This window comes from Phytohabitans maris, assembly GCF_031085175.1.
GTDB classification, from domain to species: Bacteria; Actinomycetota; Actinomycetes; order Mycobacteriales; family Micromonosporaceae; genus Phytohabitans; species Phytohabitans maris.
Genome location: NZ_JAVHUY010000014.1, coordinates 1 through 57,671, shown reverse-complemented (window position 1 = coordinate 57,671; position 57,671 = coordinate 1). Strand labels below are relative to the sequence as shown.

Below are 57,671 nucleotides of genomic sequence, written 5' to 3'. Positions count from 1 at the left end.
CCGCACCTCTACGAGGTCGACGGCACCTGGTACCTGCTGATCGCCGAGGGCGGCACCGACGCCGGCCACGGCGTCTCGGTGGCCCGCGGCCCGGCGCCGGACGGACCCTTCGAGCCGTGCCCGCACAACCCGATCCTCAGCCACCGCGGCACCGACCACCCGGTCCAGAACACCGGCCACGGCGACCTGGTCCAGGCGGCCGACGGCTCGTGGTGGCTGGTCTTCCTCGGCACCCGCCCGCGCGGCGGCTCGCCCGGCTGGCACGTGCTCGGCCGGGAGACGTTCCTCGCCCCGGTCACCTGGGTCGGCGGCTGGCCGGTCGTCGGCGAGGTGGCGACCACGATGACCGGTGGCCTCCCCCGCCGCCCGGTGCCGGTGCCGCCGGCCCGCGACGACTTCGACGGCGCCGACCTGCGCCCGTGCTGGATCTCGGTACGCTCCCGGCCGGCGCACGCCTGGTCGCTCAAGGACCGCCCCGGCTGGCTCACCCTGCACGCCCAGGACGGCTCGCTGGACGACCCGTCCGTGTCGTTCGTCGGCCGCCGCCAGCAGCACCACGCCTGCCGGGTCCGCGCGCTGGTCGACGCGACGGAGGGGCACGGCGGCCTGGCGGTACGCCTGGACGAGCAGCACCACTACGAGGTCGAGGCCGGCGGCGGCGAGATCGGCGTGCGGGCCCGGGTCGGCGCCCTCGAACACTGGCGCTCGTCCCGCCCGATCCCGGACGGCCCGGTCGTGCTCCGGGTGGAGACCCAGCCCTCCGGCCCCAGCCCCGACCACCCGAGGCAGGAGCCCGACGTGGTCCGCCTCGGCTACGAGACCCCCACCGGCCGCTTCGTGGTCCTCGACGAGCTCGACGGCCGCTACCTGTCCACCCAGGTCGCGGGCGGCTTCACCGGCCGGGTCATCGGCATGTACGCGACGGTGGGCACGGTCCGCTTCGACTGGCTAGCCTACGAACCCGACGGCGACCCGTAGCGGATCGGTCCCAAGCCGAAGAAGATCTGAGCTACCGCGACGTCCGCGGTGGTCCAGACCGTTGCGCGGGCCCCCCGGGGAAACGTGGAGCGCAGCGGAGCGTTTCTTGGGGTGCGTTCCCGCGGCCCCCCTCCACGGTCCGCAACCCAACCCGACCCGAACCGGAGGTCGCTCGCTGTCCGGGCCAACCGTCCGCTGCTTTCCCTTGATCGGTGTCAACGCCGGCCGGCTGCCGGCAGATCGTGGTACACAGCTGCCCCTCCAGGGGCACTCATGTACCACGATCTCCGGCTCGGGCCAACCTCAAAGCGCCGATCATGAGAACGATGGCCGGCTTGGGTCATCGTTCGACCGCGCGTCACCGGCGCCGCGGGCCGGCGGCGGATTGCGAGACCGCGGGAGCGCCCTGTTTCAACCGTGCCCCAGGCGGGGCGGATCCGTACCACGATCTGCCGGGACGGTCCGCTGTTGAGCCCTGAACTCGGGGTCTGGGTCCGTGCGCCGCTTGACCGGCGTCGGGGCTCGGCTGGCTCGTGCGGATCGCAGTGCCGATCGTGGGACCGTCCCGGTCGTCCGTGATGCACAGTCGCTGGGGGCTCAGCCCTTCGTCGCGCCGGAGGCGAGGCCGCCGACGAGCTGGCGCTCGGCGACCGCGTAGAAGGCCAGGGCCGGGAGCATGGCGAGGACCACGTACGCCAGGACGCGCGCGGTGTCGTCCGCGTACTGGCCCTGGAACTGCTGCACCGCCACGGGCAGCGTCCACCAGCTCGGGTCGGTGAAGACGACCAGCGGGAGCATGAAGTTGTTCCAGCTGGCCACGACCGACAGCACCGACACGGTCGCCAGCGCGGGGCGGGCCATCGGCAGCAGGATCCGCCAGAAGAAGCCGAACGGGGTGCAGCCGTCCAGGATCGCCGCCTCCTCGACCTCCCCGGGGATCGTGCGGAAGAACGACCTCAGGATGATGACGGTCATCGGCAGGCCGAACGCCACCTGCGGCAGGATCACGCCGAGCGGGCTGTTGAGCAGGCTCAGCTCCCGCAGCAGCACGAACAGCGGCAGGATCGCCACCGTGAACGGAAACATCAGGCCGGCGGCGAAGAGGGTGTAGAGGACCTCGCGGCCGCGGAAGTTGAAGCGGGCGAAGACGTACGCCGCCATCGACGCCACGAGCACCAGGACCACGACGGTGGTCAGCGCGATCAGCGTGCTGTTGAACATCGGCCGCCAGAACCCGCTGGACCCGAGGATGATCGTGTAGTTTTCCGGCACCCACGGGTCGGGCAGCCCGAACGGGTTGGTGGAGAGCTGCCCGTTGTCCTTGAAGCCGCCGAGCACGCCGAACGCGACCGGCACGATGATGCCCAGGCCGACGGCGATCGCGACCACGTGCAGCCAGAAGTGCCGCACTTTCGTGTCCCTACGGGTGCTCACAGCGCCTCCCGGCCGGATCGCTTCGCGCCGCCGCGGGCGAGCGCCGCCCATGCCCGCTCACTCATCGTTTCTCCCGCATGGTGGTGATGGCGCCCTCGATGTCCCGGCGCATGACGAACCGCTGGTAGAGCAGCGCGAACACGAGGCTGATGAGGAACATCGCGACGCTGATCGCGCTGGCGTAGCCGACCTCGGAGCGGCGGAAGCCGTACTGGAACATGGTGACCGCCATGGTCTCCGACGAGTGGATCGGGCCGCCGCCGGTGAGCACCCACACCATGTCGAAGAGCTGGATGGCCCCGATGATCGACAGGAAGACGCTGATCCGGATCGTCGGGCCGAGCAGCGGCAGCGTGACGTGGCGGAAGACCTGCCAGGTGCCGGCGCCGTCGGTCAGCGCCGCCTCGGTCAGCTCCTTGGGGATGCCCTGCCGGCCGGCGAGGTAGAGGATCATGTGCAGGCCGAAGTACTTCCAGCTGATCACGAAGAACAGCGCGTACAGCACGGTCGAGGTGTTGGCGAGCCACTCCTGCTGGAGGTTTTCCAGGCCGATCGCCGACATCACCTGGTTGGCCAGCCCCTGGTTGGGCGAGAAGACCATCGTGAAGAGGACGGCCGTGATGACCTCGGAGAGCACGTACGGCGCGAAGAACACCAGCCGGTAGAAGGCCCGCCCGCGCAGCGGCTGGTTGAGCAGCAGCGCGAGGCCGAGGGCGACCGGCAGCTGCACGAAGACCGACAGCAGCACCAGGATCAGGCCGCGCTCGAGGTCGCCGATGAAGACCTCGTCCTCGAACAGGCGCCGGAAGTTGTCCAGGCCGACGAAGTCCTGCGGCAGCCCGCCGAAGCCGTTCCACTTGAACAGGCTGGTGTACATCGCCAGCACGATCGGGCCGACGACCAGTACGACGAACAGCAGCAGCGCGGGCGCGAGGAACAGCGCGACGGTGAGCTTGTCCAGGCGGCGGCGCCGGCGCAGCGAACCCTCCACCCGCGGCCTGACGCGCTCAGGGCCGAGCCCCGGGCGAGCCGCGCCGCGGGTGGGAGTCCGGTGGGAGGAGGGGGCCGGAAGCTGTCCTTCCGGCCCCTGCGTCGTCGTTTTCATGCACCTACTGGTTCTTCGCGACCTTGGCGATGTCCTGCGCGACCTTCTCCGGCGTCGCCTTCTTCGCCACCAGCTCGGCGACGCTGTCGTTGACCTGCGTGCCGACCGCCGGCGGGTACGCCTGGTCGAGGTAGAGCTGGAACTTCGGCGCCTTGGCGATGGCCGCGTGCACCGACTTGAGGTTGGCGTCCTTGAGCGCGTCCTCGGCGCCCTTGGTCACCGGCAGGATCGAGTCGCTGGACGCGCCCTTGCGCTGGCTGTCCGCGGTGAGCAGGAACTTGATGAACTCGGTCGCCTGCGGCGGGGCGTCCTTGCCGAGCGCGAAGCCGTTGCCGCCGCCGAACGCGTCCTCGACCGAGCCCTTGCCGCCGTCGACCGCGGGGAACGGGAAGAAGCCGAGCTTGTCGCCGATGCCCTTCTTCGTGGTGGAGTACGCGGCCTCGGTGGTCGGCGCCCACTGCCCCATCAGCTCGATCGCGGCCTGGCCGTTGCCCATGATCGCGGACTGGCCGTCGGTCGCCGAGTACTTCGCGCCGAGGAAGCCCTTCTGGAACGGGTCGAGGTCGATGAGCTCCTTGAAGCGGGCGCCGGCGGCCACGAAGTCGGGCTGGTCGAACGAGCCGTCCGCGGCGGCCGCGGCGAGGCCGTCGACGCCGGCGATGCGGATCGCCAGGTACGCCCAGTAGAAGTGGGCGGTCCAGCTCTCCGAGCCGGCGAGCGCGATCGGCGTGACGCCGGCGGCCTTCAGCTTGCCGACGGCGGTGACGAACTCACCCCAGGTCGCCGGCGGTGACGCGATCTTGGCCTTCTCGAAGAGCTCCTTGTTGTACCAGAAGCCGACCATGCCGAGGTCGAACGGTACGCCGTACTGCTTGCCGTCGACCTTGTAGATGTCCAGGCCGTTCTTGTTGATGTCGGCGGCCGCGTCGCCGAGGTCGAGCTCCTTGACCAGGCCCGCCTCCACCTGCTGCTTGAGCACGCCGCCGCCCCAGGAGTGGAAGATGTCCGGCGGGGTGCCCGCCTGGGTGACGGTGGTCAGCTTCGCCTTGAAGGCCTCGTTCTCCAGCGGGGTGATCTTGATTTCCACGCCGGAGTTGGCAGTCTGGAAGTCCTTGGCCAGGTTGGCCCAGGTGGTCAGCATCGGGTCGACGTTCGAGATGTGCCACCAGTCGATCGTGGCCGACCCGCCACCGTCGCCGGAGTCGCCGGACCCGTCGTCGCCACAGCCGCCGAGCAGCGCCGCGCCGGCGCCCAGGCCGGCGAGGCCCAGGACCGATCTGCGCGAGAAGTATGTGGGGGTGTTCATGTCCATCCCTTCGGGTGGACCGGAGCGTAACGGCGTCGCTCCGGCCGTGGTGGTCCGCAGGCCAGTCACGGAGCCGTCGCCTGGGGTGCCCGGAAGTTTTCGGCGTCGGCCCGATAATTCAAGGTGATGTGGCGCACGCTACGACGGCGTGAACTACCGGTCAAGCCCTATCGCTGAGCGGACGCAAGCGTTACCGTAAGGCAACCTAGGCCGCTAGACGTGCGAAAGATGTTCCGGAAACATCTCGGAAGAAGTTCCGAGCAGCCCGGAAGCCCGGCATCGGAGGCGCTGGCGGATACCGGAACATGCCCGAAACAACCGTGATGCAGATGACAGGAGCACTCTTCGATGAGTGATCGGAGCGCCGCGGCGCCGGACGCGGTGACCATCCCCGAGCCTTGGCAGGACCCCAGCCTCCCGCCGGAGAAGCGGGTCGCCGACCTGCTCGGCCGGATGACGCTCGAGGAGAAGGTCGCCCAGCTGTACAGCGTCTGGCTCGGGGCCAACGCCACGCCGGACGACATGGCGCCGCAGCAGCACGAGCTGGTCGAGGAGTCGCTGGACTGGGCCGGGCTGATCCGGACCGGCCTGGGGCAGCTGGCCCGCCCGTTCGGCACCGCGCCGGTCGACCCGGCCCTCGGCGCCCGCGCGCTGGCCCGCGTGCAGGGTGAGATCGTGGCCGCCGGCCGGTTCGGGATCCCGGCCGTCGCCCACGAGGAGTGCCTGACCGGGGTGATGACCTGGGGTGCCACCGTCTATCCGACGCCGCTGGCCTGGGGCGCGACGTTCGACCCGGCGCTGGTGGAGCGGATGGCCGCGCGGATCGGCGGCGACATGCGCCGGCTCGGCGTGCACCAGGGGCTCGCCCCGGTGCTCGACGTGACCCGGGACGCCCGGTGGGGCCGCACCGAGGAGACGATCGGCGAGGATCCGTACCTGGTCGCCACGCTCGCCACGGCGTACGTGCGGGGGCTGGAGTCGGCCGGCGTGGTGACCACCCTCAAGCACTTCGTCGGATACTCCGCTTCCCGCGCCGGGCGCAACTTCGGACCCGTGCACATGGGCCCGCGCGAGCTCGCCGACGTGCTGCTGCTCCCGTTCGAGATGGCGGTCCGCGACGGCGGCGCGCGGTCGGTGATGCACGCGTACATCGAGATCGACGGCCTGCCCGCCGCGGCCAACCCGGCGCTGCTGACCGACCTGCTCCGCGACGAGTGGGGGTTCACCGGCACCGTCGTGGCCGACTACTTCGGCGTCTCCTTCCTGGAGCTGCACCACGGCCTGGCCGACGGCCCGGTCGAGGCCGCGGCCGTCGCGCTCGCCGCCGGGGTCGACGTGGAGCTTCCGGCGGTACGGTGCTTCGGCCCGCCCTTCGTCGAAGCGGTACGCGCCGGCACCGTCCCGGAGTCCCTGGTCGACCGGGCCGCCGCCCGCGTGCTGCGGCAGAAGGTCGAGCTCGGCCTGCTCGACCTCGACTGGAGCCCGGTCCCGGCCGGGCTGGCCGACGTCGCGGACGCGGACGCCGCGATCGAGGGGCTGATCGACCTGGACCCGCCGGCCGGCCGGGCGCTCGCCCGCGAGGTCGCCGAGGAGTCCGTGGTGCTGCTGGCCAACGATGGCGGCGCCCTCCCGCTGCGCCCGGACGCCCGGATCGCCGTGGTCGGCCCGCTCGCCGAGGGCGCGACCGGGATGCTCGGCTGCTACACGTTCCCGGCGCACGTGGGCATCCACCACCCCGAGCTGCCGGCCGGCGTGGCCATCCCCAGCCCGCTCGAGGCGCTCCGCGCCGAGCTGCCCGGGGCGACCCTCACCCACGTACCCGGATGCGACGTGAGCGGCCCCGCCACCGCCGGCTTCGCCGCGGCCGTGGCCACCGCGGAGGCCGCCGACGTGGTGGTCGCCGTCCTCGGCGACCGGGCGGGCATCTTCGCCCACTCCAACACCTCCGGCGAGGGCTGCGACGCGGAGAGCCTCGACCTGCCCGGCGTGCAGGGCGCGCTGCTGGAAGAGCTGCTCGACACCGGAAAGCCGGTGGTCGCGGTGCTGCTGTCCGGCCGGCCGTACGCGCTGGGCGCCTACGCCGACCGGCTCGCCGCCGTCGTGCAGGCCTTCTTCCCCGGCGAGGAGGGCGCGCCCGCGGTCGCCGGCGTGCTGTCCGGCCGGGTCTGCCCGTCCGGCCGCCTCCCGGTCAGCGTGCCCCGCGGCCCCGGCGGCGGCCCGGCCACCTACCTCGGCCCGCCGCTCGCGCACGCCACCTCGGTCACGTCGGTCGACCCGACCCCGCTGTACCCGTTCGGGCACGGCCTGTCGTACACCGCCTTCGCGTGGGACGGCGTCCGCGTCGACGGCGCGCTGCCCGACCCCGAGCGGCCGGTCGAGGTGCCGACCGACGGCGCGGTCACCGTCTCGGTCACCGTCCACAACATCGGCGACCGCTCCGGCGCCGACGTGGTCCAGCTCTACCTCCACGACCCGGTCGCGCAGGTCACCCGCCCCGTGGTCCGGCTGATCGGGTACGCGCGGGTGGCGCTCGCCCCCGGCCAGTCCCGCCGCGTCGACCTCCGGGTGCACGCCGACCTGTCCGCGTTCACCGGCCGCGCCGGCACCCGGGTCGTCGAGCCGGGCGCGCTGGAGCTGCGGATCTCCCGCTCCAGCGCGGACGTGGCGCACACCGTCGGCCTCCGGCTCGTCGGCGCCGAGCGCACGGTCGGCACCGACCGGCAGCTCACCGCGGAGGTCACCCTGCACTAGCGTCCCGCTGCGGGGGCGCGCCGGCGGCGGGATACTGGGCTGGCGATGATCCTCGTGGGCACGTCCGGCTGGCAGTACCGGGACGCGACGCTGGCCCGCTTCCCCCGGCACGTACGGGTGGCGGTCGAGCCGCGGCACGCCTCGTGGTGGAGCGCCGAGACCGAGTCCGTCCTCAAAGGACACAACGCGGCGCTCTGCTGGGCCGACCGCGAGGGGCGCCCGGTCACTCCACTGTGGCGTACGGCGGACTTCGGCTACCTGCGCCTGCACGAGGGGCGGGCCGACCCCCGACCCCGCTACGGGCGGGCCGCGCTGAGCTCCTGGCTCGACCGCCTCGACCGCGACGTCGACACCTACGTCTACTTCAACAACGACCCGGGCTGCGCCGCCGTGCGCGACGCCGCCGCCTTCGCCCGCCTGGCCCGCGGCCGGGGCCGGCCGGTCACCCGTACGCCTATCTTGGTTGAGGATTGAACCACCTGGGCTCCTGGCGCGTGGTACCCGTACGCTACGCGCAGCCCACACCGAGGAGGCATCCGTTGTTCGAGGAGTTCATGGGGATTCCCGCCCATCCCCTGCTGATCCACGCGGCCGTGGTGTTCGTGCCGCTGCTCGCCCTGGCCGCGGTGGGGTACGCGATCCTGCCGTTCCTGCGCCCGCACATCCGGCTCGTGCTGGCCGGCCTGGCGGTCGTCGGCCCGGTCTCGGCGCTGCTGGCCAAGCTCTCCGGCGACGCGTTCTTCGAGCGGATGCGGGAGCGCGACCGGGTGACCGAGGGGTTCGTCCCGGTCATCGAGCGGCACCAGGACTTCGGCGAGATGACGCTGTGGGCCTCGCTCGCGCTGGGCGTGGTGACGCTGGCGCTGGTGTACTTCGTCCGCCCGACCGCCGCCGCGGCCGGCCCGGGCGGCACCCGCGCGGTGTCGGTGGCGCTGAGCGCGCTGTCGGTGCTGGCCGCCGCGGCCGCGCTGTACTACGTCGTGCGCACCGGCGACTCCGGCGCCAAGGCGGTCTGGGAAGGCCAGTGACTCCCGACCCGCCGCTCAGCCTCCGGCTCTCCTGAGCGGCCGGTCAGCCCCTTTGGACGGTGGCCCGGTCCATCGTGGACCGGGCCACCGCGCGGTACTCCTGCGGGCTCACCCCGCGCACGCGCTTGAACGCGGCGCTCAGCGCGAACGGGCTCCCGTACCCCACCTGCCGGGCCACCGCCCCGAGCGTCGCGTCCGGCTCGCGGAGCAGGTCGGCGGCGAGGGCGAGGCGCCACGAGGTCAGGTATCCCATCGGCGGCTCGCCGACCAGGTCGGTGAAGCGCCGGGCGAGGGCGGCCCGGGACACGCCGAGCCGGCCGGCGAGGGCGGCGACCGTCCACGGGTGGCCCGGATCGTTGTGCAGCAGGCGCAGCGCCCGCCCGACCACCGGGTCGGCCTGCGCCCGAAACCATCCCGGCGTCGACTCGGCCCGCGCGAACCAGGCCCGCAGCACCGCGATCAGCAGCAGGTCGAGCAGCCGGTCGAGGACCGCGGACTGGCCCTGGTCGTCCTTGCCGATCTCGGCGGCGAGCAGCGGCACGAGCGGGCTGTCCCACTCGTCGCGGCCGATCCGGAGCAGGGGCGGCAGCGCGCGCAGCAGCCGGTCGCTGATCTCGCCGGCGCTCTGGTAGGTGCCGACGAGCATCACGGTCGCGCCGTCGTCGGTGTTTCCCCAGGTGCGCACGCCCCGGTCCATCGCGACGCTCAGGTCCTCGCCGTACAGCGTCGTGCAGCGCTCGTCCGGGTGGATGACCACCTGCGGCGGCGTGGCGGGGTCGTCGGCCACCGTGTACGGGTCGGGGCCGCGGGCCACCAGCACGTCGCCGGCCCGCACCTCGACCGGCTCGCCACCGTCCGCGAGGATCCACGCGCCGCCCCGGGTCACCGCGACCACGGCCAGCGCGGCCCGGTCCTGGATCCGCATCGACCACGGCGGGTCGAGCACCACGCGGAGCAGGAACGCCCCGCGCGCCCGGGGACCGTCGAGCAGGCCGGCGAGCGCGTCCACCCGCCCAGCGTAGACGATCGCGTATGCGGGTGCGCTCGCCGGCCATGGCTCGCGGCGCGCCCCGCCGGTCTGATGGAGGCATGACTTACCTGCTGATCGGCGGCACCGGCAAGACCGGCCGCCGGGTCGACGACCGTCTCACCGCCCGCGGCCTGCCGGTGCGCGTCGGCTCGCGTTCGGGGCGGCCGCCGTTCGACTGGACCGCCGACCCGGACACCTGGGTCCCGCTGTTCGAGGGCGTCACCGCCGCCTACGTCACCTACTACCCCGACCTCGCCTTCCCCGGCGCCGCGCGGTCGCTGCGGGCCTTCGCGGAGCGGGCCACCGCCGCCGGGGTACGCCGGCTGGTGCTGCTCTCCGGCCGCGGCGAGGAGGAGGCCGCGGTCAGCGAGCTGGGGGTGCGCCAGGTCGCCGCGGAGTGGACGGTGGTCCGGGCGACCTGGTTCGCCCAGGACTTCGACGAGCACTTCCTGCTCCCGCCGGTGCTGGCCGGCGAGATCGCCCTCCCCACCGACGTGCCCGAACCCTTCGTCGACCTGGAGGACGTCGCCGACGTGGTGGTGGCCGCGCTCACCGAGCCGGGGCACCACGGCCAGGTGTACGAGCTGACCGGCCCGCGGCTGGTGACGTTCGCCGAGGCGGCGGCGGAGATCTCGGCCGCCTCGGGGCGCCCGGTGCGCTTCACGCGGGTCACGCCGGAGGAGTGCACGGCCCGGATGGTCGCCGGCGGCGTGCCGGCGGAGGAGGCGGAGGCGCTGACCGACCTGTTCGCCCGCGTCCTGGACGGCCGCAACGCCCACGTCACCGACGACGTGAAGCGGGTGACCGGCCACCCGGCCCGCGACTTCCGCGACTACGTCCGCGCCGCCGCCGCGACCGGGGTGTGGGACCCCCGCTGACAGCGGCCGGTGGAAAGGCGCGGCCGCTGATGGCCGCGCCCTTTCGGCCGCGTGCCCTTTCCTGGCGGGTCAGCCGACCGGCAGGGGCTCACCGGTCTCCAGCAGCGACTTGAGGCTGGAGAGGATCGGCGGCCAACCCTCGGTGACGCCGCCGAGCACGACGCTGCCCGGGTCGAAGTCGTCGTGGGTCACGGTGAGCTTGACCAGGTCGCCGTGGGGCTCGATGTCGAACGTGACCTTCGACCGGCGCTCCGCCGACGCCTTGCGGAGGAACTCCTGGTCGTCGCCGTACACCGCGACGAACTCCGGCGTGACCGTGTGCCACGTGTAGCTGAGCGTGCGCGGCGGCTCCGCGGCGAGCACCACCGATCCGCCGTCGGCGACGGTCACCTTCTCCAGCTCCCAGGTGATCGTGCTGCCCACCCGCCAGTCCGACCGGAGGGCGACGCCCCAGTACCGCTTCGTGAACGCGGGGTCGGTGAGCGCCTCCCAGGTGCGCTCCGGTGTGGACCTGATGTACGTGGTGTAGACGAACCTGTCGTCCATCGTCTGCTCCTCCAAGGCGTGCTTGAGATCGGTGAGGGCGGCCGCCCGCGCCCGGTCGTACCGGGTCATCCACCGGTCGGCGATGGCGTTGATCGGCCCGGCGTCGAGAAAGTGCAGCTTTTCCCGCCCGCGACGCTCGGTGGCGACCAGGCCGGCCGCCTCCAGCACCGCGAGGTGCTTGCTCACCGACTGCCGCGCCATCGCCAGGCCCGCGCAGAGCTCCTGCAGGGTCTGGCCGTTGCGCTCGTTGAGCCGGTCGAGCAGGCGGCGGCGGCTGGGGTCCGCGAGTGCCTTGAATACGTCGTCCATCTTCGCCGTCCGTTAGGCAGCCATCTGGCTGCCTTTGACAATAGGCAGCCGTTCGGCTGCATGTCAATGCGGGGACATACATCGGAGGTGTCGCCCCACGGTCTTGTTTCAGATCGATGTCGTCCGTAACGTCACGCAGGAAACATCGGATGACAGGAGTTGCCTCATGTCCGTCCTCCCCCACGATCGGCTGCGGCGCCTGCTGGCCACCGGCGTCGCCGCCACCCTCGTGACGGTCGCCCCGGCCTGGGGCGGCCCGTCCCCCACCTCGGCCGCCCCGGCCGGTCCCGCCGCCGGAGACCCGCTCACCCTCTGGTACGACGAGCCCGCCGCCGACTGGGAGACCCAGGCGCTGCCGATCGGCAACGGCGCGCTGGGCGGCATGGTCTTCGGCGGCGTGGCCACCGAGACCGTCCAGTTCAACGAGAAGACACTGTGGACCGGCGGCCCCGGCTCCGCCCAGGGGTACGACTTCGGCAACTGGACCTCGCCCCGCCCCGGCGCCATCGAGCAGGTGCGGCGCGACCTCGACGCCCGGCTGCGGATCCCGCCGCAGGAGGTGGCCGACCGGCTCGGGCAGCCCAAGAGCGGCTTCGGGTCGTACAACACGTTCGGCGACCTGACCCTGCGCCTGCCCGCCGACCCGGGCGCGGTCCAGGAGTACCGCCGCGAGCTCGACATCGCCGGCGCGGTCGCCCGGGTGTCCTACGTGGACGGCGGCGTGCGCTACACCCGCGAGTACTTCGCCAGCCGGCCGGACGGCGTGCTCGTCGTGCGGGTCAGCGCCGACCAGCCGGGCAAGGTGGGCTTCACCGCGGCGGTCACCGCGCCCGGCAACCGCTCCCGGACCACCACCGCCGCGGGCGGGCGGATCACGTTCGCCGGCGCGCTCGACGACAACAAGCTCCGGTTCGAGAGCCAGATCCAGGTACGCAACGAGGGCGGCGCGCGCACCGACAACGCCGACGGCACCGTGACGGTGAGCGGTGCGGACGCGGCCGTGGTCGTGCTGGGCGCGGGCACCGACTACGCCGACCGGTACCCGTCCTACCGCGGCCCCGACCCGCACGCCGCCGTCACGGCCACCGTCGACGCGGCCGCCGCGAAGCCGTACGACGAGCTGCTCGCCGCCCACCGCGCCGACTACCGGGAGCTCTTCGACCGGGTGTCGCTCGACATCGGACAGTCCATGCCGGACGTACCCACCGACGAGCTGCTCTCGTCCTACGTGGACGGCACCAGCCCGGCGGACAGGGCCTTGGAGGCGCTCTTCTTCCAGTACGGGCGTTACCTGCTCATCGCCTCGTCCCGGGACGGCTCGCTCCCGGCCAACCTGCAGGGCGTCTGGAACAACTCGACGAACCCGGCGTGGGACGCCGACTACCACGTCAACATCAACCTGCAGATGAACTACTGGCCGGCCGAGACCACCAACCTCTCCGAGACCACCGGACCGCTCTTCGACTACGTGGACGCGATGGTCCCGCCCGGCCGCCACACCGCGCGGTACGTCTACGGCAACCGCGGCTGGGTGGTCAACAACGAGACCAACCCGTACGGCTTCACCGGCCTGCACAGCTACCCGCAGTCGTTCTGGTTTCCGGAGGCGGGCGCGTGGCTGGCCCTGCACTACTGGGAGCACTACCAGTTCACGAAGGACACCGCGTTCCTGCGGCAGCGGGCGTACCCGCTGATGCGGGAGCTGGCCGAGTTCTGGCTGGACGAGCTCGCCGTCGACCCCCGCGACGGCACGCTCGTCGTCTCGCCGAGCTTCTCCCCGGAGAACGGCGAGTTCACCGCGGGCGCCTCGATGTCGCAGCAGATCGTGTGGAGCCTGTTCAGCAACCTGCTGGAGGCGGGCAGGGTGCTCGGCGGCGACGGGCCGTTCCGCGGCACCGTCGAGGCGGCGCTGGCCCGGCTCGACCCCGGCACCCGGATCGGCTCGTGGGGCCAGCTCCAGGAGTGGAAGGGCGACTGGGACAGCCCCACCGACCAGCACCGGCACGTGTCGCACCTGTTCGCGCTCCACCCGGGCAACCAGATCGCCCCGCTGACCGACCCGGAGTACGCGGCCGCCGCCGAGGTCTCGCTGACCGCCCGCGGCGACGGCGGCACCGGCTGGAGCAAGGCCTGGAAGATCAACTTCTGGTCCCGGCTGCTGGACGGCGACCACGCCCACAAGATGCTCAGCGAGCAGCTGCGGTTCAGCACGCTGGCCAACCTGTGGGACACGCACCCGCCGTTCCAGATCGACGGCAACTTCGGCGCCACCGCGGGCGTCGCGGAGATGCTGCTGCAGAGCCACACCGGCGAGGTACACGTGCTGCCGGCGCTGCCCGGGGCGTGGCCGGACGGCTCGGTCGACGGGCTGCGCGCCCGCGGCGACCTCACCGTCGACACCCGCTGGGCCAGCGGCGCGGCCCGGGAGATCGCGGTGACCGCCGGCTCCACCGGCGAGGTCAAGCTGCGCAGCCCGCTGTTCGCCGGCCCGTACACGCTGGTCGACGCCACCACCGGTCGCACCGTGCGGCCCGAGGGGAGCGGTGAGCGGGTCAGGTTCACCGCGCGCCAGGGCCACCGGTACGTCGCCACCGCCGACGTGGGCGTGGCCGTGGCGGCACCCTCCACTCTGGAGGTCGGCGGCTCGGCCCCGGTGACCGTGACGGTCGCCGCCGCCGCGAACGTACCGCCGTCGACCCTGCGACTCGCCGTGCCCGAGGGGTGGACGGTCCGGCCCGGCACGGTGCGGGTGCCGCGGCTCGAGGCCGGCGACTCGCAGGTGTACCGGTTCACCGTCGACGTGACGTCCTCCGCCGCGCCGGGACCGTCGCGGCTGGCCGCCCGGCTCGCCGGACCCGGCTGGCGCGCCGCCGGATACGCCACCGTCCACCTGCCGGTGCCACCGCCCTGCCCGGTCCCCGACCCGGCGCGGCCACTCGTCGCCTGGGACCCGGCGAGCGGCGACACGGTGCCGGACGCCTCGCCGTACCGGCGGGACGCCACCGTCCAGGGTGGAGCCGCGTACACGGCCGGCGGGCCGACGCCCAGCGCGCTGGTGCTCGACGGCGACCGCTACCTGCGCACCGCGCCGACGACGCTGGGGTACCTGCCGAAGGCCACGTTCGCGGCCGAGGTGAAGGCGACGACGAGCGGCACCTACCGCCGGCTCTTCGACTCCCAGCCGGGCGGCGACCCGGGTACCGACGGCGTGCTGATCGACCTGACCCCGTCCAACCAGGTCCGCTTCATCGGCGCCGGGCAGGGCGTCACCACCGGCGCGGTCGTGCCGCCCGGGCGGTGGGTCGACGTGGTGGTCACGCTCGACGACGGCGACCTGACCGTCTACCTGGACGGGCAGGTGGCGGCGACCGCTCGGGTCGGACCGGCCATCTTCGGCTGCAACACCCGCGAGCTGCGGTTCGCCGCCGACCAGGGCGGCGGGCAGCGGCTGACCGGCGAGGTGGACCGGATGGCCGTCTTCCCGTCGGCCCTGTCCGCCGCCGACGTCGGGCGGTGGCAGGCGCTCGCGTTCGGCTGACCATCCCTTGTGGAGCGGCTGTGGTGGTCACCCCGCCCCGGCCGCTCAGCGTCCGTCGCCGGTACCCGCGGCGGGCGGCTCACCGGAGAGCAGGCCGTGGTCGTGGGCGTAGACGGCGGCCTGGGTGCGGTCGCGGAGGCCGAGCCGGCCGAGGATGCGCGAGATGTGGTTCTTGACTGTGCCCTCACTCAGGAAAAGCCGGCCGGCGATCTCCCGGTTGGTGCAGCCGGTCGCGACCAGGCGCAGGATGTCGATCTCGCGGGCGGTGAGCACCTCGTCCGGGCGGGGCGCGGGCGGCGGCGCGACCGGGCGGGCGCCACCGCGGGCGAGGGCGGCGGCGAGGCTCGCGGTGACCGAGGAGTCGAGCTGCGCGACGCCCGCGTTGGCCAGCCGCACCGCCTGGGCGAGGTCGGCGGCGGGCAGGTCCTTCAGCAGGTAGCCGCTCGCGCCGGCACGCAGCGCCCGCAGCACGTACTCCTCGTCGTCGAACGTGGTCAGCATGATGACCCGCACCTCCGGCGCCCGCCGGCGCAGGATCGCCGCCGCCTCGACACCGTCCATCTCCGGCATGCGCACGTCCATCAGCACGACGTGCGGGGCCAGCTCGACGGCCGCGTCGACGGCGGCCTTCCCGTCCGCCGCGGTGCCGACGACGGCGATGCCCGACTGGATGCCGAGCATCGACGCGATGCCGTCCCGCACGAGCCGCTGGTCGTCCACGACGAGCACCCGCACCTGGCCGCCACCGGCGCCGCTGGTGCCGTCCCCGCTCACGCCGCACTCCAGGCGGGGGTGTGCGGGATGGTCACCGTGACGACCGTCCCGGCGCCGGGTCCACTGTCGACACTCACCTCGCCGCCGGCGAGCTCCACCCGCTCGCGCATGCCGAGCAGCCCGAACCCCTCGCCCGGCACCGCGAACCCCCGCCCGTCGTCCGCCACGACCAGCCGCGCGCCCGCCTCGTCGAAGGCGGCCGACACGGTCACCGCGCTAGCCCCGGCGTGGCGGCGGGCGTTGGTCAGCCCTTCCTGCGCGGCGCGGTAGAGGGCGGTGAGCGTGGCCGCGTCGTACCGCTCGGGCTCGCCGGTGACGGTGACGGTCACCGCCGGCTCCCCCGCGTCGCGGGCCAGGTCGGCGAGGGCGTCCCGGAGCGAGAACGGCGGCGGCTGCTCGCGCAGGGCGTGCACCGAACGGCGTACGTCGGCGAGGGCGTCCCGGGCCGAACCCCGCGCGTCGGCGACGGCCCGGGCGGCGACCGCCGGGTCACGGTCGGCGAACGCGGTCGCCTTCTCCAGCTGGATCGCGATCGCGGTGAGGTGGTGGCCGAGGCTGTCGTGGATGTCTCGCGCGACCCGGTTGCGCTCCATCGCGGCGGAGAGCTCGGCGACCCGGTCCAGCGTGCTCTCCAGGCGGGCGCGGGCGTCCCGCTCGGCGCTCGCGACCGCGGCCATGCAGACCGCCAGCACCAGCCCGATGCCGAACATGAGCAGGTCCGACACGTACTCGGCGGTGCGGTACCAGTCCGGTGTGGACACGCTGAAGCCGGTGACGATCAGGGCCAGGCAGGCGGCGGCGAGCGCGACGCTGGCGGTCCGGCCGAACGCGAAGTACGCCACGAACGGCACCAGCACGAAGAGCGCCCGCGACGTGCCGGACCCGTCGAGCAGGGCGGCCGCGGCGAAGAGCCCCACCCGCGCGGCGAGGAACGCGGCCGCCGGCGCCACCCCGCTGCCCCCCGCGCCTCCGGCGGCTGGTCGTGCGGCGCGGTCGCTCGGCGCGGGCGCGCCAGCGGCTGGTCTCCCCGCGCGGCCGCTCGCCCCGGGCGCCCCCGGGCGACGCCACTGGAGCAGCTCGATGCCGAAGAGCAGGGCGAGCACGAACACGAAGCCGGCGAGCCGGCCCGGCCGGTCGAGGCCCTCGCCGACCAGCGCCCAGTAGACGCCGCCGGCGAGGACGGCGCCGTACACCACGGACACCGCCCAGGGGACGGGTCGCCGGGGACGGTCCATCCGGTACTCCTTCCGCCGCCTCCGCACAAGCAGGCTACGGCCGGACGCCCGGATCCGGACCACCCGAGACCGGATTCTGGCCGTTCCGCACGTGCCGTCCGGCTGGCTTCCTGGCACTTACCTCAGGTCACCGTCCACACCTACGGTCTCCGCAAATACACGTACCGGAAAGGAAGGTGCTGGCGATGTCCACAACCTGGCTCCTGCGCTTCGGGGCCGCCTGCGGCGTGGTCCTCGGGCTGTCCACAGCCGTGCCCGGGCTCGTCGAGGCGTTCACCGGCGAGACCGCCGCGACCAGCTTCGTGATCGGCGTCGGCGCGGCCTTCGGCGCACCCGCGCTGACCGCCCTCTACCTGCGCCAACGCGCCGAGTCGGGCCGCTTCGGCGCGGTCGCGTACGCGGTGAACCTGATCGGTCTGGGCCTGTTCGCCGGCGTCGCGTTCGCCCTCAACCTGGTGCTCTTCTACGTCGACGAGGCGGTCGCCGACGAGGTGCTGGCCGGCCCGACCCGGTTCGCGGTGCTCGGCGGCGCGCTGGTCTTCGTGGCCGGCACGGTCCTGTTCAGCGTGTCGATGCTGCGCGCCCGGGTGCTCCCGGCACTGCCGGCGGCCGGGTACGGCGCCGCGTTCACGCTGCTGGCCCTGCTCGCCTCGCTGCCCGACTCGCCGGTGACCAGCGCGGTGCACGTGCTCGCGGGCGGGTCGCTGATCTGGCTGAGCGTGGCGGTGCGGGCTCCCGCTCCGGCCTGCCGGGGGCCGCTCGCCGTGACCACCAGCCGGTGAACGCGCGGCGCCCGCGAACGACACCGCCTGGGCCATCGCGTCGTCGGTGGACCTCCCGCCCGTCCACCGGGCCGGGAGCGACCGCCCACGAAGACGAGGTCGGGCCGGGATCAGGCCAGGCTGAACTTCTCGGCGTGTACCTGCCGCCGGGGGACGCCGAGCGCGCGGAGGCTGTGGACGACCGCGTCGGTCATGGCCGGCGGGCCGCAGACGAAGACGTCCCGCCGCACGATGTCCGGGATGGCGGCGGCGAGGTTGGCCGGCGCGAAGGGGACGTTGGGCGGGTCGCCGGCGCCGGTGCGGCCGGTGAGCACGTGGAGCTGGGCACCGCGCGCCTTGGCGAGGGCCCGCAGCTCGGGCAGGAGCACGGCGTCCGCGGCGGTGTGCACGCGGTACAGGACGGTGGTCGGCCCGCCCGGCTCCTCCAGCAGGGCGCGGATCGGCGTGACGCCGACGCCGCCGGCGATGAGCAGCGACGCCGGGCGGCTCTGGTGGATGGTGGTGAACGCGCCGTACGGCCCCTCGGCGAAGACCCGGCTGCCGACCGGCACGGCGCGCAGCCCGGCGCTGCCCCGGCCGACGGCCTTCGCGGTCAGGCGCAGGGAGCGGCCGTTGGGCGCGGCCGAGAGCGAGAACGGGTTGGCCCGCCACCAGCCGTGGTGGCCGGGAAACCGCCAGATGAAGAACTGGCCGGCCCGGGCCGGCAGCCGGTCGAGGTGCCGCCCGGTGACGTGCACGGAGACGACGTCGTCCGACTCGGGTACCACCGCCGCGACCCTGAACCTGTGGTAGAGGTTGCGCCACAGCGGCAGCACCACCCGGCCGGTGAGCAGCGCGGCGAGCACGAGCGCCCACACCGCCCACCAGTACGCGGTGGCCCCGGTCGAGTCGAACGTCGTGCCTTCCATGGCCTGGTGCACGAGGCCGATGCCGAGCGCCACGTAGATCAGCAGGTGGAGGGCGTGCCACGCCTCGTACGGCAGGCGGCGCCGCACGTACCGGACGGAGATCGAGGCGACCACCACGATGATGGCGGCCGCCACCATGCCGAGCAGAGAGGCGGTGACGCCGGCCAGGCTGAGGAAAGTGTCCCAGGGCGACAGCGCGGCGAGGTCGGCGTACCCGGCGACGATGAACGTGAAGTGGAGGGTGAGGGTCCAGACCAACCCGAATCCGATCCACCGGTGCCACACGGTCAGCCGGTCCATCCCGATCCGGCGGTCGAGCCACGGCAGCCGGGCCACCAGCACGAGCTGCAGCATCATGACCGACGCGAGGTGGAGTCCGCAGAACTTGCCGGCGGTGAGCAGCGAGTTCTTGCCCTGGCCGTAGCGGACGAACAGGTACTCCACCAGCAGAAGGTGGGCCGCGACGGCCGTCCACAGCACCGCCCGCGCCACCGCGCCCACCGCCACGACAATCGCCCCCAGCTGATCGGCTTCCCGGCATTGTCGGTACGAGCGGTGTGGCCGGACGGGGTCAGTCGGCTATCCGACGCCCGGTGACCGAGCGGCGGCTCGGCGAACGGGGCTCAGCGCCGGCGGTCCGTCTGGTACGCGTCCGGTACCCCGTCGCGGTCCTCGTCCCGGGCCTCGGCCGCCTGGAGGCGGCGGTGCGCGCGGTCGCGGAGCCGGAGCACGACGGCGGCCAGCAGCGCGGCCCCGACGGAGCCGGCCAGCACCGCGATGGTGACCACCTCGGCCCGGGCGGAGCCGGGCCCGAAGGCGAGCTCGCCGATCAGCAGCGACACGGTGAACCCGATGCCGCCGAGCAGCCCCAGCCCGGCCACGTCCGCCCAGCCGAGCCCTTCGGCGAGGCTGGCCCGGGTGAAGCGGGCGACCAGCCAGGTGGCGGCGGTGATGCCGACCGCCTTGCCGGCGACCAGCCCGGCGACCACCCCCATCGCGACCGGGTCGGTGAGGGCGTCCGCGAGGCCGTCCAGCCCGCCGATGGTCACCCCGGCGGTCAGGAACGCGAACACGGGTACCGCCACACCCGCCGAGAGCGGCCGGAAGCGGTGCTCGAAGTGCTCGGCGAGCCCGCCGCGGGCCGGCACGGTGAACGCGAGCAGCACCGCCGCGACCGTGGCGTGCACCCCCGACTCGTGGACCAGGACCCAGGTGGCGGCGGCGAGCGGCAGCAGCAGCCACCACGAGCGCACCTGCCGCCGGACGAGCAGGGCGAAGGCGGCGAGCGGGAGCAGCGCGCCGAGCAGCGGCAGCACCGCGAGGTCCGCGGTGTAGAAGACCGCGATGATCATGATGGCGATCAGGTCGTCGACCACGGCCAGGGTCAGCATGAACGTGCGCAGCGCGCCCGGCAGGTGCCGGCCGACCACGGCCAGCACCGCGAGGGCGAACGCGATGTCCGTCGCGGTCGGCACCGCCCAGCCGCGGGCGGCGCCCTCCCCGGATCCGCCGGCGACCAGCAGGTAAAGCAGGGCGGGTACCGCCACGCCGCCGAACGCCGCCGCGACCGGTACCGCCGCCCGGCGCGGGTCGCGCAGGTCGCCGGCGACGAACTCGCGCTTGAGCTCCAGCCCGGCCACGAAGAAGAAGATGGCGAGCAGCCCGTCGGCGGCCCAGGCGGCGACGCTGAGGTCGAGGTGCGCGGCGGCCGGTCCGACGTGCCGGTCGCGCAGCGTCTCGTACCCGGACGACCAGGGCGAGTTGGCCCAGAGCATGCCGAGCAGGGCGGCGCCGAGCAGCAGCGCGCCGCCGATCGTCTCCTGGCGCAGGATGGCGGCGATCCGGCGGGCCTCGACCCAGGAGCCGGGCCGAAACAGCCGGGAAGAAGGGCGACGCGCAGCGACCATCGAGATACGCCTTTCCGGGGTCACGCCAGCAACGAGTGCCGACCAGACTTCCCGGCGCGCCGCCCCCACCCTACCCTGGTCACGGCCCCCGGCCGTCCGGAAGCGTCCGCGAGGTGGCCTAGCAGGCGCCGTTTTCGCGGACCCGCTCGGTCACGTGGCAGGCGACGGAGCGGAGCGTCTCGATCTGCTCGTCGGTGAGGCCGTCGATGACGTAGTCGCGCACGGCACCCACGTGTGCCGGGGCGGCGGCGACCACCAGGTCCCAGCCCGCGCCGGTGAGGATCGCGTTGGTGTAGCGGCCGTTGTCCGGGTCGGGCTCGCGGCGCAGCAGGCCGCGCTGCTCGAGCCGCTTCACCACGTTGGAGAGGCGGGACAGGGAGCTGCTGGTGATCCTCGCCAGCTCGCTGAGGCGCATGGTGCGCTCGGGGTGCATCGACAGGTTGCTGAGCACGAAGTAGTCGTACAGCGTGATGCCGCTGTCGCGCAGCAGCTGGGCGTCGAGCGCGGCGGGCAGCCGGAGCATGAGGTCGGCCAGGGCCAGCCAGGCCACCCGCTCCTTGTCCGTGAGCCACCGCACGTCGTCCGGCATGGCACGAGCGTACGACCCCGGGGCCGCCGGCCCTGAACGGGCGTGACCCAGGTCCTATGTTCAACCTTGAACCGGGCCTGCTAGCCTGACTTCAACCTTGAACATCGAGAGGAGCTCTTCGTGGGCCTGTTCCGCCTGGACGCCAGCATCCGTACGCACGGCTCGGCCAGCCGCGAGATCGCCGACATCGTCGAGCGGGAGTGGACCGCCACCCACCCCGGCGACCCGGTCGTGCAGCGTCACGTCGGCATCGAGCCGCTGCCGGCCACCGCCTGGGCGGCCGCCGTGCAGGGTGGCGCCACCCCGGAAGACCAGCGCACCGCCGCGCAGCGCGACGCGATCGCGCTGGCCCGGACCCTCGCGGACGAACTGCTCGCCGCCGACGCGATCCTCTTCGCGGTCCCGCTCTACAACTACGGGGTGTCGCAGCACTTCAAGACGTACGTCGACCTGCTGCAGACCGACCCGCGCGTGCTCAGCCAGGACGTCCCGTTCCTGGCCGGCAAGCCGGTCGTGCTCGCCACCGTGCGCGGCGGCGCGTACGGCGCGGGCACCCCGCGGGCCGGCTGGGACCACTCCACGCCCTTCCTGCGCCGGGTCATCGCCGACATGTGGGGAGCCGACCTCACCGTCGTGGAGCGGGAGTTCACCCTGGTCGGGGTCAACCCGGCGCTCGACGCCTTCACCGACGACGCGGCCGAGATGCACGCCCAGGCCCTCGACGCCGCGCGGGAGGCCGGCCAAGCCCTCGGCGCCGCCGTACCGGTCGCGGTCTGACCCGCGGGTCCCGTCACGGGCCGACCCGCGCCGGACGCCTCACCCGCGCAGCACGGCGGGCAGCGGCTTGTGGTGCAGGACAACCAGGCCGGCGACGGCGCGGGTCAGCGCCACGTACAGGCGGTTGAGACCGCGCGGCTCGGCGTCCACGATGTCGGCCGGCTCGACCACGACGACGTGGTCGTACTCCAGGCCCTTCACCAGGCTGGCCGGCACCACGGCGACGCCCGGCGCGTCGACCCGCGGGGCGAACGCGTCGGCGACGACGACCGCCACGGTCGCGTCCCGCGGGGCCCGGCGCACCTCCTCGCCGACCGCGGCGCGCAGGTCGTCGACCCGGCGCACGGACAGGGTGCCGCCCGGGCGGTACGAGCGGGTCGGCGCGATCCCAGGCGCGAGGGCGCGGGCGGCGTAGTCGGCGATCGCCCGCGGCACCCGGTACCCGGTGCGCAGCTCCAGGGTCCGGACCTCGCGCTTGCCGAGGCGGCCGAGCAGCTCCGGCCAGGAGCCGGCGGCGAGCGGATGGGTGGCCTGGCCGAGGTCGCCGACCACGGTCATCGAGGCGTACTCGGCGCGGCGGGCGACCATCCGGCACTCCATCGGCGACAGGTCCTGGGCCTCGTCCAGGATCACGTGGAGGTACCGGTCCTCGGCGGGCGGCTCGTCGTCGGGCTCCTGGACCGGCAGCGGCTCGGCCAGCACCGCCTTGTACGCGTCCTCGCCGTGCGGGTCGAACCCGTCCTTCCAGCCCACCACCCGGTGCCCCTCGCGGAGGATGAGAGCCTCGGCCCAGCGCTGGGCGGCGACGATCGCGTCGTTGTCGATGGCCTGCCCGGCGGCGGCGATCGGCGTGGGGTGTCCGGGCGCGTAGAGCTCCCAGCCGTCGCGCAGCCCGCAGCTGATCACGAAGTCGTCCACCGTCCGGGTGCCGGTGGTCAGCTCGCGCAGCCGCCATTCGGGCTCGGGCGCCCTCGGTGCGGCCGGGGGCTCGCCGAGCAGCTCGGCGAGTTCGTCCAGCAACGGCACGTCGTCCACCGACCAGTCGCGCCCGCCGTCGGAGGAGGCAGCGGACCGGTCGCCGCGCCCGGCGGAGTAGGAGGCGGCGAGCAGGGCGGCGGCCTGCGCCGGCAGCCCCACCACCCGGGCCGGGTCGGCCAGCCAGGACAGCACGCCCGCCGGGGTCAGCGGCGGCCACCAGGCCCGCAGGAACCGGTGCAGCTCGGGCCGGTCGCCGGCGTCCTCGACGAACAGGCCACGGTCGACGTGCGCACCGTCCACCTTGGACCAGAGCGCGTCCAGGAGGACCGCCACGGCCTGCGGGCGGGCCGCGTTGGGCGGGGTCCGCGTCGCCGCGCAGCGCTGGCGTACCCGGCGGCGGGCGGCCGCCAGGTCGGCGGCGTCGAGGGTGAGCACCTGGCCCGCGTACACCAGGCGCAGCCGGTCCGGTGCCGCCGGCGGTGCCTGCCACATGAGCTCGGCCAGGACGCCGCACATGCGCTCGCCGCCCTTGATCTCGGCGAGCGCGGCGGGGTCGCGGCGGGTGGCGGTCACCCCGTCGACGAGCTCGCCGAGGGCGCGCAGGTGCACGCTCTCCTCGCCGAGGGAGGGCAGGACCCGGCTGATGTAGCTGGTGAACACCGTGGACGGCCCGACCACCAGGATGCGGCCGTCGGTGAACCGGCCCCGGTCGGTGTAGAGCAGGTACGCCGCCCGGTGCAGCGCGACCTGCGTCTTGCCGGTACCCGGGCCGCCGGTGACCAGGGTGACGCCGCGCGCGGGCGCCCGGATGGCCTCGTCCTGCTCGCGCTGGATGGTGGTGACGATGTCGCGCATGTGCGCGCCGCGCGAGCGGCGCAGGGCGGCCAGCAGCGCGCCCTCGCCGAGCACCTGGAGCTCGCCGGCCCGGTCCGGGCTGAGCACGTCGTCGTCGAGGTCGACCACCCGCTGGCCCCGGCAGATGATGACCCGGCGGCGCACCACGCCGAGCGGCTGCCCGGAGGTGGCGCGGTAGAACGGCGCGGCGGCCGGCGCCCGCCAGTCGACCAGGAGCGGTTCGCGGTCGTCGTCGCGCACGCCCAGCCGTCCGATGTGGTAGGTCTCCCCGTCGTCGAGGTCGAGCCGGCCGAACACCAGCCCTTCCGCCTCGGCGTCGACCGAGCGCAGCCGCGCGGCGGCCCGGTGGACCATCGCGTCCCGCTCCACGAGGCCGGTCAGCGTGCCGGCCGCCGCCCGGCCGTGGCCTTCCGCGGCGAGCGCCTTCGCCCGCTCCCGCATCCCGTCGAGCCGGGCGTACACCCGGTCGACGACCCGCTGTTCGGCGGCGATCTCCTGCGTTCTGGCGTCGGGCACAGTGCTCCCCCGGGTCCCTGCGCGATTGGCGTCCCGGCGAGCGTATGCCCAGGTCAGGGCCGAGAAATCAGCATTCGGGGCGATTCGGAGGGGGTTGTGCGACCGATAGACTGAAGGTGGCTTCGCGCCAAGCCCGCGGCGACATGCCGTACTCCTGCTTGAATGCCTTGCTGAAGTGGCTGGAGTCGGTGAAGCCCCAGCGGCGGCCGACCGACGCGATGGTCAGGGACCGGTAGGCCGGGCGGGCGAGGTCCTTGCGGGCGCCCTCCAGTCGGGCCTGGCGCACCCACTCGCCGAAGCGCACGCCGCAGCGGGCCAGGATCTGGTAGAGGTACCGGACCGAGATGTGGTGCGCGGCGGCGACGGTCGCCGGGCTCAGCTCCGGGTCGGCCAGGTGCGCGCGGAGAAAGCTCATGATCTGAAACGGGAGCGTGCTGGCCGCCGCCGCGCCACGCAGGTCCGGGTCGTCCAGGTGGGCGGCGACGCTGGCGCAGACCAGGTCTATCGTGGGCTCGGCGACCAGCACGCCGTGCCGGCCGTAGGGCAGCGCCTCGGTGACGGCCAGCCGGGTCAGGTACGCGGAGGTCAGCTCGGCCACCGCGCTGGCGGAGCCGAGCGCGACCGCCGTCACGTCGTGCAGCTGGCGGGCGGTCAGCCCCAGCGTGGCGCGCGGGATGCGGAAGAAGACCGCGTCCATGCCGCCGCCGAAGAGCAGGCTGTACGCCCCGGCGGTGTCGTAGAGCGCGAAGTCGCCGGGGTGCAGCACCGCCTCTCGCCCGTCCTGGACGACCATGCTGGTGCCGGACATCTGCAGCCCGAGGAAGATCGGCGGGTCGTCGTCGCGGCGGGCCAGCCGCGCGGTGCGGCGCACGGTCGTGGAGGTGGCCCGCACCGCGCAGACGCCCAGCGATCCGAGGCTGCCCAGGCGCAGGTCGACGGCGATCCGCTCGGGCGGCTCGTGGTGGTCGATCTCGACCTTGACGACCGACTCCCAGACCAGGGAACGGACCGCCTCGGCGCGGTGCGGCGGGGGCAGTCCGGCGGTGCTGATGGCGGTCGCCAGCTGGCGGGACGTCATGCGAGCACGCTCCCACGCGGCCCCGCGCCGCGACAATCGGTCGGCCGAGCGATGCGGGCTGGACCAGCTTCTGTGCACGCCCGTACATGACCGCGGCCACCGGCCCCGCCTAGCGTCCCCGGTTGTCACCAGAACCAGGGAGGGACCATGCTCACCGCGCGCGAGCTCGACGAGATCGAGTCGGCCAACTCCTCCGGCCGGACCCCGGTCGTGTTCGTACACGGCCTCTGGCTGCTCTCCAGCAGCTGGGACCGCTGGCGCCGGATGTACGAGAGCGAGGGCCTGGCCACGATCGCCCCGGGCTGGCCGGACGACCCGGAGACGGTGGCCGAGGCGCGGCGCGACCCGGACGTGTTCGCGCACAAGATGGTGCGGCAGGTCACCGACCACTACCTGGACGCGATCGGCCGGCTGACCGCCAAGCCGGCGGTGGTCGGGCACTCGTTCGGCGGGCTCATCGCCCAGAAGATCGCCGGGGAGGGGGCGGCGGCGGTGACCGTGGCGATCGACCCGGCGCCGTTCCGCGGGGTACTGCCCGTGCCGCCCTCGTCGATCCGGTCGTCGGCGGCGGTGCTGGCCAACCCCGCCAACATCAACCGGGCGGTCACGCTCACCTTCGAGCAGTTCACCTACGGCTGGGCGAACGCGCTGGGCGAGCCGGAGGCGAAGCGGCTGTACGAGGAGTTCCACGTCGCCGCGGCCGGTGTGCCGATCTTCCAGGCGGTGGCGGCCAACCTCAACCCGTTCACCGAGGTGCGGGTGGACAGCAAGAACCCGGAGCGCGGGCCGCTGCTGCTGATCTCCGGCGAGAAGGACCACACCATCCCCTGGTCGGTCACGCACGCGGCGTTCAAGCGGCAGGAGCGCAACCCCGGCGTCACCGAGATCGTCGAGATCCCCGACCGCGGCCACTCGCTGACCATCGACGACGGCTGGCCGGAGGTGGCCACGACCGCGCTCACCTTCGTCCGGACCCACCTGCCGAGCTGACCCCCGGAGGTACCGCCATGCCCGCCAACCCGCACCAGCTGTCGCTCGAGCCGGCCGCGCTGGCGTTCGCCGAGGCGACCGCCAGCCCGCCGTTCCTGTACCAGCTGCCACCCGCCGAGGGGCGCAAGGCCGTCGACGAGGTGCAGGACAGCCCGATCGCCAAACCCGACGTGAACGACGAGTGGACCACTGTGGAGGGTGGACCGACCGGCCAGGTCCGGGTCCGCGTGGTCCGGCCGGCCGGCGCCGCGGGGACGCTGCCGGTCATCCTGTACGCGCACGGCGCCGGCTGGGTCTTCGGCAACGCGCACACCCACGACCGGCTGGTCCGCGACCTCGCGGTCGGCGCGCACGCCGCGGTCGTCTTCCCCGAGTACGACCGCTCCCCCGAGGCCCGCTACCCGGTGGCCCTCGAACAGTGCTACGCGGTGGCCGCCTGGGTGGCCCGCGAGGGTGCCGCCGCCGGGCTCGACCCGTCCCGCCTGGCGGTCGCCGGCGACTCGGTCGGCGGCAACATGTCCGCCGCGCTGACCCTGCTGGCCAAGGAGCGCGGCGACGTGTCGTTCGTGCGCCAGGTGCTCTTCTACCCGGTCACCGACGCGTCCTTCGACACCGAGTCGTACCGGCGCTTCGCCGAGGGCTACTTCCTGACGCTGGAGGGGATGCGCTGGTTCTGGGACCAGTACACGACCGACGAGGCCGAGCGCGCCCAGGTCACCGCCTCGCCGCTGCGGGCCACCCTGGACCAGCTGCGCGACCTGCCGCCGGCCCTGGTCGTCACCGCCGAGGCGGACGTGCTGCGCGACGAGGGCGAGGCGTACGCGGCGAAGCTGAGAGCGGCGGGCGTCCCCACGACGGCGGTGCGGTACGGCGGGATCATCCACGACTTCGTCATGCTCAACGCGCTGCACGACACGCCGGCCGCCCGGGCCGCGGTCGCGCAGGCCGGCGCGTTCCTGCGCGCCGGCCTCCACCCGCGGCCGCCCGGCTGAGCCGGCGGACGGTGACGGGCCGTGGTGGGGGGGGCCGGGCAGGGGGTGGGTCGGCGGGGCGGGGGGGCCGGTGCCGGGCCGTGATCGACGCTCCCGTCAAGTCTTTCTAACGACTTGCCGGGAGCTTCGATCACAGAGGTGGGGAGGTCGGGACCGCGCGGCCCGCGCGCCGCCGCCGGGCCGCGCCGAGGATCAGGTCGACCAGCAGGAACGCGGCGAGCGTGACGCCGAGCATCGGCAGCGCCCAGCCCACCGCGACCGCCACCAGCAGCGCCGCGACCGCGGCGGCCGGGTGGGTCCGGCGCCAGGCGCCGCGAGCCGGTGGGGTGCCGAGGAGCGCGGCGCGGTCGGCGCGGGTCGGGCGGCGCTGCCACCACATCCGGTACCCCCAGACGATCACGCAGAGCAGTCCGATCGCCAGGGCGGCCAGCAGCAGCTGGTTGAGAAGGCCGAAGAGGAATCCCATGTGGAAGGCGACGCCCAGCTTGGCGAGCTGGGCGAGCAGCGGCCAGTCGGCGAAGTCGCTGCGCGCCACGACCGCACCGGTGGCCGGGTCGATTGCGGCCCGGTCCCACCCGGTCGGCCAGCTCGGGTCGTCCTGGGCGACCACCCACGCGGCGCCCGGCTCGGCCGGGAACGTGACCTCGACGACACCGGTCAGTCCGGCCCGCCGGGCGGCGATCGTCACCCGGTCCACATGGGACGGATCGGCGCCGCCGCCACCGGCGACCGGGTCGGCGTGGTGCCCGCCGCCCTCGGCCGCGCCGCCGGGCAGCGCGGTCTCCAGGGCGGGGCTGTGCGCGTTCAGGCCCTCCTGGAGCACATCGAAGTTGCCGCCGGCGTACCGGGACCAGGTCAGGCCGGTCGCGGAGAGGGCGAGCAGGCCGACCGCGAGCCAGACACCGGTCGCGGCGTGCCAGCTCCTCGTGCGGCGTACGCCGACGCCGGCGGCCAGGTCGGGCAGCACGGTACGGCGCAGGCGGCGCCGGCCGGTCCACTGTCGACGCAGCCACAGCCACAGTCCACCCAGGACGACGACCCACAGCCAGCTCGCCGCGACCTCCGAGTAGTGCCGCCCCACCACGCCCAGGTGCAGGTTGCGGTGCAGGTCGTCCAGCCAGGTCATCAGCGGCGTCTCGCCGAACCAGGTGGTGAGGGTGCCGCGGACCTCGTTCGTGTACGGGTCCACGTACACGGTGTGCTGCTTCTCCCCCAGCTCCGGCAGGGAGAAGACCACCCGGGTCGTATCGGTCGCCTCGACCGGCGGGAAGACCGAGGCGAGGTCACCGCCGGGGTGGGCGGTACGCGCGGCGGCCACCTGCTCGGCCAGCGGGCGGGGCGGACCGGCGCCCGGGTCGGCGCTCAGCTCGTGGGCGTAGACGAGGCGGTCCAGCTGCGGCGAGAAGACGAACGCGAGGCCGGTCAGCGCGGCGACGACCAGGAACGGCGCCACGAGCACGCCGGCGTAGAAGTGCAGCCGCAGCACGAGCGGGCCGAGCGACCGGCGCTCGCGCGGGGCGGCGGTGCCGGCCGCGGGCAGCGGGCGGGTGGTGACGGACACGGGGGCTCCAGGTCTCTCGGGCGGCCCGGACGCCGCCGCGGGTACGACATGGAGGTAGTCGGCCGCCGCCGGGCATGGGTTCCGGACGATTTTCCGGCCGCCCGGCCAGGCTCAGCCCCGGTCGTTGCCGCCGCGGCCCTCGTGCCGCGCCGTGACGGTGCGGTGCCGCCCGAGCCCGTGCGCCTGCGGCATCGGATCCCGGTGCCGGCCCCGGTTGGGTGGACCCAGCCGAAACGGGAACGCCTCGACCTCGCCGTCGTCGTCCGGTTCGTCCTCGTGCACGCCCATCCACTCCCCCCTGGTCAACCTCGGCTCCATCCTGGACCATCGCTCGGCTGAGCCGTCGCACAGCCGGTGCGAGAAGATCAATTTCCGTCCCCAGTGGACAGTCCCGCACGGCCGTGCCCGGCCTTTCCCGCACGGGTCAGGCCAGCCAGGCGACCGCGACGACGGCGACCTCGGCCAGCGCGACCGCGGCGAGCGTGAGCAGGAGCACGAGCCCCCGCTCACCGTCCGGGGCGGGGTGACCCAGCGCCCGTACCCGATGGACCACGCCGGACCCGCCCGAGCCGGAGGGCGCCGGCGGCGGCCGCCGGCCCGCGAGCGCGGCGCGGGCGAGGGCGCGGGCGACCAGGGCGCGGTCGCCGACCACGACGGCGGCCTCCTCGTCGGCCCACCGTTCGGCCTGGTGGGCGACCTCCTCGCGGACCGGCGCCAGGAACGGGTCGACCGCCGCGGCGGCCGCCGCCCAGGACACCAGCCGGTCGTGGTGGCGGGCCAGGTGGGCGCGTTCGTGGGCGAGCATCGCCCGCCGCTCGCCCGCGTCCAGCGCCCGCAGCATGCCGGTGGTGACCAGGACGTGGCCCGGCCGGCCGGGCACGGCGAACGCGTGCGGCTCGTCCCACTCGGCCACGACCAGGCCGCCGCCGCGCGGGCGCCCGACGCCGCGCAGGCGGCGGCGCATGGCCCGGCGCACGGTCAGGTCGCCGGCCAGCCGCCACAGCCCCCAGGCCAGCAGCACCGCGGCGACCGCGGCGAGCGGGCCGGCGCCACTGTCCTCAGTAGACAGCGGCAGCAGGTCCTCGACCAGCGTGGAGGCGAGCATCAGCAGGCAGACCGCGTACGCGCCGGACGTCACCACCGCCGCGACCATCAGGCCGCGGGCGGCGGCCGCGGGCGCCGTGCGCCGCACCGCCCGGGGCGCCAGTATCGACAGCAGCAGCGACAGCGCGACGGGCAGCGGCACGGCGAGGCTCATGGCCCCGACCGGACCAGCAACGCCCGCAGCACCTCGACGTCGGCCACCCTCAGCCCCGCCACGAACTGGCGCAGCGCCGCCCGTCTGGGCCTGCGCGCCGCCAGCGCGGACCGCATGCGACTCGCGGCATCGGCCGCCGCGTCCCGCATCGGCCAGTACACGTGGCCCCGCCCCTCCTCGGGCCGGCGGGCCACCACCCCCATCTCCCACAGCCGCACAAGCGTCGCGCGCACCTTCTCTTCGCCCTGCTCCGACCCCAGTGCCGCCTGCACCTCGGTCGGGCTGAGTGGTGCCTGCGCGGCCCCGAGGGCCGCCACGACCTCGGCGGCCAGCGCGCCATGCGCACGGTGTCCCCTCACCGCTCACCTCCAGGTCCCCGCTCGCTCAACGCGCGAGGGCACCCATGCGTAACGTCCGCGCCACCATCGGTCGCGTTCGCGGCCCACCGCGCGCCGGACGGCCGGCGGGCTCCGGCGACAGCACGGCGACCGGCGCCTCCTGGACCGACTGCGCCGTGCAGGACGCAGTCGGTCGCGCGGTCGCACCAGGCGACGAACTCGTCGAAGGAGTCCTGCAGCGTCGCCGCCTGGGTGCGGACGAACGGGCGCACGCCGAGGCTGTGGTCGAAGACGCCTTCCAGCACGACGGCCCGCACCCGGCCGGGGAAGCGTTCGGCGTACTGCGCGCCGAGCAGCGTGCCGTACGAGCTGCCGTGGAACGTCAGGCGCCGCTCGCCGAGGGCCCGGCGCAGCGCGTCCAGGTCGTACACGGTGCTGAGGGTGTCGGCGTGGTCGAAGACCGGGCTGGTCGGGCGGCAGGCCGCCCAGAGCGCCCGGTTTTAGGCGACCGTGGCGTCGAAGTCGGCCTGGCTGGTCAGCAGCTTGGGCGGGGGCGGCACGGTCGGGTCGGGGGCGCAGCGCGGGGCGGCGCTGCGGGCGACCCCGCGCGGGTCGAAGCTGACGATGTCGAACCGGTCGAGCAGCTCGTCGCTGAACCGGTCGCCGCGGCGGACCCGTTCCACCCCCGAGTCGCCGGGGCCGCCCGGGCCGAAGACCAGCTTGCCCACCCGCTGCGCCGGCTTGCGGGCCGGCCGGCGGGCCACCGACAGCTCGAACGTGGCGCCGCGCGGCTCGGCCCAGTCGACCGGCAGCGTCAGCGTGGCGCAGCCGACGGCCGGATCGACCGGCACGCCCGGCAGGTCGTCGGCGCACGGATGCCAGGCGATCGGTGGCGCGGACGCCGACGCGGGCGCGGCGGCGAGCATACCGGCGAGGACGGCGGCGGGACCACGAGCTTTCACGACGACCATCCTGGACGCCGCACCCGCGCCGGCGACATCCGGACGGCCCCTGAGGCGACCCCTAGGGTCTACAGGCGCCGGTCAGGCGGTGGGGTGGAGTTGGGGGATGGCGTCCAGGAGCTCGCGGGTGTACGGGTGGCGGGGTGCGGCGAGCACCTCGTCGACCGGGCCGGTCTCGACGATGACGCCGTCGCGCATCACGGCGATGTCGTCGCTGATGTAGCGGACGACGGCGAGGTTGTGCGAGATGAACAGCATCGAGAAGCGTTCGGCGGCGAGGATGCCGCGCAGCACGTTGAGCACCTGGGCCTGGACCGACACGTCGAGCGCGGAGGTGATCTCGTCGGCGATCAGCACGCCGGGGCGGGCGGCGAGGGCGCGGGCGATCGCGACCCGCTGCCGCTGGCCGCCGGAGAGGCGGCGGGGCAGGCGCTGGGCCAGGTCGGGTGAGAGTGACACGAGCTCCAGCAGGCGGGTGACCTCGGCGGCGCGTTCGCGGGCGGGAAGGTCGCCGAGCGCCTCCAGGCCCTCGCGGATGATGCCGCCGACGGACATCCGCGGGTTGAGCGAGCCGAACGGGTCCTGGAAGACCATCTGCACCCGGCGGGCCCGTTCGCGGGCGGAGAGCCGGCGGACCTCCTGCCCGCCGACGGTGATCGCGCCGGCGTGCACCGGGGCCAGGCCGAGCACGGCGCGGGCGATGGTGGACTTGCCGGATCCGGACTCGCCGACCAGGCCGAGCACGCGCCCGTCGACCACGTCGAGGTCCACGCCGTCCACGACCGTCCGCCCGCCATACCGGACCGTCAGCCCGCGGACCACCAGTCCACCACTCATAACGCACCTCCCTGGGGGTGCCAGCACGCCGCCAGGTGGCCGTCGGCCATCGGGGCCAGCGGCGGCATCTGGGCCACGCACTCGTCGGTGGCGAACGCGCACCGGCTCGCGAACGGGCACCCGGTGGGCAGGTCGTCCAGCGCGGGTGGGCGCCCGGGGATCGTGGCGAGGTCGGCGTCGCGGTCGGTGGTCATGTCCGGCACCGAGGCGATCAGCGCCCGGGTGTACGGGTGTGCGGCCGCCCGCAGCAGGCTCGCCACCGGCAGGTCCTCCACGACGACACCGGCGTACATGACGACGACCCGTTCGCAGACGTTGGCGATGACCGAGATGTCGTGGGAGATGAGCAGGATCGCGGCGCCGGCGTCGCGGTTGATGGCCAGCAGCAGGTCGAGGATCTGCCGCTGCACGGTGACGTCGAGGGCGGTGGTCGGCTCGTCCGCGATGATGAGGCGGGGGGTCTCCATCAGCCCCATCGCGATCATCGCCCGCTGCCGCATGCCGCCGGAGAACTCGTGCGGGTACTGCCGCAGCCGGTGGCCGGCGTCGGCGATCCCCACCTCGGCGAGCCGGTCCGCGGCCCGGGTGCGGGCGTCCGAAGCGGACAGTCCGGAGTGGACCTGGGCCACCTCGGCGAGCTGGGTGCCGATCCGCATCGCCGGGTTGAGGCTGCTCATCGGGTTTTGGAAGACCATGGCCAGGTTGGTGCCGAGGAAGCGGCGGCGGGCGGCGGGGGCCATCGTGGACAGTTCGGTGCCGAGGAACCGGAGCCGGTCGGCGGTGACCACGGCCGGGTGCTCGACGAGCTGGGCGATCGCCATCACGCTGACGCTCTTGCCGGAGCCGGACTCCCCCACGATGCCGACCCGCTCGCCGGCGGCGACCCGCAGCGACACGCCCCGTACGGCGGGCAGCTCGCCGTTTTCGGAGGGGAAGCCGACCCGGAGGTTCGCCACGTCCAGCAGGGCGTCGGACGGGGAGGCGGGCTTGGCCGAAAGGCGCCGGGCCGCCGCGGCCATCGCCCGGGCGACCCGGCCGAACCGGCGGTTGGACTGGTTGTCGCCGAACGCGCCGGCGATCACCTCGCCGAGGAGGCTGAACACGATGCCGGAGAGGGCGATCAGCGTGCCCGGCCCGATCGCCGCCATCGGGCTGGTGTAGATGGCCTTGAGGCCGGTGCTGAGCAGGCCGCCCCAGTCGTACTGCGGGGGGCGCGCGCCGAGGCCGAGGAAGCTGAGCGCGGAGATGCCGAGCAGCGAGGTGCCGACCGAGGTGGTGGCGGTGATGACGAGCGGCTCGGCGACGTTGGCCAGCACGTGCCGGCCGACGAGCCGGCGCAGCGGTACGCCCATGGTGCGCGCGGCGGCGACGTAGTCCAGCGAGATCACCGAGGCGGTGAGGGTCTGGGTGAGCCGGGCGAACATCGGCGCCATGGCGATGCCGACGCCGAGGATCGCGCCGGGTACGCCGATGCCGATGACGGTGCCGACGAACATCGCGGTGAGCAGCGCGGGGAACGCGATCGAGACGTTGACGACCGACTGGAAGGCGCTGGTCAGCCGCGGCCCGAACATGGCGGCGAGCAGCCCGACCGGTACGCCGACGACGATCGCGATGCCGCTGGCGGCGACCGCGCTGAGCAGGGAGAGGCGGGTGGCGACCAGGCTCCGGGCGAACATGTCGCGGCCGAGCTCGTCGGTGCCGAACCAGTGCTCGCCGCTCGGCGGCTGCCACGCCTTGGCGACGTCGATCGCGTTCGCCTTGCCGGACCAGATGATCGGGCCGAAGATCGCGAGCAGGACGAGCAGGAGCAGCAGTACCGCCGCGACGCTGCCGGTGACGGTGGAGAAGACGGTGCGGAGCTGTCGGCGCATCGGGGTCAGCTCCTCTGCCGCTTGGAGCGCGGGTCGAGCGCGCCGAGGGCGACGTCGATCAGCAGGTTGAGGATGAGCACCGTGCCGGCGAGCAGCACCATGATGGTCTGCACGACCGGGTAGTCGCGGGTGATGAGCGCCTGCACGAGCGCGGTGCCGAGGCCGGGGATCGCGAAGACGTTCTCCACGACGATGGTGCCGGTCACCACCGTGCCGAGCTGCAGGCCGCCGAGGGTGAGCGCGGCGGTGAGCAGGTTGGGCAGGCCGTGCCGCAGGTACACGCGGGTGGCCGGCAGCCGCTTCGCGCGGGCGACGAGCAGGTAGTCCTGGTCGAGTACCACGGCGGTGGAGGAACGCACCACGCGCATCATCGTGGCCGCGGAGCCCAGGGTGATCGCGAGGGTGGGCAGGACGAAGGAGTCGGCGCCGGCGGCGCCGGCCACCGGGAAGATCGTGAACGTCACCGCGAACAGGAAGACGAGCCCGACCGCGACGAGGAAGTCGGGCAGCGCGGCGGCGATGCCGGTGGCCAGGGTGAACCCGGTCCGCAGCGTCGGCCGCCGGCCGCGGTGGGTGGCGATGCCGACGAGCAGGCCGCCGAGGATGGCGACGACCGAGGTGGCCACCAGCGACAGCGCCACGATCGTGGCGGTGTTGCCGATCCGGGCCTCGACGAGCAGGCTGACCGGCTGCTGGGTGAGTAGCGAGTCGCCGAAGTCGCCGGTGAGCATCCGCCCCCAGTAGTCGAAGTACTGCACGATCAAGGGCTGGTCGAGGCCGAGCTGCTGGCGCCGCTCCTCGACCAGGCTCGCCGGCGCGTCCGGCCCGAGGGCCAGCCGCACCGGGTCGCCGGGGATGAACTGGATCATCAGGAACGTCAGCGTGAGCACCGCCCAGATCGAGATGACCAGGCGGAGCAGTTTCCAGGCGAGGCCCCGTACCCAGCCTGGGGTCTTCCGCCCCTCGGTGGGGCGGACGCGGCGGCCGGCGGAGGCCGGGCGCTTGCCGACCTCCGCCGTGCTCGTCGTCACTTCGGCTGCAGGAGCCGGACGCTCTCGGCGATCGGGCGCCCGCCCAGCGTCTCCATCACGGCGTTCTTGACCACCCAGTTGGTGGGCCAGCTCGCGATCGGGATCATGTCCGCCTCCTCGAAGAGCGCCTTCGACGCCGCGGTCCAGTTCTGGCAGGCCGCTTCCTGGGTGGTCGCGGTCCGCGCGGCGGCGACCGCGTCGGCGTACGTCTTGTTGGCCACGTGCCCCGCGTTGGTGCCGTCCGGCGGGAACGGGCCGGCGAGCAGCCCGATGAGCGTGGACGGGAACGGGTTGCTGAACTGCTGGAGCATCACGTCGTAGTCACCGGTGGAGAAGACCCGCTGAGTGTAGTCGGCCTGGGCGAACGGGGAGATCGTGGCCTTGGCGCCGATCTTGCCGAACGCGTCCGCCATCAGCTCCGCCGCCGCGGCCGCACCCGGCGTCGCGGTGCTGTAGCCGAGCTGGAACGTGAGCTGCTTGCCGCCCTTGGTCAGCACGCCGTCGCCGCCCTTGGTCCAGCCGTCGGCGGTCAGCGTCGCCTCGGCGGCGGCCGTGTCGAAGCTCGGGATCGCCGCGGCGGCCGAGGAGTCGTCGCAGATCTGCGGCTGCGCGGCCGACACGCTGGTACCGGCCTCGGGCAGCAGCCCCTGGGTGACGACCTTGGCCACCGGGCCCCGGTCGAGCGCCTGGGTGAGCGCGACCCGGACCGCCTTGTCCGCGGTGATCCGCCCCTCCCGGTGGTTGAACGAGACGACCACGCCGCCGCTGGTGTACGTCTTCTCGGTGGCGCCGGCCGCGGTCAGCCGCGCCCGGTCCTGGCCGTTGACGACCGCCGCGTTGATCGCGCCGGAGAGCAGCAGGTTGGCCGCCGTCGACTCGCTGTCGACGATCTTCATGACCACCTGGTCGGGCACGCCGGCCGCGTCGTTGCCGGGGAAGCCGTCCCGCTTGGTCATCACGTACTCGCTGTTGGGCGTCGCGGTCTTCAGCACGAACGGGCCGGAGCCGCTGCTGCTCGTGGTGAGGCCGGCCGGGTTGTCGGCGCCGGCGCCGCAGGCCTGGTGCATGAACGACAGCGAGGGGAGCAGGTTGCTGAAGGGGCCGTTGAGGGTGAGCGTGAAGGTGCCCGCCGCGTCGTCGGCCGCAAACGTGAAGTCGCGGTTGGGCAGCGTCGCCCCGATGACGGTCGAGGTGTTCTTCGGCTCCTTGACCCAGGCGAAGTTCTTCGCGATGACGCTCGGCGTGATCTTGCTGCCGTCCGAACAGGTCGCGTTCGGGTCGATCGTGAAGACGGCCTTGGTGCCGTCGAAGTCCCACTTCGTGGCGAGGCCGGGCCCGACCGAGCCGTCCTCCTCGCGGACGACGAGCGGCTGGTACAGGAAGCGGAACAGCCAGTTGGCCGTCGTCGCGGTGTTGTTCAGCGGGTTGAGGGTGCCGGGGTCGCCCGCGACTGCGAAGGTGAACGTGCCGCCGCTGGCGAAGTTCCCGTTCGCGCCCGAGCCGCCGCCGTCGTCGCTATCCGAGCACGCCGAGGTGGCCGCCAGGGCGAGCGCGAGGCCCGCCGCGGCCAGAAGCTGTGGTCTTCTCATTGCCAGGCCTCCGGAGAGTGTTGCGTTGAGCGCTATGCTATTGCGTCAGACGGAAAAACTTGATCCGGAAGCGGAATCTTAACCAGGGAGTTACACAGCCTGGCCGGACGGCGGAGTCCGCCGCCGGACCAGTTTTCCCTTCCGGTACACGCGAACGATGTTCTCCGGGTAGGCGGCGAAGTCCAGCGGATCGCCGGCGACCACCACCAGGTCCGCCTGCTTGCCGTCGGCGATCGTGCCGACCCGGTCGGCGATGCCGAGCAGCTGCGCCGCGGAGCGGGTGGCCGCCTCCAGCACGGCCAGCGGCGCGAGCCCGCCCTCGGCCATCAGCCGCAGCTCGACCAGGTTCCGGCCGTGCATCTCGGCGGCCGCGTCGGAGCCCATCGCGATGCGCACGCCGGCCTCCACGGCCCGCTTGAACGAGTCGGCGCGCATCGCGTGGTTGGCCCGGGCCTTCTCGGCGATGCCGGGCGCGACCGCGGCGCCCTGGTCGATCCGGTCCACGATGAACTGGCTGACCCCGAGCGTCGGCACCAGCCACGTGCCCCGCTCCAGCATCAGCGTGATCGCCTCGTCGTCCAGGTCGGTGCCGTGCTCGACGGAGCGGACGCCGGCCCGGATCGCGGCCTTGATGCCGGCCGAGCCGTGGGCGTGCGCCATCGCCGGTACGTCCACCCGGGCCGCCTCGCCGACGATGGCGTCCAGCTCCTCCTGGGTGAAGTGGGCGTGCGCCGGGTTGTCGCGGGGCGAGAAGACGCCACCGGAGGTGTTCACCTTGATGAAGTTGGCGCCGTCGCGGATCAGCTCGCGCACCCGCTTGCGGGCCTCGTCCGGGCCGTCGACGATGCCGGACGGGCGGCCCGGGTGTTCCAGCAGGATCTCCGGGGCGTTGCCGCTGGGCAGCCAGTGGTCGCCGTGCCCGCCGGTCTGGCTGAGCGCGATGATCGAGATGCGCAGGGCCGGGCCGTCGATCAGGCCGTCGTCCACCGCCCGCTGGATGCCCAGGTCGGCGCCGGAGGCGTCGCGCACGGTGGTGACCCCGGCGTCGAGGGTGCGGCGCAGGTTCCGCTCGGCGAGGAAGAACTGGTACGAGAACGGGTACCCCAGGTTGGCCATCAGGTCCAGGTTGCTGAGGCAGACGTGTACGTGCGCGTCGACGAAGCCGGGCAGTACGGTGAGTCCGGTGAGGTCGACGGTCTCCTCGGCCCCTTCGCCGGCGCCGAGCCGGAGCGTCTCGCCGTCGATCACGAGGTCCTGCGCGCGCAGGTCCGCGCCGGTCCCGTCGAAGATGCGGGCACCGGTCAGCAGGGTCCTCGCCATGGCCACCTCCGAGCTTGATCTTTTCGCAGGAGTATAGCGCTGGGCGCAACACTGTCTTTTCTCATGTAACCTTCTCGCATGTCTGAGGATCGTCGGCCGGTATCGCCCGGAGAGCGTCGGCCGTTTCGTTGGGGGGTGGCGTCGCTCGTCGAGCAGCCCATGCCGGAGCTCGCCACGCGCGCCCGGGAGTACGAGGCGCTCGGCTTCAGCGACGTCTGGGTGCCGGACGAGCGCCTGCTCCGCAACGTGTACGTGAGCCTCGCGACGATCGCCACGGCCACCACGCGGATCGGGATGGGGCCGGCGGTCACCAATCCGTACACCCGGCACCCGGCGCACACGGCGGCCGCGATCGCCACCATCGACGAGCTCTCCGGCGGGCGGGCCACGCTCGCGTACGGCGCCGGCGGCGGCCTCGACGCGTACGGCGTCAAGCGGGACAACCCGGTCCGCGCGCTGCGCGAGGCGGTGCGGATCGCGCACCTGCTCTTCCAGGGCGAGACGGTGAGCTTCGAGGGCGAGGCGTTCTCGCTGCGCGGCACCCAGATCGACTTCGGGCCGCTGCGCCGGATCCCGGTGTACCTGGCCGCGCGCGGGCCGCGCATCCTGCGGCTGGCCGGCGAGGTCGCGGACGGCGCGATCATCGGCGGCTTCGCCGAGCCGGGCGGCCTGAAGTACGCGCTGGACATGGTCGGGCGGGGCATCGAGCGGGCCGGCCGCAGCCGGTCCGACGTCGACGTGATGTCCTGGCTGTACGTCTCGGTCGACGACGACCCGGCCGCCGCCCGCACCGCGGTCAGCAAGATCGTGCTCGCCTCGCTGATCACCAGCCGGCCGATCCTGGACCGCATCGGCATCGAGCTGCCGTCCTCGCTCCGCGACCACCTGGACGCGCGCGGCTGGCGGTACCCGACGGAGACGCCGCGGGAGGCGGCCCGGCTGCTGCCCGACCACATCGTCGACGCGTTCGCCGTGCACGGCACGCCGGAACGGGTCCGCGAGCGGCTCCGGGCGATCCGCGACTGCGGGATCGACCACGTGTCGTTCGTGCTGTTCCCGCCCGCGGGGGCATCGACGGCCGCGCTCGCCCGCCGGATCGCCCAGGATGTAGTGTCTCCGCTGACGCCGGGCGGAGCGGATCGATGAGCGACGGGAGTGCGAGCATGGCGAGGCGTTCGCCGGTGGGGCCGCGGGCGGCCGTGGCCCGCACCGATTCCCGGCACCCGACCGTCGCGTCCGAGCCGTCCGGCGAGGCGCGAAACTCGACGGTGGACCGCGCGCTGCGCGTGCTGGAGGCGTTCCTCGGCGAGGAGAGCCAGATCGGCGTGCTGGAGCTGTCCCGCCAGCTCGACCTCGACAAGAGCGTCATCCACCGCATCCTGTCGACGCTGGTCGCGCGCCGCTTCATCGAGCAGGACCCGGTCTCCCGCCGGTACCGGGTGGGGCTGCGGATCTGGGAGCTGGGCCAGCGCTACCTCGCCGGCCAGCTGCTCAAGGACGTGGCCGAGAAGGAGCTCACCCGGATGATCGCAGCGCACCCGTACGCGACGGCGTACCTGGCGCAGCTCGACGGCGGCGACGTCGTGGTCATCTCCACGATCCGCGGGCCGGGCCCGATCAACCTGTACATGGACCCGGGCAGCCGGCTGATCGCCGAGCACACGACGACCGGGCGCACGCTGCTGGCGTTCCTGCCGCCGGTCAAGGCCGACCAGATCGTCGCGCGGCGGCGGCAGGCGGGCGGCTCGATCCGGCAGTTCCCGGACATCGACGAGGTGCGGGCCGACTTCGCCGCGATCCGCGAGCGTGGCTTCGGCGAGAGCCAGGGGCGGTACAGCCCGGGCGTCAACACGGTCGCGGTCGCCCTCTGCGATCAGGACGGCTCGCCGATCCTCGCGCTCTCCGTCGACTACCTGGGCTTCCCGGAGACCGAGGGGCTGGGCCGGATCCTGCCGCGCGAGCTGCAGGACTGCGTTCGCCGCATCGAGCGCCTGGTCCGCGCCTCCGGCGCCGACACCGACAGCTGATCTTCGCTGCGACTCCGCACGCCGTGACCACCGCGGCGGGTGAGGCCTGGCCGCCGGCCAGGGGGTGCCTGACCAGGCCGGCGACCAGACCGGCCGGGGGGACGGTCACGCCGCGGCGGCGCGCACATCCTCGATCGAGACCGTCCATCCGAAAAGCGAGCCCATCACGTGCAGCGAGTGCTCGTGCGCGGCCGGGGAGATGTCGCCGGTCGCCTCGGAGACCACGTAGGTGCGGAAGTCGCGCTGGCTGGCGTCGCGCACGGTGCTCTCCACGCAGGCGCTGGTGCCGACGCCGCCGACCAGCAGGTTTTCCACGCCGAGGGCGCGCAGCCGGTCGGCGATGTCGGTCTCCACGAACGGGCTGAACCGGGACTTGCTCACCACCAGGTCGCCGTCGGCCGGGGCGAGCGGGGCGAAGAACTCCGCGTCCCAGGTGCCCTCGACGCAGCTGCCGATCCCGATCAGCCCCTTGTACATCGGGACCTCGGTGAGCATCCGCCAGTCGGAGAGGTCGTCTTCGTGGATCGCGCGGGTCCAGACCACCGGGATGCCGGCGTCGTGACCGATCTTGACCAGCTCCTCGCACGCCGGGGCGGCCGCGCCGCAGCCGGAGACGTCGGCGCCGGCCCGGCCGAACGAGCCGTCCGGGTGGCAGAACCCGTTCTGCATGTCGACGATGACGACCGCGGCGCGATCGAGGGTACGGAGAGTCACCCCATCAGCATAGCCATCTCAGACGCAACACGATAGCGTCAAGCGCAACATTGACGCGAACTCGCACGCCGGGCTCCCCCGCGACGTCGGCGAGGGCCCCGACGACCGGCTCGTCCCGCGCGACGCGATGATCGTCGACGGTACCGGAGCGCTCCGGCTGGGGCACCGAGCAGGAGGCGCTCTGGAAGGAGACGGGCGTGGGGCGGCGCGCGGCGCGCGGGCCTCAGGAGACGGTGACGACGGCCTCGATCTCGGTGGCGATGCCGAGCGGCAGGGAGGCGACGCCGATCGCGGAACGGGCGTGCCGGCTGGCCGGGCCGTAGAGCGCGTGGACGAGGTCGCTGGCGCCGTCGGCGACCAGGTGCGGCTGGGTGAAGTCGGGGGTGGCGTTGACGAGCACGAGCAGCTTGAGGAAGCCGGTGACCCGGCTCAGCTCGCCCAGTTCGGCCTTGAGCGAGGCGAGGATGTTGAGCGCGGTCAGCTGGGCCGAGAGCTTGCCGGTCTCGATGTCCACATCGGAGCCGAGCTTGCCGGTGTAGACCGCCTTGCCGTCGCGCATCGGCCCGTGCCCGGCGACGTAGGCGAGGCCGCCGTCCACCCGCACGGATACGTATGCGGCGGCGGGCGGGAACGGCGCGGGCAGGGTCAGGCCGAGCTCGGCCAGTCGCTCTTCGGGAGTGGGCACGGTGCTTCACGCCTCCTGGAACGCGGGCAGGACCTCGGCCGCGAACAGGCGCATCTGCTCGCGCATCTCGCCGGTCGAGTTGGCGACCACGATCATGCCGGCCAGCTGGGTGGCGCCGGCGTCCCTGAGCCGCCGCACCCGCTCGACGATCTCGTCGACGGTGCCGATGAGGTTTTGTGAGGTGTAGCTGTCCAGGTCGATGCCCTTGAGCGTGGAGCGGCGCAGGCTCACCAGGTGCTCGTACGCCTGGGACGCGGTGAACCGCTCCATCGCCCGCTCGGCGTCGCGGTCGACGCAGAGCACGAGCTGCGGCGCGACCTCGATGGCGGCGCCGTCGCGGCCGGCCTCGGCGGCCAGCCCGCGCAGCCGCTCCACGCCGGTGGCGAGCCGGTCGGCCGGCATCCCGGCGGGCATCCACCCGGCGCACCAGCGGGCGGCCCGCTGGATGGTGCCGTCCGCGTTGCCGCAGGAGAACATCGGGAACGGGTCCTGTTTCGGCTTCGGGTACAGCTCGACGTCGGTGAAGCGGTAGTGCCTGCCCTCGTACCCGGCGACCCGCTGGGTGAACAGCGCGGTGAGCGCCTCGATCCCCTCGGCCACCAGCTCGCCGCGGGGCGCGCCGGCCAGCTCGGGGTGGACCGACTCGAACTCCGCCCGGTACGCCCCGACGCCGATGCCGAGGATCAGCCGGCCGTCGCTGAGCTGGTCGAGGGTGGCCGCCTGCTTGGCCAGCAGCACCGGCTCGCGCATCGGCATCACCACGACGCCGGTCATCATCCGGATCCGCTCGGTGCGGGCGGCCAGGTAGCCGAGGGTGACCAGCGGCTCGTAGAAGCGCGGCGGGTCGGGGAACTGGGCCCGCACGTACGGCATCGTGCTGAAGTGGTCGTTGACGAGCACCGAGTCGAACCCGAGCTCCTCCGCCTCGACGCCGAGCGCGACCACCTCGTGCTGGTCGGCGAACCGGATGGGATACGCCATCCCCTCCACGCAGGTGGGGATGCTGATGCCGAACTTCATCCGGGCTCCTTCGTGACTGGCGGACCTCAGAGTACGGTCAGGTCCCGGCTGAGCGTGGTGATGATCGACGAACCGGAGTCGGTGACCACGACGGTGTCCTCGATGAAGGAGCCGCCGACCCCGAGCCGGTAGTACGGCGTCTCCACCTCGAAGACCATGCCCGGCTCGAGCACCGTCTCCGCGTTCGGGGTGAGCACCGGCAGATCGTAGTACTCGATGCCGATGCCGTGCCCGACGTGCTGCCGCTTGTAGCTGGGGATGCCGGCGTCCCGGACCGCCTGCACGGCGGCGGTGAAGACGTCCTTGGCGACCACGCCGGGGCGCATCATGTCGATCGCCGTCTGCTGGCCGGTCTTCGAGGCGTCGAAGAGGAAGCGCAGCTCGTCGGAGGGCTCGCCGAAGGAGACCAGGCGGCCGATGTCGGACCGGTAGCCGCGGTACTTGATGCCGACGTCGAAGAAGGCGAAGTCGTTGGCGCCGAGCTTGATGTCCGGGGAGGCCGGCACCTGGCCGAGCGCGAGGCCCTTGCCGAAGCGCACGAGGCAGAACCCGGTCCGCCCGCCCTCGGCGGTCACCGCCCGCTCGAACGCGTTCTGCACGTCCTTCTCGCTGACGCCCTCCCGGAACTCGGCGAACGCGGCGCGCAGCCCGTTCTCGGTGATGCGCAAGGCTTCGGTGATGCGCTCGATCTCGTCGGGCATCTTGACCGCGCGGATGTTGCGCAAGAGCCCGGAGGCCGGCCGGAACTGGGCCTTCGGGAGCTTCTCGGCGAGCGCGGCGAGCAGGTCGCGCTTGGGGCCGCGCTCGTCGACGGCGACGACGCCCTCGGCGAGGCCGAGCCGGGTGATCGCCTCGGCGAGCGCGTCGACCGACGCCCGGCCGACCTCGTGCGCCTCGGTGATGGCCCGCACCCGCTGCTCGTCGGGGTCGAGCGACACACCGTCCACGATGTCCCGGAAGAACGTGCCGAACGTGACCACGTCCTTGAGCGAGGGGTACCCGCCGAGGGTGAGGTCGGCGGCGCCGATCGAGCAGACCACGATGCCGGCGTCCGGCGCGTCCGCGGTGGCGACCGTGTAGAACTCGCTGTCCAGGGGGAAGAGCTCCTGCCCGTCGTCCCACACGCCGGAGAGGTAGAAGTTGTTTTCGAGCGTGGCGGAGACGATGCCATCCACACCCTCCGCCCGCATGAGGGCCGTGGCACGAGCGACGTTGACGGACATGTGTCATCCCCTTCCTTCGGCCCGGCGGGTGGCCGGTACCGCGTGTTCGCGTGCGTCGAAGCCGTAGCTCGCCGCCAAGGTGCCGAGCGCCGAGTCGAACTCGGCCGCGCAGTCCGGGATCGGCGGCAGCGCGGCCGCCGTGGTCTCCGGGTCCTTGAGGCCGTCGGAGGTGAGCACCGCGACGACGACCGAGTCCGGGTCGACCGCGCCGTCGGCGACCAGCCGGGGCAGCGCGGCGACGGAGAGCGCGGACGAGGTCTCCACCCAGATCCCTTCGAGGGCGCCCAGGTCGCGCTGCGCCTGGAGCATCTCCTGGTTGCTGGCGCTGCGGGCCGACCCGCCGGTGCGGCGCAGCACGTCCAGGGCCTGGTACGTGGAGAGGTTGGAGCCGACCGAGACGGCGACCGTCGGCTCGGTCACCTCGACCGCCTCGACCACGTCGGCGCCGCTGGCGAGGGTCCGCTCCAGCGGGCCGTACACCTCGGCCGCGTGCATCACCGGCAGCCGGTCGATCACGCCGGCCCGGTGGTACTCGTCGATCGCCTTGAACGCCCCGGAGAACGCGTCGCCCGCCCCCACCGGGAAGACGACGTGGTCGGGTACGGCGTCGAGCTGGTCGACGATCTCGTACCCGATGGTCTTGTAGCCCTCGATGCCGTAGCAGTTGCTGCCGAAGAACGGGTAGCCGAACACCGTGACCGGAAACCAGCCGAGCCGGTCGACGCCGGTCTCCATCAGGCTCCACCGGTCCTGCACGGTCGGCGCGGCCAGCAGGTAGGTGCCGTAGACGGCCATCTGCGTCTTCATGGCGAGCGGAAACTTCTGCGTCGTGAACATCACGCACGGCAGCCCGGCCCGCGCCGACATCGCGGCGACGGCCGCGCCGGCGTTTCCGGACGAGGAGCCGACGATGACCCGGCGGCCGAGCCCGCGCGCGGCCGAGACCGCCGCGGCGGCCAGGCGGTCCTTGAACGAACCGGTGGGGTTGCGGCTCTCGTCCTTGAGGTGCAGCTTGGGAATGCCGAGCTTGGCGCCGAGCCGCGGGGCGGGCAGCAGGGGGGTCGCCCCCTCCCCCAGGCTGACGATCGCGTCGTCGGAGACCGGCAACACCTCGCGGTAGTGCCACATGTCCCGCGGCGACCGGCCCCGCCCCGCGACCCGGCGCAACGCCGGCAGCAGCTCGGCGTCGTCGTAGACGACCTGCACGTTGGTCGGCTTTCCGTCCGCGGCGCAGACCGGGCAGCCCTTGAACGGCCCGGTGGGCGACCCCTCGGTCCCGCATCGAATGCACCGAAGGGCACGTGGGCGCATGACGGGGTACCTCCAGCCGATCTTTATCGTTGCGCTGAACGCTACACCATTGCGACTGGCGATATCAACACTTCGCCTGGGCAGCGCCGATGCGGCCGGCGGGCAGGGTGTCGCGGGGCGATCGGGGCGTTCGGCCGACGTGGTGCGTGCGGGAGGCTCTGGGGCTGCCCCGTCTGTGCGGGCAGCTCGAGAGCTCCCGTGCACGCGGGTGCCGCCGCTCGTCCCTGAACGAGGGCGAGGGCGCCTATATGAGCGCGAGGGCGTCGGCGGGGCGTTCGACGCAGTCGACGACGAAGCGGAGGAAGCCGGCGGCCGTGGCGCCGTCGCAGACCCGGTGGTCGAAGGTCAGCGAGAACTGGGCGATCTTCCGCGGCACGATCTCCCCGTCGACCACCCACGGGCGGTCCAGGATCCGCCCGACGCCGAGCAGCGCGGTCTCCGGGTGGTTGATGATCGGGGTGGCACCGTCCACGTTGAACACGCCGTAGTTGTTGAGGGTGAACGTCCCGCCGGTGAGGTCGGCCACGCCCAGCTCGCCGGCGCGGGCGGCCGTGGCGAGGCGGGCGATCTCGCCGTGCAGCTCGCGGACGTTGCGCTCGTGCGCGTCGTGGACGACCGGCACCAGCAGGCCGCGCTCGCCCTGGGCGGCGATCCCCAGGTTGACGCCGGCGAGGCGGACGATCTCGCCGGCGGCCGGGTCGACGCGGCTGTTCAGGTCGGGGTAGCGGGCCAGCCCGGCCACCACGAACCGGGCGATGAACGCCAGGACGCCGACCGGGCTGTCCGGGTCGCGGGCGAGCATCTGCCGGCGGGTCTCGACGAGGTCGGTGGCGTCGACGTCGACCCAGGTGGTGGCGTCCGGGATCTCCTGGCGGCTGCGGGTGAGCCGGTCCGCCACGGTCCGGCGGACGCCACGCAGCGGTACCCGGTCGCGCACCGCGAGCGGCGGGGCGGGCGGTGCCGGGGGCGCGGAGGCGGCTTCGATGGCCCGCTCGACGTCGCGGCGGGCGATCACGCCGCCCGGCGCGGTGCCGGTCAGCGCGGCCAGGTCGACGTGGTGGTCGCGGGCCAGCCGGCGCACGATCGGTGAGATCACCAATGGGCGGGTGCCGGGTGCCGGCGGCGCGGCAGCCGGGCGGCGCCGGCCACGGCGGCCGCGGCGCGCCTCGGCCGTGCCGTAGCCCACCAGGACGTTGCCCGACCCCTCGCCCCCGGACGCGTCGGCGCCCGGCACGGACGGATCGGCGCCCGGCGCGGGGGCAGCGGCGCCCGGCCCCGGCGGAACGGACGCCGGCGCGGATGGCCCGGCGAGCGGCGCCCGCGCCGAAGGGGCGGCGATGGAGATGAGCGGGGCGCCGACGTCCACCGTCCGGCCCTCGGCGGCGTGCAGCTCGGCCACCACCCCGGCGTACGGGGACGGGACCTCGACGCTGGCCTTGGCGGTCTCCACCTCGACCACCGGCTGGTCGACCGCGACCGGGTCGCCGACCGCGACCAGCCAGCGCAGCACCTCCGCCTCGGTCAGCCCCTCGCCGAGGTCGGGCAGGCGGAACTGCCGGGTGGTCACGCGTCCTCCCACTGCAGCGCGGCGACGGCGTCCAGGACGCGTTCGACGTCCGGCAGGTGGTGGTGCTCCAGCTTCGGCGACGGGTACGGGATGTCGAAGCCGGTCACCCGCAGCACCGGCGCGGCCAGCGCGTGGAAGCAGCGCTCGGCGAGCAGGGCCGTGAGCTCCGAGGCCACGCTGGCGAAGCCGGGCGCCTCCGCGACGACCACCGCGCGGCCGGTCCGGCGTACGCTCGCGACCAGCGTCTCCTCGTCCAGCGGCACGATGCTGCGCACGTCGACGACCTCGAGGTCCCAGCCCTCCTCGCGGGCGGCCTCGGCGGCGGCGAGGGCGACCCGGACGCTCGGGCCGTACGCGACGAGGGTGGCGTCGGTGCCGCCGCGGCGCACCACGGCGCGGCCGATCGGCTCGGCGTGCACCGGGAGGGTGACCTCCTCCTTGCTCCAGTAGAGGCGCTTGGGCTCCAGGAAGATCACCGGGTCGGGCCAGGCGACCGCCGCGCGCAGCAGGCTGTACGCGTCCGCGACCGTCGCCGGCGCGACCACCGTGAGCCCGGGCGTGTGCGCGTAGTACGCCTCGGAGGAGTCGCTGTGGTGCTCGACCCCGCCGATGCCGCCGCCGTACGGGGCGCGGATCACCATCGGCAGGCTCACCCGGCCCCGGGTGCGGTTGCGCATCTTGGCGACGTGGCTGACGATCTGCTCGAACGCGGGGTAGGCGAACGCGTCGAACTGCATCTCCACCACCGGCCGCAGCCCGTGCATGGCCATGCCGACCGCCATGCCGACGATGCCGGACTCGGCCAGCGGGGTGTCGAAGCAGCGCCGCTCGCCGTACTTGGCGGCCAGCCCGTCGGTGATCCGGAAGACGCCGCCGAGGGTGCCGACATCCTCGCCGAAGACCAGCACCCGTTCGTCCTCCGCGAGCGCGTCGGCGAGCGCCTGGTTGATCGCCTGCGCCATCGAGGTGGTGGCCACGGTCAGCTCCCCTCGGGTGCGGTGGACTCGGCCCGCAGCAGCTCGGCCTGGTCGCGCAGGCGCTGGGTGGGGCGGTGGTACACGTGCGCGAACAGCTCCCGCGGCGGTGGCGGCACCTCGGCCACGAGGCGGGTGCGCAGATCGGCGGCGAGCTCCTCCGCCTCGGCCGCGACGGCCGCCTCGACGTCGACGTTGAGCTGACCGGAGTTCGTCAGGTACGCGGTGAGGCGGGCCAGCGGGTCGCGGGCCAGCCAGCCGGTGACCTCCTCGTCGGGGCGGTACCGGGTGGCGTCGTCGGCGTTGGTGTGCGCGTCGATCCGGTACGTCACCGCCTCCACGAGGGTCGGCCCCTCCCCCTCGCGCGCCCGCCGGGCCGCCGCGCCGACCACGGAGAGCACCGCGGCGGCGTCGTTGCCGTCGACCAGGACGCCCGGCATGCCGTACCCGATGGCTTTGTGCGCCAGCGACGGCGCCGCCGTCTGGCGGCGGACCGGGACCGAGATGGCGTACTGGTTGTTCTGCACGAAGAAGACGACCGGCAGGTGGAAGACGGCGGCGAAGTTGAGCGCCTCGTGGAAGTCGCCCTCGCTGGTCGCGCCGTCGCCGACGAACGCGAGCGCGACCGTCTCCTCGCCCCTGGCCTGCGCGGCGAAGGCCAGGCCGACCGCGTGCGGGGCCTGGGTGGCCAGCGGGGTGCACTGCGGGGCGGCGTGGTGGGTGTACGGGTCGTAGCCGCAGTGCCACTCGCCGCGCAGCAGGGTGAGGATCTCGACCGGGTCGACGCCGCGGGTGAGCAGCGCGACGCTGTCCCGGTACGTCGGGAAGATCCAGTCGGTGGAGCGCAGCGCGAGGACGGCACCGACCTCGGCCGCCTCCTGGCCGTGCGCCGACGGGTACACGGCGAGCTGTCCCTGCTTGACCAGGGCGGTCGCCTGCTGCTCGAACCTGCGCCCGAGCACCAGCGCCCGGTACGCGGCGCGCAGTTCGGGGCCGCCGGGCAGCCCGCGCCGGGCGACCGGCGTGCCGTCCGCCTCGATGAACCGCACCGGCTCCGCGGAGGGGAGCAGCCGCGCCCCGGCCGCCTTCGACCTCGTCGCCACCTCGACCTCCCTCGCCCGCGCTGTGCCCGCGCTGTGCCCGCGCTCGCCCGGCACGATGTCCGCGCTTGCCCGCTACGATGCGTTCGATCTTGGGCAGCTGTCCATAGACTGGAAGATCTCCGAGACAGATGCGAACCGGAGGGCGGGATGGAGAGACAAACTGGCACGCCGGAGGCGGCACCGGCCCCGCCGGCGAGACAGCCGGCGCCGCTCGACGACCTGGACCGCCGGATGGTCGCCGAGCTGGTCAAGGACGGCCGGATGGCGGTGCGCACCCTCGCCGAGCGGCTGCACATCTCCCGCGCGAACGCGTACAGCCGGCTCGCCCGGCTGGTCCGCGACCGGGTCATCCGCGGTTTCTCGGTGCGCCTCGACCCGGCCCAGGTGGGGCTCACCACCGCCGTCTACGTGACGATGCAGATCGAGCAGAACGCGTGGCGCGACGTCCGCGAACGGCTCACCCGGCTGCCGGCGATCCAGCACTTCGCGCTGACCGGCGGCGCGTTCGACATCATCGCGCTGGCCCGGGTGCCCGACCAGGCGCACCTGCGCGCGCTCATCCTGGACGAGATCCAGTCCATCCCCGGGGTCCGCAACACCCAGACCCAGCTGGTATTCGAGGAGGTACCGGACGAGATGCTGTTGCACTAGAGGGCTGCCCGTGATCGAAGCTCCCGTCATGTCGTTCTAGCGACGTGAGGGGAGCTTCGATCACGGGCGGGTGGCGCGAGGGGTGAGGCCGGCTGGCGGCCCGACGAGCCGGGCGCAGGTCGAGCCACCAGCCGGGGACCGTGGGCGTTACTGCCCGGTGGCGTGGAGGTCGGCGACCTCGGCCGCGGTCAGCGCGCGGCTGTAGAGGCGGAAGCCGTCCACGGCACCGTCCAGGTACGGGTCGCCGCCGTACTGGGAGCGGCCGATCCAGTTCTGCGTGGTGCTGCCGAGGTCGGCGGGGCGGAGGGTCAGGGCGGCGTTGCGGGCCACCTCGGCGCCGTTCAGGTAGAGCACCCCGAGGCCGCCGGAGAGGGTGACCGCGACGTGCGTCCACGCGCCGGTGGGGAGCGCGGCCGGGGCGTTGATCCGCTGCTCGCCGCCGGACCCGGAGGTGGTGATCGCGAACCGGGCGGTGCCCGCGCTGCTGCGCGGCGTCAGGAACATGCTGGCGGTCGAGCCGGAGCCGAGGTCGAACAGCCGGGACCAGTTCGCGACGGTGTCGAGCCGCACCCACGCCGCGACCGTGCAGGCGGTGGCGCCGGCCAGGATGCCGGCCGGCAGCGACACGTACCCGCTGGTGCCGTTGAGGTCGACCGCTCCCCCGGTGCGCCCGCCGGTCCACCCGGCGCCGCCGCCGAGGGTCGCGGTGCGCCCGTTGCCGGTCGCGTCGGCCGCCGCCGTGCCCGAGGTCTCGTCGAAGCGGTAGTGCGCGACGAACGGGGCCGGCGGCGGCGTGGTGTTGACGTTCCAGTAGACGGTGTACCGCTGGCCGTGCGTCTTGTAGAACGGCAGCAGCGTCACCGCCCCGGTGCTGGCGGTCCCGGTGAACTGCAACGGCGTCGACGTCGCGGCGAGCGTCGCCGGGTTGAGCGTGGGCATGCTGGACAGGTTGCTGGTGCCGTAGGCGCCGGCGAGGACGACCGGGCCGTACCGCACCGCCTGGACGGCGGCGTTGTCCGGTGTGGACTCCCGGGCCAGGGACATGGGCAGGCTCACCTCGACGACGTCACCCGACGTCCAGGTCCGGCTCATCGTCGCGTACGTGCCGGGGGTGGCCGCCACGCTCTGCACCGCGCCGTTGAGCCGGAGCTGCGCCCCGCTGGTCCACGACGGGATCCGCACCCGCAGCGTGAACGCGCCGGAGCCGGTGACGGTGAGCCGGGTCGACGCGGCCTCGGGAAACGTGGTCTCCTGCCGTACCGTGATGCCCCGCCCCGGCCAGGTGAGCACCGAGGCGACGAAGAGGTTGACGTAGAGCGTGTCTCCACTGTGGAAGTAGATGCTGTCGGCGTACTTGGTGTTGCTCTCCATGCCGGTGCCGTGGCAGCAGGTCCAGTTGTCGTAGTCGTTGCTGTACGTCTTGATGCCGCCCGGCCGCAGCGGCACGTAGTAGCAGTGGAAGCCATGCGAGGAGCTGGGGTTCTGGGCGCCGAGAATGTGGTTGTAGAGCGCCTTCTCGTAGTAGTCCATGTAGTCGGCGCGGGCCGGGTTGGTGAAGAAGAGCTGCCGGGTCAGCTTCAGCATGTTGTACGTGTTGCAGCACTCGCAGGTGGTGTCGGAGAGCTCACTGGCGATCCGGTTCGGCGCCTTGAAGTACTCGCCGTTGGAGTTGCCGCCGATCGCGTACGAGTGCCGCCCGGTCACGATGTCCCAGAAGTTGACGGCGATGTCGCGGTAGCGGATGGTGCCGGTGGCGTGGTACTCGCGGATGGCGCCGAGGACCTTGGGGATCTGCGTGTTGGCGTGGTAGTTGTTCAGCGCGTCCACGTTGGACGCCAGCGGGTCGAAGATCTCGGCGTGGTCGAAGTGCTGGGCCGCGGCCAGGTGGTTGGGGTCGGCGGTGAGCTGGTAGAGGTTGGTGAGCACCTCGTTCATCCCGCCGAACTCGGTGTCCAGCATGTTCTGCCGCTGGGTGAGGGTGAGCCGGTCGTTGCGGAGCTTCACCCAGGCCGCCATCCGGGTCAGCACGGTGAGCGCCTGGGCGTTGCCGGCGAGCAGGTGCATGTCGAGCAGGCCCGCCATGATCTTGTGGAGCGTGTAGTACGGCGCCCACACCGACTGGCGGGCCTCGACCCGGTCGATGAAACTCTCCGGGTACGCCGACAGGTAGCCGGTGTTGAACCCGGCGGCGGTGGCCCGGTCCTGGCACTTGGCCAGCTCGGCGACGAGGTAGTCGCCCTTGGTCTTGAACGCGGCCGGGCCGCCGTTGGCGTACCCCTGGGCGAGCGCGGAGAGCACGTGGCCGGTGGAGTGGCCGCGCAGCTCGGTGGTGGGTGTCTCCCAGCCGCCCATCGCGGCGGCGGACGACGGCAGGCCGACGTTCAGCCGGAACGTGTGCAGCAGCCGGTCGGCGTCGAGGAAGCCGAGGTAGCTGTGGGTGCGTCCCATGTTGGCCTGGAACGGGCCGGCGAGCAGGGTGACGGCGGAGAGCGGAAACGCGTACGCCGATACTCCGGTGTCCGGGCGGGCGGCCACGGCGGGGGTGGGCTTCAGGGCGGTGACGCCGGCGGCGGCGACGGCGCCCGCGGCTCCGGCGCGGAGCACGGTACGGCGGGAGAGGGACACGGGTTACCTCCTGTCCTGTGTGGACATCACCGGGAGCCAGACCCGCATGGTCGCCGGACCGCGGTTGGCCCACAGGTGGTAGGGAACGAGGGTGAGGTCGCCCGGCTCTGGTTCCACTGTGCTGGGTGTTCCGTACGGCCAGCCGGCGCCGGCCGCGGCGACCGGGAGCGCGCCCCGGTCGCCCGCTACGGTGAGCGCGACCACGTCCCGGCCGAGTGCCGGCAGGGGGCGCTCGGTGACCGGCGCGGAGCGGTCGACGTCGACCGCGTCCAGCGCCACCGCCGGGTCGTGGTCGACCGACTCGGCGCAGTACACCAGGGGGCCGCGCTCGACGGCGGCGCAGCCGCGGACCGCGTCGATCCGCGGATCGGGTTCGGTCCAGCGTGGAGCGACCGGCAGCTTCAGCCGGATCTGGTCGCCGGCCCGCCAGGCGCGCGAGACGACCGCGTACCCGGGGCCGACCCGGCGGGCGCCCTCTGGGGTGACCAGCGTCGCCTCGCCGGCCCAGGCGGGCACCCGCAGCGACAGCCGCCAGGGCGCGTCGCCGGTGCGGTCGACCCGGATCCGGACGCCGCCGCTCCACGGGTAGCCGGTGGCGACGGTCAGCGCGGTGTCGCCGTCGGTTACCGTGCCGCTCGCGTACTGGTGGAGCTGGATCCCGCCACCGTCCACTGTGGCGATGTAGCCGCCGAGGGAGGCGAGGGTGCGGGCCACGTTCGTCGGGCAGCAGGAGACGTCGCGCCACGGCGCGCGTTCGCTGGAGGCGGCCCGCGGCCACGGCCGGGAGCGGTCCAGGAGCGGTCCGGAGCCGCGCTGCTGCAGCGGGTTGGTGTAGAAGAACGCGCGGCCGTCCAGCGAGGTCGACGCGGCGACGACGTTGTAGAGGGTGCGCTCGGCCAGGTCGGCGAAGCGGGCCTCGCCGGTGGCCAGCAGCAGCCGCCAGCAGAGCATGACGGAGGCGACGGCGGCGCAGGTCTCGACGTAGGCGCGGTCGGGCGGCAGCTCGAAGTCTTCGCCGAACGCCTCCCCCTCGTGGCGCGAGCCCATCCCGCCGGTGAGGTAGGTGCGGGTGGCGACGGTCCGCTCCCACTGCCGCACCACCGCGGCGAGCAGCTTGTCGTCGCCGGTCTCGACCGCGACGTCGACGGCGCCGCAGGCGAGGTAGAGGGCGCGTACGGCGTGGCCGGCGAAGGCGGTGCGCTCGCGGACCGGCACGTCGTCCTGGAAGTACGCCCGGCCGAGCTCGATGTCGGGCAGGGTGGCCTGGCCGCGGCGGTCGAGGAAGAGGCGGGCCTGGTCGAGGTAGCGAGCGGTGCCAGTGGCCCGGTACAGCTCGACGAGCGCCATCTCGATCTCCGGGTGGCCGCAGAGCGCCTGCCGCCCGGTGGGGCCGAACTCGACGCAGACGTGGTCGGCGGCGCGGATGGCGGCGTTGGTGAGCGCGTCCCGTACGCCGCCGCGCAGCCGGGCGACGCCGGCCTGGATCAGGTGGCCGTAGCAGTACAGCTCGTGCCCCCAGGTGAGGTCGCTGTAGCGCGGCCGCTGCCCCGGCCGGCCGAACATCGTGTTGAGGTAGCCACCCGGCTCCTGCGCGGCGGCGACCACAGTGGACAGCTCGTCGAGGGGGGCGCTGCCGCCGCGGGCGACCTCCCAGGCCATCGCCTCGGCGAGCTTGTACACCTCGGAGTCGGAGAACTCGCGGCCGCGCCGGCGGTGCGGGGCGAGGTCGTCGGTGGCGGCGAGGCGGAAGTTGCCGAGCCAGCCGGTCTCCTCCAGCCAGTGGCGGGCGTGCGGGATGGTGGCTCTGGCGTTGCGCTCCTGCCGCTCGCCCCAGAAGCCGCCGGCCAGGCGCACCTGGTCGAGGCCGAGCGGGCGCAGCGCGCCGGCGGACGGAAGCACCGGTCCGATCATGGTCACCCCTCGAACGCGCGGGACCGTTGGCCGCCCGGTGGCCGAAAACCTTTTCGGCAATGTAGCCACGCGGTTACGCCCGCGTCAAGAGGGCACGGTGATCGAAGCTCCCCTCAAGTAGTTCTAGCGACTTGGAGGGAGCTTCGATCACCGGCCGCGGGCCCGGTGGGGTAGGCTTTCGCTCCGAAACATCTTTCGAAAGGATTTCGGTGGGCAGGCAGCGGTCCCGGACGGTCACGTTGACCGACGTCGCGCGGCTGGCCGGGGTGTCGGTGGCCACGGCGTCGAAGGCGCTCAACGCGCGGGACGAGGTCGCTCCGGAGACCCGCCAGCGGGTTCTCGAAGCCGCCGAGGAGCTCTCCTTCCAGCCGAACGTGCTGGCCCGCGGCCTGCTGACCGGCCGCACCCGCACCATCGGCCTGCTGACCGACGAGCTGGCCCACCGGTTCTCCATCCCGATCCTGCTCGGCGTGGAGAACACCCTCGCCAACGGCCAGATGTCGGTCCTGCTCTGCGACGCGCGCGGTGACGCGATCCGGCGCCAGCACTACATCCGCACGCTCATCGCCCGCCAGGTCGACGGCTTCGTGGTGCTCGGCGACTCCAACGACCTGCGCCCGTCACTCACCCGCCAGATCCCGGTCCCGGTGGTCTACGTGTACGGCGAGTCCGACGACCCGCGCGACCTGTCCGTGCTCGCCGACGACGAGCACGGCGCCCGCCTCGCCACCGAGCACCTGGTGTCGCTGGGGCGCCGGCAGATCGCGCACATCACCGGCCCGCAGAGCTACCGCGCCGCCCGGGACCGGGTCGCCAGCCTGCGCAAGGTGCTCGCCTCCGCCGGCCTGCCGCTGGTCGGCGGCGACCCGCTGTACGGCGAGTGGTCGCAGCGGTGGGGGCGAAACGCGACCCGGATGCTGCTGTCGACCCACCCGGAGATCGACGCCATCTCCTGCGGCAACGACCAGATCGCCGCCGGCGCCGCCGGCGCCGTCCGGGAGATGGGCCGCCGCGTACCCGACGACGTCTCCATCGTCGGGTACGACAACTGGCACGAGTTCGCGGCGGACTGCCAGCCGCCACTGACCACTGTGGACCTCAACCTGCAGCAGATCGGCGAGACCGCGGTCCGGCACCTCTTCGCCGCCCTCGACGGGCAGCCCACCTCGGGCGTGGTGCGCCAGCCGTGCCGCCTCGTCGTCCGCGACTCGACCGGCCCCCGCCTTCCCCACGTCCGTGATCGAAGCTCCCCTCAGGTCGCTGGAACGACTTGACGGGAGCTTCGATCACAGCCCGTGCGGGCCGGCCGTCACCGGCCGTGGTGCGGCGGGACGACGGGTCGCCGTCCGGGGGCCTGGCGCGGCGGGACCTGCCGGCCGGTGGGCGGTGCCGGCGGGGGCAGGTTCGCCACCTCGTATCGGGCCAGCGCCAGGTTTCCGGCCGTGCTGGGCATGGTCGGCGGGTCGGCCGGCCTGCCGCGGAAGCGGAACGCGGAGGTGAGGTCGCCGAAGGTCCGCCGCCGCCAGGCGCTGATGTTCGTGCACTCCACGCCGGTCACCCGCTCCAGCAACCGGAGGTTGGAGGTGTGGTCGAACGGCTCGCTGCACACCCAGCCCCCCGCCGTCCAGGGCGAGACGACGATACAGCCGACCCGGAAGCCCGCCCCCACCGGAAGACCGCCGCCGTCGACGCCGCCGGGTGAGGTCAGCGTCACGAACTCGTCGGGCGTACCGGGCGGCGGGGTCGGCGGCGGGACGTGGTCGAACATGCCGCCGTTCTCGTCCCAGACCAGGATGAACACGGTCTTGGCCCACACGTCGGGGTTGGCGGCGATCGCGTCGATCTTCGATGCGATGTACTGCGCCCCGGCCGCCGGCATGGACTGGTTGGGGTGCTCGTTCTGTCCGGTCGGCGGGAACAGCCAGCTCACGGTGGGAAGCCGGTCGTTGAGCGCGTCGTACTCGAACTGGCCGGGAGCGGACGGTGTGCGGGTGTTGAGGTACAGGGGCGAGGTCGGGGGCGCGTCCCGGTACCCCTGGAAGTACGGGTACGCCTGGCTCCTCATACCCCCTTCCTCCCAGTAGAACTTCCAGCTCACGCCGGCGTCGGTGAGGTTCTCCGCGTACGTCCGCCAGGTGTTGACGTTCATCCGGTTGATGAGAATCGGGCCACCGCCGGTGCCGTTGGGATCGATCGTGCCGGTTTCCCACATGACCCTGTTCGGTGTGGTGGAGCCGAGCACCGAGCAGAAGTAGTGGTCGCAGATCGTGAACGCGTCGGCGAGCGCCCGGTGGAACGGGATGTCCGGCTCGTCGAAATACCCCATGAGCAACGGGATGTTGTCCTTGTTGCCTTGGAAGTAGCGGTAGCTGGCCGGCAGCCACTGGTCCATCTTGCCGCCGTTCCACGCCATGTGGGACGGGTCCCACGCGTAGTCGCCGGCGGTCGGCATCCCCTGCGCCGCCGTCGTACGACTGTCGAGGTGGAACGGGAGCACGTAGCCGTGCGGGTTCTTGTCGGTGGGCTGGTGGAAGACGCTACGGCCGGTGGGGAGCCGGATCGCGTCCGGATCCGAGAAGCCCGCCACACCCGACATGGTCCCGAAGTAGTGGTCGAAGCTCCGGTTCTCCTGCATGAGCAGCACGACGTGCTCGATGTCGCCCAGCGACGGCCGCCCGCTCGGCGGCGGGGACGCCAGTGCCTTTTGGACGTTGGGCGGCAACACGCTCATCCCCAGCGCCGCGCCCCCGGTGGCGGCGCCCGCCCCCAGCAGCCGGCGCCGCGTGAACACCGGATTCTCCTCGGCCGTCAAAGCTTCCTCACCCCGTACATCGATCGGAAACAGTGAATGCCATCGTAGGTGGGCGGCCGCGAACGCAAGATCCACTCAGGTGGAACTCCTGTCGAACACCGGGTGTCCGGCTACTCGCCGGAGGGCACGGCCAGCTGCGCCCCCAGCGGCACCGGCGTGCCGAAGTTGGGCGTGCCGTCCGCGTTCCACGTGAACTTCTGCGCCCGCGTCGACCGGTTCATGTCACACCCACCACCAGCCGAGCTGTTCGCGTGATACACGATCCAATCCTCCGTCCCGTCCGGCGACGTGAAGAACCCGTTGTGCCCCGGACCGTACACACCATTCGCGTTACTACGCTGAAACACCGGATTCGGAAACTTCCGCCACGACGACGAACTCAACGGATCCCCACCCACATACTCCAACATCCCCAACTTGTAATCCGGCGTCGAACAATGCGAAGCCGAATACACGATGAACGTACGCCCATTACGCTGCAACACCTCACCACCCTCAGCCACCGCACCACCCACCGTCTCCCACGACAACGTCGGCGTCGTCAACACCCGCCGCGTCCCCGACGCCGTCCACGGATTACTCAACGGCCGGATGAACATCGGCTGCGACCCGTTGTAAAACGTCCCCAACAAATACAACTCCCATTCAACCGCAGAATCCCCGGATCCAACTCCCACGTATTGTCCGACACCGGATCCAACATGTCCGCCTTGAACGAATACGGACCCATCGGATCCAACCCCGCACTCTCCAACACATGAATCCGCTGCGAACCCAGATCAAACGGCTCCCGCCCCGCCGTGTAATAGAAATACCACCGCCGACCACTCGGACCATCCAACAAATGAAACTCCGGCGCCCACATCGTCCCCGCACCATTCGGCCGACTCAACGTGAACAACACCGTATCCACCGCCGACGCCAACCCACCCAACGTCCGCGAACGACGCATCGTCACCGTGTTGTTCCACGTCGTCGTCGCCAAATAGTAGAA

At 73.2% G+C, this 57,671-nt stretch carries 47 protein-coding genes and 2 pseudogenes (1 of these 49 running past the window's edge); 14 read left to right on the top strand and 35 right to left on the bottom strand.

The genetic code is table 11. The features are described from left to right. Window positions 1-978: the 3' portion of a glycoside hydrolase family 43 protein gene (locus tag RB614_RS16545; RefSeq protein WP_308713394.1), read on the top strand. The gene continues 492 nt to the left of window position 1, outside the view; the window shows 978 of its 1,470 coding nt (coding positions 493-1,470); its start codon lies beyond the left edge, outside the window; it ends in the stop codon at window positions 976-978. 597 nt (window positions 979-1,575) lie between these two features. Here the strand turns inward: RB614_RS16545 and RB614_RS16540 are convergent. From RB614_RS16540 to RB614_RS16530, 3 genes are all read right to left on the bottom strand, one after another. Continuing rightward, window positions 1,576-2,412, bottom strand: coding sequence for a carbohydrate ABC transporter permease (locus tag RB614_RS16540; RefSeq protein ID WP_308713393.1), 837 nt, complete (start codon window positions 2,410-2,412; stop codon window positions 1,576-1,578). A gap of 61 nt (window positions 2,413-2,473) precedes the next feature. Further along, window positions 2,474-3,403, bottom strand: coding sequence for a carbohydrate ABC transporter permease (locus RB614_RS16535; protein WP_308713392.1), 930 nt, complete (start codon window positions 3,401-3,403; stop codon window positions 2,474-2,476). A gap of 118 nt (window positions 3,404-3,521) precedes the next feature. After that, a complete protein-coding gene (locus RB614_RS16530) occupies window positions 3,522-4,823 on the bottom strand; it encodes an extracellular solute-binding protein (protein ID WP_308713391.1) in 1,302 nt (433 codons plus the stop codon). 348 nt (window positions 4,824-5,171) lie between these two features. On the opposite strand from RB614_RS16530, the gene RB614_RS16525 reads away from it, so the two are divergent. From RB614_RS16525 to RB614_RS16515, 3 genes are all read left to right on the top strand, one after another. Continuing rightward, window positions 5,172-7,574, top strand: coding sequence for a beta-xylosidase/alpha-l-arabinosidase (locus RB614_RS16525; RefSeq protein WP_308713390.1), 2,403 nt, complete (start codon window positions 5,172-5,174; stop codon window positions 7,572-7,574). Window positions 7,575-7,619: 45 nt separating this feature from the next. Next, the gene (locus RB614_RS16520; RefSeq protein WP_308713389.1) at window positions 7,620-8,048 is read left to right on the top strand and encodes a DUF72 domain-containing protein; all 429 of its coding nucleotides are present in this window, start codon (window positions 7,620-7,622) and stop codon (window positions 8,046-8,048) included. A 65-nt stretch (window positions 8,049-8,113) separates the two neighbouring features. Beyond that, on the top strand, window positions 8,114-8,602 hold the full coding sequence (locus RB614_RS16515; RefSeq protein WP_308713388.1) for a DUF2231 domain-containing protein: 489 nt from the start codon (window positions 8,114-8,116) through the stop codon (window positions 8,600-8,602). A 43-nt stretch (window positions 8,603-8,645) separates the two neighbouring features. Here RB614_RS16515 and RB614_RS16510 read toward each other — a convergent pair whose 3' ends face one another. Further along, a complete protein-coding gene (locus RB614_RS16510; RefSeq protein ID WP_308713387.1) occupies window positions 8,646-9,611 on the bottom strand; it encodes an AraC family transcriptional regulator in 966 nt (321 codons plus the stop codon). An 80-nt stretch (window positions 9,612-9,691) separates the two neighbouring features. Between RB614_RS16510 and RB614_RS16505 the strand changes: the two genes are divergently transcribed. After that, window positions 9,692-10,510, top strand: coding sequence for a Rossmann-fold NAD(P)-binding domain-containing protein (locus tag RB614_RS16505; RefSeq protein WP_308713386.1), 819 nt, complete (start codon window positions 9,692-9,694; stop codon window positions 10,508-10,510). A gap of 69 nt (window positions 10,511-10,579) precedes the next feature. On the opposite strand, the gene RB614_RS16500 is transcribed toward RB614_RS16505, so the two are convergent. After that, the gene (locus RB614_RS16500; protein ID WP_308713385.1) at window positions 10,580-11,365 is read right to left on the bottom strand and encodes an ArsR/SmtB family transcription factor; all 786 of its coding nucleotides are present in this window, start codon (window positions 11,363-11,365) and stop codon (window positions 10,580-10,582) included. Between the two features lie 166 nt (window positions 11,366-11,531). On the opposite strand from RB614_RS16500, the gene RB614_RS16495 reads away from it, so the two are divergent. Then, the gene (locus tag RB614_RS16495; RefSeq protein ID WP_308713384.1) at window positions 11,532-14,903 is read left to right on the top strand and encodes a glycosyl hydrolase family 95 catalytic domain-containing protein; all 3,372 of its coding nucleotides are present in this window, start codon (window positions 11,532-11,534) and stop codon (window positions 14,901-14,903) included. Between the two features lie 45 nt (window positions 14,904-14,948). Here RB614_RS16495 and RB614_RS16490 read toward each other — a convergent pair whose 3' ends face one another. Together RB614_RS16490 and RB614_RS16485 are read right to left on the bottom strand one after the other, a co-directional pair. Next, a complete protein-coding gene (locus RB614_RS16490; RefSeq protein ID WP_308713383.1) occupies window positions 14,949-15,677 on the bottom strand; it encodes a response regulator in 729 nt (242 codons plus the stop codon). Next, entirely contained in the window at window positions 15,674-16,912 is a 1,239-nt protein-coding gene (locus RB614_RS16485; protein WP_308713382.1) for a sensor histidine kinase, read from the bottom strand. The genes RB614_RS16490 and RB614_RS16485 overlap by 4 nt, the downstream gene beginning before the upstream one ends. A 185-nt stretch (window positions 16,913-17,097) precedes the next feature. Here RB614_RS16485 and RB614_RS16480 point away from each other — a divergent pair, with 185 nt between their 5' ends. Further along, complete coding sequence (locus RB614_RS16480; protein WP_308713381.1) at window positions 17,098-17,694, top strand: hypothetical protein; 597 nt, start codon at window positions 17,098-17,100, stop codon at window positions 17,692-17,694. A 110-nt stretch (window positions 17,695-17,804) separates the two neighbouring features. Here RB614_RS16480 and RB614_RS16475 read toward each other — a convergent pair whose 3' ends face one another. The 3 genes from RB614_RS16475 to RB614_RS16465 all read right to left on the bottom strand — a co-directional run bounded on the left by RB614_RS16475 (window position 17,805) and on the right by RB614_RS16465 (window position 21,098). Further along, the gene (locus RB614_RS16475; protein ID WP_308713380.1) at window positions 17,805-19,103 is read right to left on the bottom strand and encodes a ferredoxin reductase family protein; all 1,299 of its coding nucleotides are present in this window, start codon (window positions 19,101-19,103) and stop codon (window positions 17,805-17,807) included. Window positions 19,104-19,225: 122 nt separating this feature from the next. Continuing rightward, the gene (gene nhaA / locus RB614_RS16470; RefSeq protein WP_308713379.1) at window positions 19,226-20,509 is read right to left on the bottom strand and encodes a Na+/H+ antiporter NhaA; all 1,284 of its coding nucleotides are present in this window, start codon (window positions 20,507-20,509) and stop codon (window positions 19,226-19,228) included. 118 nt (window positions 20,510-20,627) lie between these two features. Next, entirely contained in the window at window positions 20,628-21,098 is a 471-nt protein-coding gene (locus tag RB614_RS16465) for a MarR family winged helix-turn-helix transcriptional regulator (protein WP_308713378.1), read from the bottom strand. A 120-nt stretch (window positions 21,099-21,218) separates the two neighbouring features. Here RB614_RS16465 and RB614_RS16460 point away from each other — a divergent pair, with 120 nt between their 5' ends. Further along, on the top strand, window positions 21,219-21,875 hold the full coding sequence (locus RB614_RS16460; RefSeq protein WP_308713377.1) for an FMN-dependent NADH-azoreductase: 657 nt from the start codon (window positions 21,219-21,221) through the stop codon (window positions 21,873-21,875). A 39-nt stretch (window positions 21,876-21,914) separates the two neighbouring features. On the opposite strand, the gene RB614_RS16455 is transcribed toward RB614_RS16460, so the two are convergent. Both RB614_RS16455 and RB614_RS16450 read right to left on the bottom strand, forming a co-directional pair. Further along, on the bottom strand, window positions 21,915-24,224 hold the full coding sequence (locus tag RB614_RS16455) for a HelD family protein (protein ID WP_308713376.1): 2,310 nt from the start codon (window positions 24,222-24,224) through the stop codon (window positions 21,915-21,917). 67 nt (window positions 24,225-24,291) lie between these two features. Then, window positions 24,292-25,302, bottom strand: a complete 1,011-nt coding sequence (locus RB614_RS16450) for a helix-turn-helix domain-containing protein (protein WP_308713375.1) — start codon at window positions 25,300-25,302, stop codon at window positions 24,292-24,294. A gap of 147 nt (window positions 25,303-25,449) precedes the next feature. On the opposite strand from RB614_RS16450, the gene RB614_RS16445 reads away from it, so the two are divergent. Both RB614_RS16445 and RB614_RS16440 read left to right on the top strand, forming a co-directional pair. Beyond that, complete coding sequence (locus tag RB614_RS16445; RefSeq protein ID WP_308713374.1) at window positions 25,450-26,292, top strand: alpha/beta hydrolase; 843 nt, start codon at window positions 25,450-25,452, stop codon at window positions 26,290-26,292. A gap of 17 nt (window positions 26,293-26,309) precedes the next feature. Then, the gene (locus tag RB614_RS16440) at window positions 26,310-27,284 is read left to right on the top strand and encodes an alpha/beta hydrolase (protein WP_308713373.1); all 975 of its coding nucleotides are present in this window, start codon (window positions 26,310-26,312) and stop codon (window positions 27,282-27,284) included. Between the two features lie 130 nt (window positions 27,285-27,414). Here RB614_RS16440 and RB614_RS16435 read toward each other — a convergent pair whose 3' ends face one another. The 10 genes and pseudogenes from RB614_RS16435 to RB614_RS16390 form a co-directional block, all read right to left on the bottom strand. Next, window positions 27,415-28,845 carry a PepSY-associated TM helix domain-containing protein gene (locus tag RB614_RS16435; protein ID WP_308713372.1) on the bottom strand — a complete coding sequence of 477 codons (1,431 nt, stop codon included), beginning with the start codon at window positions 28,843-28,845 and terminating at the stop codon, window positions 27,415-27,417. Window positions 28,846-28,956: 111 nt separating this feature from the next. Next, on the bottom strand, window positions 28,957-29,151 hold the full coding sequence (locus RB614_RS16430; RefSeq protein ID WP_308713371.1) for a hypothetical protein: 195 nt from the start codon (window positions 29,149-29,151) through the stop codon (window positions 28,957-28,959). 118 nt (window positions 29,152-29,269) lie between these two features. Next, complete coding sequence (locus RB614_RS16425; protein WP_308713370.1) at window positions 29,270-30,103, bottom strand: M56 family metallopeptidase; 834 nt, start codon at window positions 30,101-30,103, stop codon at window positions 29,270-29,272. After that, complete coding sequence (locus RB614_RS16420; protein WP_308713369.1) at window positions 30,100-30,462, bottom strand: BlaI/MecI/CopY family transcriptional regulator; 363 nt, start codon at window positions 30,460-30,462, stop codon at window positions 30,100-30,102. Before RB614_RS16420 ends, RB614_RS16425 begins: the two co-directional genes overlap by 4 nt. A gap of 152 nt (window positions 30,463-30,614) precedes the next feature. Next, window positions 30,615-31,412, bottom strand: a pseudogene (locus RB614_RS16415) (alpha/beta fold hydrolase); the annotation flags it as partial. 72 nt (window positions 31,413-31,484) lie between these two features. After that, window positions 31,485-32,240 carry an ABC transporter ATP-binding protein gene (locus RB614_RS16410; protein ID WP_308713368.1) on the bottom strand — a complete coding sequence of 252 codons (756 nt, stop codon included), beginning with the start codon at window positions 32,238-32,240 and terminating at the stop codon, window positions 31,485-31,487. Next, window positions 32,237-34,114, bottom strand: coding sequence for a dipeptide/oligopeptide/nickel ABC transporter permease/ATP-binding protein (locus tag RB614_RS16405; protein WP_308713367.1), 1,878 nt, complete (start codon window positions 34,112-34,114; stop codon window positions 32,237-32,239). The genes RB614_RS16410 and RB614_RS16405 overlap by 4 nt, the downstream gene beginning before the upstream one ends. A 5-nt stretch (window positions 34,115-34,119) precedes the next feature. Then, window positions 34,120-35,145, bottom strand: coding sequence for an ABC transporter permease (locus RB614_RS16400; RefSeq protein WP_308713366.1), 1,026 nt, complete (start codon window positions 35,143-35,145; stop codon window positions 34,120-34,122). Next, entirely contained in the window at window positions 35,142-36,734 is a 1,593-nt protein-coding gene (locus RB614_RS16395) for an ABC transporter substrate-binding protein (RefSeq protein ID WP_308713365.1), read from the bottom strand. The genes RB614_RS16400 and RB614_RS16395 overlap by 4 nt, the downstream gene beginning before the upstream one ends. A 90-nt stretch (window positions 36,735-36,824) precedes the next feature. Then, window positions 36,825-38,054 (bottom strand): metal-dependent hydrolase family protein, encoded by a 1,230-nt coding sequence (locus RB614_RS16390; protein WP_308713364.1) that lies wholly within the window; start codon window positions 38,052-38,054, stop codon window positions 36,825-36,827. Between the two features lie 135 nt (window positions 38,055-38,189). On the opposite strand from RB614_RS16390, the gene RB614_RS16385 reads away from it, so the two are divergent. Together RB614_RS16385 and RB614_RS16380 are read left to right on the top strand one after the other, a co-directional pair. Next, window positions 38,190-39,200 (top strand): LLM class flavin-dependent oxidoreductase, encoded by a 1,011-nt coding sequence (locus RB614_RS16385; RefSeq protein WP_308713363.1) that lies wholly within the window; start codon window positions 38,190-38,192, stop codon window positions 39,198-39,200. Further along, window positions 39,197-40,081 (top strand): IclR family transcriptional regulator, encoded by an 885-nt coding sequence (locus RB614_RS16380; RefSeq protein ID WP_308713362.1) that lies wholly within the window; start codon window positions 39,197-39,199, stop codon window positions 40,079-40,081. The genes RB614_RS16385 and RB614_RS16380 overlap by 4 nt, the downstream gene beginning before the upstream one ends. 105 nt (window positions 40,082-40,186) lie before the next feature. Here RB614_RS16380 and RB614_RS16375 read toward each other — a convergent pair whose 3' ends face one another. From RB614_RS16375 to pdhA, 8 genes are all read right to left on the bottom strand, one after another. Next, window positions 40,187-40,795, bottom strand: coding sequence for a cysteine hydrolase family protein (locus tag RB614_RS16375; RefSeq protein WP_308713361.1), 609 nt, complete (start codon window positions 40,793-40,795; stop codon window positions 40,187-40,189). Between the two features lie 223 nt (window positions 40,796-41,018). Then, a complete protein-coding gene (locus RB614_RS16370; protein WP_308713360.1) occupies window positions 41,019-41,480 on the bottom strand; it encodes a RidA family protein in 462 nt (153 codons plus the stop codon). 6 nt (window positions 41,481-41,486) lie between these two features. Beyond that, on the bottom strand, window positions 41,487-42,500 hold the full coding sequence (locus tag RB614_RS16365) for an LLM class flavin-dependent oxidoreductase (protein WP_308713359.1): 1,014 nt from the start codon (window positions 42,498-42,500) through the stop codon (window positions 41,487-41,489). Window positions 42,501-42,526: 26 nt separating this feature from the next. Further along, window positions 42,527-43,723: a Xaa-Pro peptidase family protein gene (locus RB614_RS16360; RefSeq protein ID WP_308713358.1), complete on the bottom strand. Its 1,197-nt coding sequence runs from the start codon at window positions 43,721-43,723 to the stop codon at window positions 42,527-42,529. A 3-nt stretch (window positions 43,724-43,726) separates the two neighbouring features. Further along, window positions 43,727-45,034, bottom strand: a complete 1,308-nt coding sequence (locus RB614_RS16355) for a threonine synthase (protein WP_308713357.1) — start codon at window positions 45,032-45,034, stop codon at window positions 43,727-43,729. 244 nt (window positions 45,035-45,278) lie between these two features. Continuing rightward, window positions 45,279-46,601, bottom strand: coding sequence for a dihydrolipoamide acetyltransferase family protein (locus RB614_RS16350; protein ID WP_308713356.1), 1,323 nt, complete (start codon window positions 46,599-46,601; stop codon window positions 45,279-45,281). Beyond that, window positions 46,598-47,578, bottom strand: a complete 981-nt coding sequence (locus RB614_RS16345; RefSeq protein ID WP_308713355.1) for an alpha-ketoacid dehydrogenase subunit beta — start codon at window positions 47,576-47,578, stop codon at window positions 46,598-46,600. The genes RB614_RS16350 and RB614_RS16345 overlap by 4 nt, the downstream gene beginning before the upstream one ends. Window positions 47,579-47,580: 2 nt before the next feature. After that, window positions 47,581-48,678, bottom strand: coding sequence for a pyruvate dehydrogenase (acetyl-transferring) E1 component subunit alpha (pdhA, locus tag RB614_RS16340; protein ID WP_308713354.1), 1,098 nt, complete (start codon window positions 48,676-48,678; stop codon window positions 47,581-47,583). A 147-nt stretch (window positions 48,679-48,825) separates the two neighbouring features. Here pdhA and RB614_RS16335 point away from each other — a divergent pair, with 147 nt between their 5' ends. Next, a complete protein-coding gene (locus RB614_RS16335; RefSeq protein ID WP_308713353.1) occupies window positions 48,826-49,329 on the top strand; it encodes an Lrp/AsnC family transcriptional regulator in 504 nt (167 codons plus the stop codon). A gap of 147 nt (window positions 49,330-49,476) precedes the next feature. Here the strand turns inward: RB614_RS16335 and RB614_RS16330 are convergent, their stop codons facing one another. Both RB614_RS16330 and RB614_RS16325 read right to left on the bottom strand, forming a co-directional pair. Then, the gene (locus RB614_RS16330; RefSeq protein ID WP_308713352.1) at window positions 49,477-51,954 is read right to left on the bottom strand and encodes a glycoside hydrolase family 127 protein; all 2,478 of its coding nucleotides are present in this window, start codon (window positions 51,952-51,954) and stop codon (window positions 49,477-49,479) included. Window positions 51,955-51,957: 3 nt separating this feature from the next. Next, on the bottom strand, window positions 51,958-53,865 hold the full coding sequence (locus RB614_RS16325; RefSeq protein WP_308713351.1) for a glycoside hydrolase family 127 protein: 1,908 nt from the start codon (window positions 53,863-53,865) through the stop codon (window positions 51,958-51,960). A gap of 209 nt (window positions 53,866-54,074) precedes the next feature. Here RB614_RS16325 and RB614_RS16320 point away from each other — a divergent pair, with 209 nt between their 5' ends. After that, complete coding sequence (locus RB614_RS16320; RefSeq protein ID WP_308713350.1) at window positions 54,075-55,139, top strand: LacI family DNA-binding transcriptional regulator; 1,065 nt, start codon at window positions 54,075-54,077, stop codon at window positions 55,137-55,139. 35 nt (window positions 55,140-55,174) lie between these two features. Here RB614_RS16320 and RB614_RS16315 read toward each other — a convergent pair whose 3' ends face one another. The 3 genes and pseudogenes from RB614_RS16315 to RB614_RS16305 all read right to left on the bottom strand — a co-directional run. Beyond that, entirely contained in the window at window positions 55,175-56,656 is a 1,482-nt protein-coding gene (locus RB614_RS16315; RefSeq protein WP_308713349.1) for an alkaline phosphatase family protein, read from the bottom strand. 248 nt (window positions 56,657-56,904) lie between these two features. Then, window positions 56,905-57,276 (bottom strand): annotated as a pseudogene (locus tag RB614_RS16310) (family 43 glycosylhydrolase); the annotation flags it as partial. Continuing rightward, a partial coding sequence (locus RB614_RS16305) for a family 43 glycosylhydrolase (RefSeq protein WP_308713348.1) occupies window positions 57,258-57,671 on the bottom strand: 414 nt, incomplete at its 5' end. The pseudogene RB614_RS16310 and the gene RB614_RS16305, both read right to left, overlap by 19 nt.

Excerpts from the sequence above, each read along its gene's own strand:
- RB614_RS16530 (WP_308713391.1), bottom strand. The coding sequence starts at position 4,823 with ATGAACACCCCCACATACTTCTCGCGCAGATCGGTCCTGGGCCTCGCC.
- RB614_RS16525 (WP_308713390.1), top strand. The coding sequence starts at position 5,172 with ATGAGTGATCGGAGCGCCGCGGCGCCGGACGCGGTGACCATCCCCGAG.
- RB614_RS16520 (WP_308713389.1), top strand. The coding sequence starts at position 7,620 with ATGATCCTCGTGGGCACGTCCGGCTGGCAGTACCGGGACGCGACGCTG.
- RB614_RS16505 (WP_308713386.1), top strand. The coding sequence starts at position 9,692 with ATGACTTACCTGCTGATCGGCGGCACCGGCAAGACCGGCCGCCGGGTC.
- RB614_RS16500 (WP_308713385.1), bottom strand. The coding sequence starts at position 11,365 with ATGGACGACGTATTCAAGGCACTCGCGGACCCCAGCCGCCGCCGCCTG.
- RB614_RS16495 (WP_308713384.1), top strand. The coding sequence starts at position 11,532 with ATGTCCGTCCTCCCCCACGATCGGCTGCGGCGCCTGCTGGCCACCGGC.
- RB614_RS16485 (WP_308713382.1), bottom strand. The coding sequence starts at position 16,912 with ATGGACCGTCCCCGGCGACCCGTCCCCTGGGCGGTGTCCGTGGTGTAC.
- RB614_RS16480 (WP_308713381.1), top strand. The coding sequence starts at position 17,098 with ATGTCCACAACCTGGCTCCTGCGCTTCGGGGCCGCCTGCGGCGTGGTC.
- nhaA (WP_308713379.1), bottom strand. The coding sequence starts at position 20,509 with ATGGTCGCTGCGCGTCGCCCTTCTTCCCGGCTGTTTCGGCCCGGCTCC.
- RB614_RS16465 (WP_308713378.1), bottom strand. The coding sequence starts at position 21,098 with ATGCCGGACGACGTGCGGTGGCTCACGGACAAGGAGCGGGTGGCCTGG.
- RB614_RS16450 (WP_308713375.1), bottom strand. The coding sequence starts at position 25,302 with ATGACGTCCCGCCAGCTGGCGACCGCCATCAGCACCGCCGGACTGCCC.
- RB614_RS16445 (WP_308713374.1), top strand. The coding sequence starts at position 25,450 with ATGCTCACCGCGCGCGAGCTCGACGAGATCGAGTCGGCCAACTCCTCC.
- RB614_RS16440 (WP_308713373.1), top strand. The coding sequence starts at position 26,310 with ATGCCCGCCAACCCGCACCAGCTGTCGCTCGAGCCGGCCGCGCTGGCG.
- RB614_RS16425 (WP_308713370.1), bottom strand. The coding sequence starts at position 30,103 with ATGAGCCTCGCCGTGCCGCTGCCCGTCGCGCTGTCGCTGCTGCTGTCG.
- RB614_RS16410 (WP_308713368.1), bottom strand. The coding sequence starts at position 32,240 with ATGAGTGGTGGACTGGTGGTCCGCGGGCTGACGGTCCGGTATGGCGGG.
- RB614_RS16405 (WP_308713367.1), bottom strand. The coding sequence starts at position 34,114 with ATGCGCCGACAGCTCCGCACCGTCTTCTCCACCGTCACCGGCAGCGTC.
- RB614_RS16395 (WP_308713365.1), bottom strand. The coding sequence starts at position 36,734 with ATGAGAAGACCACAGCTTCTGGCCGCGGCGGGCCTCGCGCTCGCCCTG.
- RB614_RS16390 (WP_308713364.1), bottom strand. The coding sequence starts at position 38,054 with ATGGCGAGGACCCTGCTGACCGGTGCCCGCATCTTCGACGGGACCGGC.
- RB614_RS16380 (WP_308713362.1), top strand. The coding sequence starts at position 39,197 with ATGAGCGACGGGAGTGCGAGCATGGCGAGGCGTTCGCCGGTGGGGCCG.
- RB614_RS16365 (WP_308713359.1), bottom strand. The coding sequence starts at position 42,500 with ATGAAGTTCGGCATCAGCATCCCCACCTGCGTGGAGGGGATGGCGTAT.
- RB614_RS16360 (WP_308713358.1), bottom strand. The coding sequence starts at position 43,723 with ATGTCCGTCAACGTCGCTCGTGCCACGGCCCTCATGCGGGCGGAGGGT.
- RB614_RS16355 (WP_308713357.1), bottom strand. The coding sequence starts at position 45,034 with ATGCGCCCACGTGCCCTTCGGTGCATTCGATGCGGGACCGAGGGGTCG.
- RB614_RS16335 (WP_308713353.1), top strand. The coding sequence starts at position 48,826 with ATGGAGAGACAAACTGGCACGCCGGAGGCGGCACCGGCCCCGCCGGCG.
- RB614_RS16325 (WP_308713351.1), bottom strand. The coding sequence starts at position 53,865 with ATGATCGGACCGGTGCTTCCGTCCGCCGGCGCGCTGCGCCCGCTCGGC.